General features: G+C 42.7%; 53 protein-coding genes, 1 tRNA gene and 4 pseudogenes (1 of these 58 running past the window's edge). 36 read left to right on the top strand and 22 right to left on the bottom strand.

Annotated features, from left to right (window positions below; translation table 11 throughout):
* The 3 genes from IQ234_RS01525 to IQ234_RS01515 form a co-directional block, all read left to right on the top strand.
* A protein-coding gene (locus IQ234_RS01525) for a phycobilisome rod-core linker polypeptide (protein ID WP_193955767.1) crosses the window boundary here: on the top strand, nt 1–871 show its end. 1,835 nt of this gene lie to the left of the window's left edge; the window shows 871 of its 2,706 coding nt (coding positions 1,836–2,706); its start codon lies off the left edge, out of view; the stop codon is at nt 869–871.
* Nucleotides 872–972: 101 nt separating this feature from the next.
* A complete protein-coding gene (locus IQ234_RS01520; protein ID WP_193955766.1) occupies nt 973–2,211 on the top strand; it encodes an AAA family ATPase in 1,239 nt (412 codons plus the stop codon).
* Complete coding sequence (locus tag IQ234_RS01515) at nt 2,208–2,717, top strand: hypothetical protein (protein WP_193955765.1); 510 nt, start codon at nt 2,208–2,210, stop codon at nt 2,715–2,717. The genes IQ234_RS01520 and IQ234_RS01515 overlap by 4 nt, the downstream gene beginning before the upstream one ends.
* A 205-nt stretch (nt 2,718–2,922) precedes the next feature.
* Here the strand turns inward: IQ234_RS01515 and IQ234_RS01510 are convergent, their stop codons facing one another.
* A complete protein-coding gene (locus IQ234_RS01510; protein WP_228008313.1) occupies nt 2,923–3,627 on the bottom strand; it encodes a PD-(D/E)XK nuclease family protein in 705 nt (234 codons plus the stop codon).
* A gap of 155 nt (nt 3,628–3,782) precedes the next feature.
* Between IQ234_RS01510 and IQ234_RS01505 the strand changes: the two genes are divergently transcribed.
* The gene (locus IQ234_RS01505) at nt 3,783–7,112 is read left to right on the top strand and encodes an NACHT domain-containing protein (protein ID WP_228008312.1); all 3,330 of its coding nucleotides are present in this window, start codon (nt 3,783–3,785) and stop codon (nt 7,110–7,112) included.
* Here IQ234_RS01505 and IQ234_RS01500 read toward each other — a convergent pair.
* Complete coding sequence (locus tag IQ234_RS01500) at nt 7,058–7,318, bottom strand: hypothetical protein (RefSeq protein ID WP_193955779.1); 261 nt, start codon at nt 7,316–7,318, stop codon at nt 7,058–7,060. The genes IQ234_RS01505 and IQ234_RS01500 overlap by 55 nt on opposite strands.
* A 48-nt stretch (nt 7,319–7,366) precedes the next feature.
* Nucleotides 7,367–7,492: a hypothetical protein gene (locus IQ234_RS21500; RefSeq protein ID WP_265578455.1), complete on the bottom strand. Its 126-nt coding sequence runs from the start codon at nt 7,490–7,492 to the stop codon at nt 7,367–7,369.
* Nucleotides 7,493–7,746: 254 nt separating this feature from the next.
* Between IQ234_RS21500 and IQ234_RS01490 the strand changes: the two genes are divergently transcribed.
* On the top strand, nt 7,747–8,127 hold the full coding sequence (locus IQ234_RS01490) for a DUF1830 domain-containing protein (RefSeq protein ID WP_193955764.1): 381 nt from the start codon (nt 7,747–7,749) through the stop codon (nt 8,125–8,127).
* Nucleotides 8,128–8,135: 8 nt separating this feature from the next.
* Here IQ234_RS01490 and IQ234_RS01485 read toward each other — a convergent pair whose 3' ends face one another.
* Nucleotides 8,136–10,763: a chloride channel protein gene (locus tag IQ234_RS01485; RefSeq protein WP_193955763.1), complete on the bottom strand. Its 2,628-nt coding sequence runs from the start codon at nt 10,761–10,763 to the stop codon at nt 8,136–8,138.
* A gap of 738 nt (nt 10,764–11,501) precedes the next feature.
* Between IQ234_RS01485 and IQ234_RS01480 the strand changes: the two genes are divergently transcribed.
* On the top strand, nt 11,502–12,026 hold the full coding sequence (locus IQ234_RS01480; RefSeq protein WP_193955762.1) for a DUF3122 domain-containing protein: 525 nt from the start codon (nt 11,502–11,504) through the stop codon (nt 12,024–12,026).
* Between the two features lie 76 nt (nt 12,027–12,102).
* Here IQ234_RS01480 and IQ234_RS01475 read toward each other — a convergent pair whose 3' ends face one another.
* Nucleotides 12,103–12,489, bottom strand: coding sequence for a DUF4359 domain-containing protein (locus IQ234_RS01475; RefSeq protein WP_193955761.1), 387 nt, complete (start codon nt 12,487–12,489; stop codon nt 12,103–12,105).
* A gap of 102 nt (nt 12,490–12,591) precedes the next feature.
* On the opposite strand from IQ234_RS01475, the gene IQ234_RS01470 reads away from it, so the two are divergent.
* From IQ234_RS01470 to prmC, 4 genes are all read left to right on the top strand, one after another.
* A tRNA-His gene (locus IQ234_RS01470) sits at nt 12,592–12,664 on the top strand.
* Between the two features lie 277 nt (nt 12,665–12,941).
* On the top strand, nt 12,942–13,376 hold the full coding sequence (locus tag IQ234_RS01465) for a hypothetical protein (protein WP_193955760.1): 435 nt from the start codon (nt 12,942–12,944) through the stop codon (nt 13,374–13,376).
* 385 nt (nt 13,377–13,761) lie between these two features.
* Nucleotides 13,762–14,559 (top strand): Tic22 family protein, encoded by a 798-nt coding sequence (locus IQ234_RS01460; protein ID WP_193955759.1) that lies wholly within the window; start codon nt 13,762–13,764, stop codon nt 14,557–14,559.
* Between the two features lie 5 nt (nt 14,560–14,564).
* Nucleotides 14,565–15,449, top strand: a complete 885-nt coding sequence (gene prmC, locus IQ234_RS01455; protein WP_193955758.1) for a peptide chain release factor N(5)-glutamine methyltransferase — start codon at nt 14,565–14,567, stop codon at nt 15,447–15,449.
* Here prmC and IQ234_RS01450 read toward each other — a convergent pair.
* The 4 genes from IQ234_RS01450 to IQ234_RS01435 all read right to left on the bottom strand — a co-directional run bounded on the left by IQ234_RS01450 (nt 15,446) and on the right by IQ234_RS01435 (nt 18,565).
* A complete protein-coding gene (locus tag IQ234_RS01450; protein ID WP_193955757.1) occupies nt 15,446–15,982 on the bottom strand; it encodes a hypothetical protein in 537 nt (178 codons plus the stop codon). The two genes, prmC and IQ234_RS01450, sit on opposite strands and share 4 nt — an antisense overlap.
* Nucleotides 15,946–16,647, bottom strand: a complete 702-nt coding sequence (gene pyrF, locus IQ234_RS01445; RefSeq protein WP_193955756.1) for an orotidine-5'-phosphate decarboxylase — start codon at nt 16,645–16,647, stop codon at nt 15,946–15,948. Before pyrF ends, IQ234_RS01450 begins: the two co-directional genes overlap by 37 nt.
* Nucleotides 16,648–16,893: 246 nt before the next feature.
* Nucleotides 16,894–17,361, bottom strand: coding sequence for an MEKHLA domain-containing protein (locus IQ234_RS01440; RefSeq protein ID WP_185239549.1), 468 nt, complete (start codon nt 17,359–17,361; stop codon nt 16,894–16,896).
* Between the two features lie 22 nt (nt 17,362–17,383).
* On the bottom strand, nt 17,384–18,565 hold the full coding sequence (locus IQ234_RS01435; RefSeq protein ID WP_193955755.1) for a M20 family metallopeptidase: 1,182 nt from the start codon (nt 18,563–18,565) through the stop codon (nt 17,384–17,386).
* A 229-nt stretch (nt 18,566–18,794) separates the two neighbouring features.
* Here IQ234_RS01435 and queF point away from each other — a divergent pair, with 229 nt between their 5' ends.
* Nucleotides 18,795–19,190, top strand: a complete 396-nt coding sequence (queF, locus tag IQ234_RS01430) for a preQ(1) synthase (protein ID WP_004161746.1) — start codon at nt 18,795–18,797, stop codon at nt 19,188–19,190.
* A gap of 297 nt (nt 19,191–19,487) precedes the next feature.
* On the top strand, nt 19,488–20,291 hold the full coding sequence (locus IQ234_RS01425) for a tetratricopeptide repeat protein (RefSeq protein WP_193955754.1): 804 nt from the start codon (nt 19,488–19,490) through the stop codon (nt 20,289–20,291).
* A gap of 224 nt (nt 20,292–20,515) precedes the next feature.
* Here the strand turns inward: IQ234_RS01425 and IQ234_RS01420 are convergent, their stop codons facing one another.
* Entirely contained in the window at nt 20,516–21,103 is a 588-nt protein-coding gene (locus tag IQ234_RS01420; RefSeq protein ID WP_193955753.1) for a Uma2 family endonuclease, read from the bottom strand.
* 532 nt (nt 21,104–21,635) lie between these two features.
* On the opposite strand from IQ234_RS01420, the pseudogene IQ234_RS01415 reads away from it, so the two are divergent.
* From IQ234_RS01415 to IQ234_RS01400, 5 genes and pseudogenes are all read left to right on the top strand, one after another.
* A pseudogene (locus IQ234_RS01415) lies at nt 21,636–21,903 on the top strand (IS1 family transposase); the annotation flags it as partial.
* A gap of 182 nt (nt 21,904–22,085) precedes the next feature.
* Nucleotides 22,086–22,279 (top strand): annotated as a pseudogene (locus IQ234_RS20890) (hypothetical protein); the annotation flags it as partial.
* 127 nt (nt 22,280–22,406) lie between these two features.
* Nucleotides 22,407–23,153, top strand: a complete 747-nt coding sequence (locus IQ234_RS01410) for a pseudouridine synthase (RefSeq protein WP_193955752.1) — start codon at nt 22,407–22,409, stop codon at nt 23,151–23,153.
* Between the two features lie 26 nt (nt 23,154–23,179).
* Complete coding sequence (locus tag IQ234_RS01405; protein WP_193955751.1) at nt 23,180–23,941, top strand: helix-turn-helix domain-containing protein; 762 nt, start codon at nt 23,180–23,182, stop codon at nt 23,939–23,941.
* Between the two features lie 8 nt (nt 23,942–23,949).
* The gene (locus tag IQ234_RS01400; protein WP_193955750.1) at nt 23,950–24,798 is read left to right on the top strand and encodes an ADP-ribosylglycohydrolase family protein; all 849 of its coding nucleotides are present in this window, start codon (nt 23,950–23,952) and stop codon (nt 24,796–24,798) included.
* Between the two features lie 313 nt (nt 24,799–25,111).
* Here IQ234_RS01400 and IQ234_RS01395 read toward each other — a convergent pair whose 3' ends face one another.
* The 5 genes from IQ234_RS01395 to IQ234_RS01375 form a co-directional block, all read right to left on the bottom strand.
* A complete protein-coding gene (locus IQ234_RS01395; protein WP_193955749.1) occupies nt 25,112–26,104 on the bottom strand; it encodes an aldo/keto reductase in 993 nt (330 codons plus the stop codon).
* A 144-nt stretch (nt 26,105–26,248) separates the two neighbouring features.
* Entirely contained in the window at nt 26,249–29,314 is a 3,066-nt protein-coding gene (locus tag IQ234_RS01390) for an efflux RND transporter permease subunit (protein ID WP_193955748.1), read from the bottom strand.
* 377 nt (nt 29,315–29,691) lie between these two features.
* A complete protein-coding gene (locus IQ234_RS01385) occupies nt 29,692–31,152 on the bottom strand; it encodes an efflux RND transporter periplasmic adaptor subunit (protein ID WP_193955747.1) in 1,461 nt (486 codons plus the stop codon).
* 132 nt (nt 31,153–31,284) lie between these two features.
* Nucleotides 31,285–31,614, bottom strand: coding sequence for a hypothetical protein (locus IQ234_RS01380; protein WP_193955746.1), 330 nt, complete (start codon nt 31,612–31,614; stop codon nt 31,285–31,287).
* A gap of 35 nt (nt 31,615–31,649) precedes the next feature.
* A complete protein-coding gene (locus tag IQ234_RS01375) occupies nt 31,650–33,227 on the bottom strand; it encodes a hypothetical protein (RefSeq protein ID WP_193955745.1) in 1,578 nt (525 codons plus the stop codon).
* Between the two features lie 212 nt (nt 33,228–33,439).
* Here IQ234_RS01375 and IQ234_RS01370 point away from each other — a divergent pair, with 212 nt between their 5' ends.
* Nucleotides 33,440–33,931: a hypothetical protein gene (locus tag IQ234_RS01370; RefSeq protein WP_193955744.1), complete on the top strand. Its 492-nt coding sequence runs from the start codon at nt 33,440–33,442 to the stop codon at nt 33,929–33,931.
* Here IQ234_RS01370 and IQ234_RS01365 read toward each other — a convergent pair.
* A complete protein-coding gene (locus IQ234_RS01365) occupies nt 33,928–34,962 on the bottom strand; it encodes a M42 family metallopeptidase (protein WP_193955743.1) in 1,035 nt (344 codons plus the stop codon). The two genes, IQ234_RS01370 and IQ234_RS01365, sit on opposite strands and share 4 nt — an antisense overlap.
* Here IQ234_RS01365 and IQ234_RS21495 point away from each other — a divergent pair.
* Complete coding sequence (locus IQ234_RS21495) at nt 34,948–35,073, top strand: hypothetical protein (protein ID WP_265578454.1); 126 nt, start codon at nt 34,948–34,950, stop codon at nt 35,071–35,073. The genes IQ234_RS01365 and IQ234_RS21495 overlap by 15 nt on opposite strands.
* A gap of 3 nt (nt 35,074–35,076) precedes the next feature.
* Here IQ234_RS21495 and IQ234_RS01360 read toward each other — a convergent pair whose 3' ends face one another.
* Nucleotides 35,077–36,414 (bottom strand): OB-fold nucleic acid binding domain-containing protein, encoded by a 1,338-nt coding sequence (locus IQ234_RS01360; RefSeq protein ID WP_193955742.1) that lies wholly within the window; start codon nt 36,412–36,414, stop codon nt 35,077–35,079.
* Between the two features lie 463 nt (nt 36,415–36,877).
* Between IQ234_RS01360 and IQ234_RS01355 the strand changes: the two genes are divergently transcribed.
* The 13 genes and pseudogenes from IQ234_RS01355 (at nt 36,878) to IQ234_RS01300 (ending at nt 46,034) form a co-directional block, all read left to right on the top strand.
* Nucleotides 36,878–37,147: a hypothetical protein gene (locus tag IQ234_RS01355; RefSeq protein WP_002766899.1), complete on the top strand. Its 270-nt coding sequence runs from the start codon at nt 36,878–36,880 to the stop codon at nt 37,145–37,147.
* Between the two features lie 616 nt (nt 37,148–37,763).
* Nucleotides 37,764–38,425 (top strand): annotated as a pseudogene (locus tag IQ234_RS01350) (ISNCY family transposase).
* Nucleotides 38,426–38,711: 286 nt separating this feature from the next.
* A pseudogene (locus tag IQ234_RS20885) lies at nt 38,712–38,981 on the top strand (ISNCY family transposase); the annotation flags it as partial.
* Between the two features lie 580 nt (nt 38,982–39,561).
* Nucleotides 39,562–39,777: a gas vesicle structural protein GvpA gene (gene gvpA, locus IQ234_RS01345; protein ID WP_193955741.1), complete on the top strand. Its 216-nt coding sequence runs from the start codon at nt 39,562–39,564 to the stop codon at nt 39,775–39,777.
* Nucleotides 39,778–40,144: 367 nt separating this feature from the next.
* Nucleotides 40,145–40,360, top strand: a complete 216-nt coding sequence (gvpA, locus tag IQ234_RS01340; RefSeq protein WP_002735503.1) for a gas vesicle structural protein GvpA — start codon at nt 40,145–40,147, stop codon at nt 40,358–40,360.
* Nucleotides 40,361–40,693: 333 nt separating this feature from the next.
* Nucleotides 40,694–40,909: a gas vesicle structural protein GvpA gene (gene gvpA, locus IQ234_RS01335; protein ID WP_002735503.1), complete on the top strand. Its 216-nt coding sequence runs from the start codon at nt 40,694–40,696 to the stop codon at nt 40,907–40,909.
* Nucleotides 40,910–41,176: 267 nt separating this feature from the next.
* Entirely contained in the window at nt 41,177–41,815 is a 639-nt protein-coding gene (gene gvpC, locus IQ234_RS01330; RefSeq protein WP_110578362.1) for a gas vesicle protein GvpC, read from the top strand.
* 599 nt (nt 41,816–42,414) lie between these two features.
* Entirely contained in the window at nt 42,415–43,455 is a 1,041-nt protein-coding gene (gene gvpN, locus IQ234_RS01325; RefSeq protein WP_193955740.1) for a gas vesicle protein GvpN, read from the top strand.
* 29 nt (nt 43,456–43,484) lie between these two features.
* Nucleotides 43,485–43,895 carry a gas vesicle protein gene (locus IQ234_RS01320; RefSeq protein WP_193955739.1) on the top strand — a complete coding sequence of 137 codons (411 nt, stop codon included), beginning with the start codon at nt 43,485–43,487 and terminating at the stop codon, nt 43,893–43,895.
* A complete protein-coding gene (locus IQ234_RS01315) occupies nt 43,852–44,160 on the top strand; it encodes a hypothetical protein (RefSeq protein ID WP_002803843.1) in 309 nt (102 codons plus the stop codon). The genes IQ234_RS01320 and IQ234_RS01315 overlap by 44 nt, the downstream gene beginning before the upstream one ends.
* Nucleotides 44,161–44,535: 375 nt before the next feature.
* Complete coding sequence (locus IQ234_RS01310; protein WP_193955738.1) at nt 44,536–45,009, top strand: gas vesicle protein K; 474 nt, start codon at nt 44,536–44,538, stop codon at nt 45,007–45,009.
* A 15-nt stretch (nt 45,010–45,024) separates the two neighbouring features.
* Complete coding sequence (locus tag IQ234_RS01305) at nt 45,025–45,759, top strand: GvpL/GvpF family gas vesicle protein (protein ID WP_193955737.1); 735 nt, start codon at nt 45,025–45,027, stop codon at nt 45,757–45,759.
* A gap of 14 nt (nt 45,760–45,773) precedes the next feature.
* A complete protein-coding gene (locus IQ234_RS01300; RefSeq protein WP_193955736.1) occupies nt 45,774–46,034 on the top strand; it encodes a gas vesicle protein GvpG in 261 nt (86 codons plus the stop codon).
* 123 nt (nt 46,035–46,157) lie between these two features.
* Here IQ234_RS01300 and IQ234_RS01295 read toward each other — a convergent pair whose 3' ends face one another.
* A complete protein-coding gene (locus tag IQ234_RS01295) occupies nt 46,158–46,493 on the bottom strand; it encodes a gas vesicle protein (protein WP_193955735.1) in 336 nt (111 codons plus the stop codon).
* Between the two features lie 92 nt (nt 46,494–46,585).
* Between IQ234_RS01295 and IQ234_RS01290 the strand changes: the two genes are divergently transcribed.
* From IQ234_RS01290 to IQ234_RS01280, 3 genes are all read left to right on the top strand, one after another.
* Nucleotides 46,586–47,269 carry a GvpL/GvpF family gas vesicle protein gene (locus IQ234_RS01290; RefSeq protein WP_193955734.1) on the top strand — a complete coding sequence of 228 codons (684 nt, stop codon included), beginning with the start codon at nt 46,586–46,588 and terminating at the stop codon, nt 47,267–47,269.
* Nucleotides 47,270–47,281: 12 nt separating this feature from the next.
* On the top strand, nt 47,282–49,183 hold the full coding sequence (locus tag IQ234_RS01285; protein ID WP_193955733.1) for an ArsA family ATPase: 1,902 nt from the start codon (nt 47,282–47,284) through the stop codon (nt 49,181–49,183).
* 83 nt (nt 49,184–49,266) lie between these two features.
* Nucleotides 49,267–51,111, top strand: coding sequence for an AAA family ATPase (locus IQ234_RS01280; protein ID WP_193955732.1), 1,845 nt, complete (start codon nt 49,267–49,269; stop codon nt 51,109–51,111).
* Between the two features lie 112 nt (nt 51,112–51,223).
* On the opposite strand, the gene IQ234_RS01275 is transcribed toward IQ234_RS01280, so the two are convergent.
* Nucleotides 51,224–52,789, bottom strand: coding sequence for a B12-binding domain-containing radical SAM protein (locus tag IQ234_RS01275; protein WP_193955731.1), 1,566 nt, complete (start codon nt 52,787–52,789; stop codon nt 51,224–51,226).
* A 797-nt stretch (nt 52,790–53,586) separates the two neighbouring features.
* On the opposite strand from IQ234_RS01275, the gene IQ234_RS01270 reads away from it, so the two are divergent.
* Nucleotides 53,587–54,687 carry an alkene reductase gene (locus IQ234_RS01270; RefSeq protein ID WP_193955730.1) on the top strand — a complete coding sequence of 367 codons (1,101 nt, stop codon included), beginning with the start codon at nt 53,587–53,589 and terminating at the stop codon, nt 54,685–54,687.
* Nucleotides 54,688–54,747: 60 nt separating this feature from the next.
* Here IQ234_RS01270 and grrA read toward each other — a convergent pair whose 3' ends face one another.
* The 3 genes from grrA to IQ234_RS01255 all read right to left on the bottom strand — a co-directional run bounded on the left by grrA (nt 54,748) and on the right by IQ234_RS01255 (nt 57,294).
* The gene (gene grrA / locus IQ234_RS01265; protein WP_002742141.1) at nt 54,748–55,122 is read right to left on the bottom strand and encodes a GrrA/OscA1 family cyclophane-containing rSAM-modified RiPP; all 375 of its coding nucleotides are present in this window, start codon (nt 55,120–55,122) and stop codon (nt 54,748–54,750) included.
* A 14-nt stretch (nt 55,123–55,136) separates the two neighbouring features.
* Nucleotides 55,137–56,036: an extracellular substrate binding-like orphan protein GrrP gene (gene grrP / locus IQ234_RS01260; RefSeq protein ID WP_193955729.1), complete on the bottom strand. Its 900-nt coding sequence runs from the start codon at nt 56,034–56,036 to the stop codon at nt 55,137–55,139.
* Nucleotides 56,037–56,124: 88 nt separating this feature from the next.
* Nucleotides 56,125–57,294, bottom strand: a complete 1,170-nt coding sequence (locus IQ234_RS01255) for a PQQ-dependent sugar dehydrogenase (protein WP_193955728.1) — start codon at nt 57,292–57,294, stop codon at nt 56,125–56,127.
* Nucleotides 57,295–57,671: the final 377 nt, after the last annotated feature.

Genomic DNA, 57,671 nt, shown 5'->3' with positions numbered 1-57,671 from the left:
TCTGCTTGGTCGTCCTACCTACGGTCGTCAGGAAATGAATCAATACTTCGATATCTGCTCGAAAAAAGGCTTCTATGCTTTAATCGATGCTCTGATCGATAGTCCTGAATATACGGAAGCTTTTGGCGAAGATACGGTTCCCTACGAGCGCTATCTAACTCCCCAAGGGATGCAGTTACGGATGGTGCGTTTGGGCAATCTCCGCGAAGATATCGGCCAAAGAGTTGATAAAGAGGAAACCCCGCGCTTTATTGAATTGGGTACACCTTCGGTCTCGATTCGCACTGAACCGGATATTCAATCTCGTGTCGGTCAAGGTGTCACGGTTCAACGGGAACAAACTAAGATCTTTAAACTGTTAACTAATCTCGATAAAGTTGCCGTACAAAATACTGTTCGCGCTGCCTATCGTCAGATTTTTGAACGGGATCTCGAACCCTATATCATCAATGCCGAATTTACCGCTTTAGAGAGTAAATTAAGCAATGCTGAGATCACGGTGAAAGAGTTTATTGAGGGTTTAGGTGGTTCGGATCTTTACCTGAAAGAATTCTATGCTCCCTATCCGAATACGAAAGTAATTGAATTGGGAACCAAGCACTTCTTAGGTCGCGCTCCCTTGAATCAAAAAGAAATCCAGAAATATAACCAAATTCTGGCAACTCAGGGATTAAAGGCCTTTATTGGTGCCATGGTTAATAGCATGGAGTACCTACAATTATTTGGTGAAGATACGGTTCCCTATCGTCGTTTCCCGACTCTACCGGCTGCTAATTTCCCCAATACGGAACGCTTACACAATAAGCTGACTAAACAGGATAGTGAACTGGTTGTTCCCAGTTTTAAACCAGTAGTTAAGGTCGGTGGTTAGTTAGTCCTTGAAGTTAGTTAATTTAGCTCGTGTCCAACACGAGCTTTTTTTCAGGACAAATTACTGGCCAAAATTTATCATCGTCAATCAAGGGGGTAACAATGAGCCAAATTAAAGTTAAAAACTTCGGTCCAATTAAGGCGGGTTTACTAGAAAATGATGGTTTTATCGACGTTCGGAAAGTAACGATTTTTATCGGTAATCAAGGAACTGGAAAAAGTAGCATTGCTAAATTAATATCAACATTAAGCTGGTTGGAAAAAGCTCTATATCGTGGGGATTTAGAGGAAAAATATGTGACTAAATATAATCGTTTTGTTAAATCTTTTTGTCAATACCAAAATTTAACCAATTACTTTTTACCTGAAACCCAAATTGAATACAATGGAGATGTTTATCGAATTAGTTTTGAAAATGCTAAATTATCGATCGAGCGTACTGATAATCCAAAGTATCGAGTACCAAAAATTATGTATGTACCAGCAGAGCGAAACTTTTTGAGTGCAGTAAGATGGCCAGAAAAACTCAAAGGACTGCCAGAGTCATTATATACTTTCTGGGAAGAATTGGATCGCTCACAACAGGAATTATCTGGCAGTTTGACTTTGCCAGTAGGTGAGGTTAAATTGGAATTTGATAAACTCAATAGACTAGCAAAGATTGTGGGTAGTGATTATCAACTAAATCTATCAGAAGCTTCCAGTGGTTTTCAGTCTTTTGTTCCTTTATTTCTCGTTTCTCGAAATATTGCTTTATCGATTAATCGAACTCAAGAAACTTCCCGCAATGAACTCAGTGGAGAGGAGCAAAAAAGATTAAAAATGGAAATCGAGAAAATTCTCTCTAATGATAATCTTTCCGATGACCTAAAAAGGGCAGCACTAGAAGTGTTATCTTCTAAATACCGCAATGAGTGTTTTGTAAATATTGTGGAAGAAATCGAGCAGAATCTATTTCCCCAATCTCAGAAAAAAATTTTATATAAATTATTTGAATTTGCCAATTTAACCCAGGGAAATAAACTAATTTTAACTACTCATAGTCCTTATATTATCAACGATCTAACCCTAGCTATCAAAGCAGATAAAGTTATCAAAAAAATCCTATCATCAGCGATTTCTAACGCCGATTATCTCCAAGAAAAGCTCAACCAAATTGTCCCGAAAGCCTCTTGTATAGCGGCAGAAGATGCTATTGTATATGAATTAACAGAGCAAGGAGAAATCCGAGAACTTGCTACATATAAGGGTTTACCTTCTGATGAAAATTATCTCAATCTTTCCCTGGGAGAGACAAATCAGCTTTTTGATGATTTACTAGAAATCGAAGAACAGTTATGAAGATAAATTTCTTTGATAAAAAATGTCAGAGTCAAACCCATCGGCATGAATTTGGAATTTGTGATCCGCCATTTCCCCCAGAAACTCCCGCTTATTTAGATACAGAAAATCCCAGTGATTGGATTGCTATTGTGGAAAACTCTCAAGAAATTGAAGTGACATTTACCGCTATTGATAAATGTATTGAAATTAGAAAAGTCGATGGTAATGGTATGGATAAACGCTGTGATGGAATGCTGACCTATGTTAATTGTTTGATTTTTGTAGAATTAAAAGAACGAAAAGGGAAAAATTCGGGGTGGGTAGGAGACGGAGAAGAGCAACTAAGAAACACAATTCGGGTATTTATTGAAAATCATGGTATAGAGTATTATTCGTCTAGAAAAGCCTACATTGCTAATAACAAAAAGCCTACCTTTCAGACTTCACAAACGGAGAGGATGGAAAAATTTCGCCAAGAAACTGGGTTTAGATTAATCATTCAAAATATCGTCAAAATTGACTGATTTAATTCTCTTTGACTCGGTAGCTCTGAAGATATTGATTTTCTAGAGTGTAGAGATATCCTACATTTATCCGGGGACTTGGGGGGCATCGGTGCGCCCATCAAAAGTGCCATTATCCCAACGGAGAAAACTGACGACAAAAGTTTCATCCCCCTAAATCCCCCTTAAAAAGAGGGACTTAAATTGATCATTCGATGTGTAATTTTCACCCGCGAGAATTGGCATAACTTACTCGTTTAAAACTACAGTTTTTTTCGGGTAAACGACAATAACGACATTCCGAGGAGTGGGGTTGCCGAGGGGGAAAATCGGGACGGGTAAGAGAGGAGAGAACTTGCTGAAAATGAGTGATAAAATCTCGATCGATCCGTTGATTAGGTATATCGATAATTCGATCAGAATAAATTAAACGTCCGTGGGGAATTTGACCCTTGCAGAGGGATTTTGTTTCCGGTGCGTGGGGGAGTAGAAGCATATAGAGGAGGATTTGGTAAAGATGGGAGGTTTTTTCCCGTCCACTTTTGCAGTCCTCCACCACTACCCAATTATCCTTAATTGCCACAATATCAGGACGACCAGCAATACAGATAGAATAGGTTTTTCCTTTCACTTTAAAGGAGTTAGCATTCTCCACATTAACGCTAAAACCCAGATTTTGTAATTCTCTCGATCTTTGTATAACCATTTTGTCATGATCGCTACTATCAAAGTCGCTGGGAAGCAAAGAAATATGATAATTTGTCGGCAACCAATTCCCATAATGACAGTTTTTTTCTTTGGCCATCAGTTGCGCTACACGAGTTACCCAAGCATAGGGAGTTAACCGTTTTTGAGATTGGGAGGGGATTAGATTCGTCGCTTTATTGGTCTTGGGTAAGACATTCTGATTAAGAGCCATATATTTACTCATTCAAAGTTTATATTGCGATAATATCGGCATTAAAATCAAATTTCGAGAGCAGATCACCTCAAAATTAAGTGAGGTGAAGTGAGGTAATCTGAGCTTGTGGATAAAAATTGATCTGGCTATATTGATAAATGTTAACCTGATGGGAAAGCTAAAGAATGAATAGACTCAATGCGATCGCTATGACTAAAGCTAAACCGGCAAAAAAGGGGATTTCTGCAACCAATCAAGGCAAAATTCGACTCAGAGAAGCGCAAACAAGAAAAGAAGGCAAAAAGTTAACTTATGAGCGTATTGCTGAGAAAGTTTTTACAAGTAAAATTACCGTAGATCGATTTTTTAACGGCCAACCTATCCAAATAGCTACTGCGAAGGGAATAGTCGAACTTTTAGGATTAAAACTGGATGATGTAGTGGATTTTAGTCATTTACAGTCATCAGAACCAGTTTTGGAAGAAGCGCAGCAGCAAACTATTCCCCATGAAGTCTTTACAAAAATGCTCGCAGAACAAATTAAACGCATGACCTCAAATCCTTTAACCGTAGGGGATGATATTAATTTAGAGCGAGATAAAATGTATGTTCCTTTGGGATTAATAGAACGGAGAAAAAAACCTAGAGTTAAGGATGGGGAAGCGGAAAAAGGATCGAGATTGTACGATTTCCAAGAAGAAATCACCCGCAGATTTGAAAATGATCAGTTTTTCTGTGAGGTAATCGAAGGGGGAAATAGTCCTAAAAGTTCGGGAAAACGGATCGCAATTATCGGTGAACCCGGTGCGGGAAAAACTACCCTACTACAGCAGATAGTTGATCGCGTTTCACAAACACATCCAGAAGATAGAATTATTTGGGTTTCTCTCGCAGATTTGCCAGGAGAGAATTTAGAGAATTATTTACTTGACAACTGGCTAAAAGTAGCTTTAAAAACCTTTGAGGTTAAACCACAATCAAAACAAGCATTAGTAGATATTTTCAATACCGAGAGAGTTTGGTTATTACTAGACGGACTCGATGAGATGGGGATTAATAACCCATTATTCTGGATTCGTAACCAGATTGAGCAAAGTTGGCTCGCTGCAGCAAGAATCCTGTTAACCTGTCGGTTGAATGTGTGGGATAATGGTAAGAATTATCTCGATAATTTCGATGTTTATCGGAATTTAGATTTTGATGAGGAACAAGTTAAGGATTTCATTGGTCGGTTTTTTATCAATGATCATGAGCGTTCTTTATTGCTTCAAGGTGAGTTAAATAAATCGGGAAAAGAACCTATTCGAGATTTAATTAAAAATCCTCTCCAATTAACTTTACTTTGTTACGCTTGGCAAAGACGAGAGGGTTCTTTACCCGAAACGAAAGCGGGTTTATATAAATGGTTTGTAGAAACTCTATACAAATGGAAATCTGAATATTTTTCCACTACACTGTCACGGCAAAAAAAGTTAAATCGTGCCTTGGGAGAATTGGCAAAGGCAGCAATTAATCAACCATCAAATCGTTTCCGCTTAAGTCGTGAGCAAGTAGTTAAATATTTGGGTGAAATCGATCAACCTTTAGGTAAATTAGCTTTAGATATAGGTTGGTTAAACATCGTTGGGGTTGCTGAAGAAAATCCAGAGGAAGAAGTTTATGCTTTCTTTCATCCCAGTTTTCAAGAATATTTTGCCGCTTTGGTTATTGATGATTATCAATTTTTCTTGAATCATATTCCCGAAAATCCAGAACAAGGAGTCTATAGAGTTTTTGAAAATCAATGGACAGAAGTTATTTTATTATGGTTAGGACAGCAAAGTGATCGGATAATAGCTGAAAAAAATAAATTAATGGAGGAGTTGTTTAATTTTAATGATGGTTGTGGGTTTTGTAATTTTTACTGGCTTGTTTCTTTTAAAATTCTGATAAAGTTTTTAGGTGAATTCAAACAATATTGCAATTATGATAAAATTCTCACCAAGGCCATTCAAATAACTTGCGGTGAAATTGATATAAATACGGGGGAAATATATCATTATCCTTATGGGATCGATTCATGGACGCTCTTAGACTCATTGTATGAGTTTGAAAAAGATAAATTTATTGCCACTTTAACAAACTATTGCTTGATTATCGAGAATAACTGCAAACTGAATAAAGCAGAAAATCTGGTTCCTTCAGTTTCTTTTCTATTGAATTATGACAGTAGCAATCAATTAGGGATATCAATTGGTCTTCATCTATTGATAGATGAAGAACTAGATTATCTTTATCGTTCATGTGTGCTATGGAGTTTATCGGAGCAGCCGCAAACAGGAAAAACTATTTCAGAAACTCCAGAGCTAATATCGATATTGTTAAAAAAACTCAATCAAAAACTGTGGGATATTATTCCTAAAGCAAACTCTCAAAAAAAAGATAATCTTTTTTTTCTAGAACACAAGAAAACCGTGGACTTTATAAAAAGATTAGCTATTACTGATCCATTAAATTTTGATAACTTTTTTTCCTTTCTTATGACTGAACCAGAATTTTCTAAAAACAAAGAAATAATAATCTATGAGATTTTAGAAAATTGGGATTTGTTGTACAACATGGATCGCTTGACTATTTGGTATGAAGAAAATACTTTAAATAAATCAGAACATAGTAAGATATTTGATAGTCAAGACAAAAAATCTTTATTAAATAAGCTAAAAAATTCAGACTGGGAATATCTTTTTGAATTAGACAGGGAAGGTGAAGACACAGAGCTTGAAGTACAATATGTGAAAATTTCAGAATTAATCGAAACACATACAAGTAATATTAGCGTAGACATTGGCATAGACTATTGTTTCGAGGCTTTAGCATCTATAATTAAAGGTAGTTATCCAGATTATTTTGATCGAATTCCAAATCCAATTGAAATTGACTATGAAAGTATGTCTAAAAACGATGTACTATATCTAATAATCAAGTCACTAAAAAAATATTTGACCGAAGCTTATAGCAGTTATGATAGAACAACTTTTGAAAAATCCTATAGACTTTGTTGGTATTGCGCTCAACAGATGACCTACCCCGAATTTTATAAAGCGTGGCACGGTCAAAATGAAAACAGCATTCCCGAAGAACTACAATCGCAACACTTAGACTATATTCTCGAAAAAATTAAAACAAATAACCCCAATGTTCGCACTATTGATATTAAAACAATAAACCAAGAGACTAACCTCGATCGCCTTGCGAAAGGTATTGGTAATCGTATCTTGACAAAATTAATTTCTCCGATTAATGATGTCTATGATTTAGAATGGTGTCTCAAGACTGAAACCCCAAATCTTGCCCTGATTTTTTATGGTGATGATCCGAGGGATTCTTTTATTCAACTTTGCCAACTTATCAGCGATTTTGCTTCTATTGCCATAATCACAGATAAACCTATCGAACAGCCAATACAAGGATTTTTACCCAATCAAATTAACCTCGAAAATGCCTTACAAACTTGGCTAGAAAAAATGGTAAAATAAATTATTGATCCGAAAAATTTACCATAAGTATTATTCTTGAAAATGTTTAACACATCGGTGGCTAGGGATTGACTGGTAGCGACGGCAGCGCGAGGGGAAAAAATTAAACGACGTTGGGAAGGGTAGGGATAAAAGTTAGGATCGAAAACCATGGCAATTAGGGAAAAAGTGCGGGCGGTTTTTGGTAGAATTAATGGTGCGAGCAAGTGTATTAATCGAGAATTTCTCACCTTCCCCGATGGAAGTTGGAAGCATTAAGTCTCGGTGACTTCTAAACTGTCCACAATTGTCCGAAAGCTTTCTAATCCAGCTTCTAGGTTTTCCATAATCTCCAAAGCCAGCACATCGGGGTCAGGCAGGTTGTCAAGGACCGTTAACAAAATTGAGTGATAAATAGCTGGGCAAAAAATCGAGAAAAACAGCAAAAAAGCGCAGTTACCCCCTTGACAAATAGCCAAAACTAGGCATTAGTTAAATTTAATGATTTTTTAATAAAAACCGCCTTCTATCACCAGAAAAAGCGATCAGTAGATTTTTATCAGAGTAATGTAATCATCTTTACAACTATCGGGGATCAAAGGATGTTACGGTGAAGGAGCGATGACAAACCCACTTTAAGATCACCTCAATTGCTATGGCACAGATTCTCGATCCCCTCCCCAACGGCAAGAAAAATAGTATTCTTTGTTGCTATGTCAATGCGACCAGTCATATTCAAATTGTTCGCATCACCAATATTGCTAACTGGTATTTTGAAAGGGTGGTTTTCCCCGGGCAGCGTTTAGTATTTGAGACCCTAGCGGATGCTTTCTTAGAGATTCATACGGGGATGATGGCCAGTTCCATCCTTTCCGATAATATCCCCTGTGAACGCCTTTATATCAGCGATGGGGATGAGGATGACTCCGATGGTCAACTAGAGGGGGAAATATTCTACCCCCATTCCCTAGAGGAAAGTCAAGGGGCGAAAATTGACAATACCGTACCCTTCGGTTTAAGTTTAGCTTCCGCCTAGCTAATAAACTAATCTGATAATTCCCCTCGCACGAGAATCACAGTGCAATTAACCGCACGGGCAATCGTCGAGGGGATATTGCCATTTAATAACTGATTGAGCAAGCTTTCCCTAGATGCACCCAAAAGCACCAAAGAACAATCCTCCGATTCTACCAGATTAATTACCGCCTCGGCGGGAGAGGCCGAACGAATCGGTAAAGGTACAATCGGCTGTGCGATCGCTTTCTGTAAAGATGCTTGTAAAACTTCCAAAATAGACAGATCTGGCATTAACTCCGTCGGAGAATAGATTTTACATAACCAAAGTTTGGGATAATCGGAAGACTCGGACAAAGACAGCAAACTAGGCAATAATGCTAAAGCTCGTTGGGCATTAGGACCGCCAGCGGTGGGAATCAGCCAAATCCTTTCCCGATTAGAATCGTTGGGAAAACAATCCTTTGTTCCCAATTTTACCAAGATGGTTTCACAGGGGGCCTGAGCAATCAAAGTATCGACTAAAACCCCAAAAATCGCCCCAGTGGTGGATCTTTCCCCCGTCCAACCCATAATTAATAAATTGCTGTGTCGTTCGCGAATCGTGGCCAAAATCCCTTCGGCGATATCCTGAGCCACCGAAATTTGTGTATGAACAGAGATATTCTGCTGTCGCGCTAATCTTTCCAAACGATGAAGTAATTTGCGTCCTTCCCGCGTATCTACCTTTACTTCCGCCGGAGAACTAAGACGAGGCACAGTAATCACATAGAGACAATCTATCTCATAATTGCGTTCACGGGCGATCGCAACAGCAATTTTAAACAAAGCGGTAGCGGTGTCGGGATTGGCAATAGGTAACAAAATCCGGCCTATTCCCACAGCTGGGGAACGAGTTTGATAAACCACATAGGAAGGGGTACTGGGTTGGGGCAGTTGACAAACCCCCCCCAATTGATCAGCTTCCACCCGGATAATATCAGTGCGGGTGATGATCCCCACCAGTTTTTGACCATCGGTAACGGGTAAACGGGAAAGCTGATAGCGATTTAAGAGAAATAAAACATCGCTTAAAGCTGCCTGGGGGGCCACCGTAATCGGATTGGGAGTCATGATCTCCCGCAGGACGGTTTGACTGTTTTTTGAGTGCCATTTATCCAGATCACTTTGGGTAAAAATCCCCAATAGTCGCCCCTGTTCCACCACGGGAAAACCTCGATGATGGGAACGGGACATAATTTTCACCACTTCCCCCAGGGGTAAATCCGCCGGCAGAATTTCCACCTGGGATTGCATCACATCCATAGCGGATAGATGGGCCAGCACATCATTAGCAGGGGTTTCCTCGTTGAGAATAATACCACTAGCGGAAAGTAAATGCTGATAGAGAGAACCGGGTAGAATGCTTTCGGCAGTGATATAAGAAACGGCACAGGTCAACATCAGGGGCAGCACAACATTAAAATTGTGATGCAGTTCAAAGACAATCACGATCGCCGTTACCGGAACCCTGACTACTCCCGTAAAAAAAGCCCCCATACCGGCTAAAGCATAACTAGGTTCGCTGCCGAAACCCATAATTTTCGTCTCGATTCCCCCCACCAGAAACCCCAAACAGGATCCCAACACCAAAGCGGGGGCGAGCAGTCCTCCCGGAGCGCCGGAACTATAGGAGATCATCGTCAGGAAAAAATAGACCACAAAAGCGAGGGCGGTATTCTGCCAACTTAATTCCCCTGCCAGCAAAAATTCGCGTAAACCCGTATTATCTCGAAAAAAGTCCGGTAAAAAAGCCACTACCGTTCCCGATAACCAACTGACCAGACCGATGCGCCAAGCTAAAGATAACCGCCAACGCCGCTGCAGCTGACTACAAAAAAGGATGCCTTGATTGAATAAAGACCCCAATAAGCCCGCTAAAACCCCCAAAAGGCAATAAATGGGTATTTCTTGGGCAGAGAAGCTAATATTGGCATATTCAGTGATAATCGAGGGGGTATTCTGCAACATCATCGAAACCACGGCCCCGGTAAAGGAAGCCACGATCGCCGTTTCTAGGGTCATACTGGAAACATCGCGCATTAATTCCTCGATCACAAAGAGGACGCCGGCGATGGGAGTAGTAAAACCGGCCGCTAACCCGGCGGCTGCCCCGGCTGCGATCATCTGACGACGGTGATCAGGACTGGTGGGCAGCCAGACGCTTAATTGGGCTGCTAGGGCTGCCCCGATGTGTACCGTGGGGGCCCGACGACCAAGGGTTAAACCACCGCCAAGAATCAGGATCGCCCCGATCATTTTTACTAGGGCGACGCGCCAAGACAAGGGCAAAGGATATTTAGCTAAGGCCGCTTTTACTTGGGGAATGCCACCCCCGGCGGCTGCGGGGGAGAAGTGTTCCACAATCCAACCGGCGCTGTAACCCAGCAGAAAACCACCGAGGGGCAAAACTAGGAAAGGAGAGGAATTGGCTACTAGATGCACCCGCCAACCACCTAACCAACCGATGCCCAATTTCAGGATAATAGCGGCAAAGGCGGAGAGAATTCCGATTAAACAGGCAACCAGTAAAGCATAACGACTATCGGTCGCGCTACGTCCGAAGTGTTGGGATTTAAACCACTGACGGAGGTTTTGGTGACGGGCAAAAAGTCCCATAATTATCAGGGAGAATCAAGGCAATGGCGGGGCGAGGATTTATTTCGGGTTCTGATTCCTCGTCTCTTTAATCATAGGCCGTTAAGTTCTGTGACTGTTCACCTTGTTGCTACTGGTGGACCCCATAGTAGTTTTTTGATCGATGGGCTAGGATCAAAGGTTGTTCCTATCTTTGACTCACCGTTCGCTCATTTCTCGAACCGAAAATTTATCAAATTTTCCCAAATGCACTCTAGCAAACGCATTGAGTGTTCTACTCAAATATTTATTAGTACAAAAAGGCTATTTTTTAGGTTAACGAATTGATTAGGGTTTGAGCGAGCCAATTGGCGATCGCACTCTCGGCAATGTTCTACTTACCTTATTCGCTAAAAAGCATACAGGATAAAGGTAACAGCAACTTTAAAACCCTTCCCCTAAAAAATTAAGCGAACAATGAGTTGCAACTATCATTTTATATAATCAATCATAAGCTAAGACGCATTTAAACCGCTTATTCTTAGATTAGCCGAACCTCACCCAATCCCTTTACTGTTGCCTTTTGCCTCTTGCCTTTTGCCTCGTCTCAACAAGCCATTTAAATTACGAACAGCTTACAATGTCTTTGCGGAAAAAAGCCGCTCCACTCCCCTTGACAGCAGCTTTTCTAAATAATTAACTATATAGTGATATAATTATATTGATTTGGCTCAAGTGCCGAAGCTCGCATCATATTTTTTAGCTAATGTCAATAAAGTTATGAAACGATTTCTGTTATTATTTTGTGTTCTCGTCAGTTTTTTGCTGTTTATCAGCCTTAAAATCGATTTTTCCTTGTCCGCACTAGCTCTAACTCGACAACAGTCAGAAGGACCGGGGCAGCTGTTGTATCAATCCCGTCATAGTTTGCGCGATGATACTGGTAGTCCTTGGCAGGTGGTGTTATTCAAACGAGTTAAAGATGAGGAAACGGTAGAAATTAGTTTGCGCTTGGTGGGATTTCCAGAGGGGATTGAGTTTCTTCACCCAGAAAAATTAACGATAACCACTGCTAAAGGTCAAATTTTAGCGGCTGAGGATGCTTTTGCCCAAGAATCACCCGCAGCTAACGTTGGTCAATACAAGATGCAGGATATCTTAGCGCAGCTACCCGTTACCGAAGCGATCGAGCTTTCCCTCCCCCTAGACAATCCCCGCGCTCTCAGTATCCCGACTCCTGTACTTTTGGAATGGCAAAGTCTGCTTTTTTCCGTAAATGGAGGAAATCCCAATCACCGACGATAAAAAAATGCCCAATTAGCAAAAGTTTCAGCTATTACCACTACAAGAAAATCACTCTCGGACAAATTCAATTGCCTAACTACAGTTCTAAAGCTTCGTAGATGTATAATTTATTCAAAAAACCGACGGTACTGAATTGATAACTAGGTAAAGGGGGAGGGAACGATAATTCCGTTTGATAAACGCTGAAAATGAGAAAATTCTTTCTAGATGTGTTAGTGGCGATCGCTTCTTGTAAAAAAGGATGACCCGTATCCACCAACATTTTACAGTAACCCCGTAAGAGAGCTTGTACTTCGAGGGAAGCTTGCGCCCGAGCGCAGACATTATCCTTAAGATAGCTAGTTAACCTCTGGGAAGCATATTGTTCGTAATCTTGACGATTAGGGTTAGTTGTCAGCAATATCCCCGCAATTCCCCCTAAAACCACTCCTAACACCATTCCCCCTAACCGCGCCAATTTCATAAGCTCTCAAATCATCACTCACTTACCCTAACCATAGCCTGAATTAGGATAAAAAACCTCTTGTCAACCATTCGTCTTGTGCTATACTTGAAAAGGTGTACGGCGAGCGTAGCCAAGTGGTTAAGGCAGTGGATTGTGGTTCCACCACTCGGGGGTTCGAGTCCCCTCGTTCGCCCTCTTTTCAAGACCCTCGATTTCAGGCTAGGCTAAAATTCGCACTAAATCAACGTCCTTTTTGTAGTAGTTCTGATCGTGGTTGCTGACAACGTTTGACAGCAAAATAATGTCTGGGGAGTTTAGCACCTAATCGATCAGATAGTGATGCCATTCAGACTTAAATTGACCTTTCAAATACAGCAACTTTTTCTGGAATGTAGTGATTAGGAAAAATTTAAGAATACTTTCTCACCTAGCCCGAGCTTTTATATTAACTAATTCCGAGGATAATTACCGTGAAAACAGCGAAATATCCCGAAAAAATTGCCGCTCTGTGGACAACATTCCTCTTGGGAACCCTATTTCACACTCAACTGGGATTAATGCCGCTCTTCCATGGTCAATCGATCGTGGAGAGTCATCAAACCAGCAATCTCGATCCGATTTTCTGGGGAATGTTACTCTTTTTTTTGCTGCCAATGTTAGCGATTATCGGGGTCAATTTTAGCGAAAGTCGCTCCTTGAGAAAAACCCATTTCTGGCTAACAATTGTCTATTCTGTCTTGAATTTAGCCCATCTGATCGCCGATCTTCTGGTCAGACCGATCGCCTGGTATCAAATCGCTCTCATGGCAATTTTACTGATCATCGGACTGATTTTAAATCTAGTTTCCTATCAATGGCTGCGGTTAGCGATCGCAGATCCGCGCCATCTCTCGGAAAGTCATTAGTAATGCCAAGATCAAAAGGTGGCCGGTTGACTAACTGATTCACACAAGAGGATGCCTTTTGATCTTAGGTTAGTGCTTATGAAAGCAAAAGCAAGCTTAAACCAGAGCTAAAGGGATTTTTTCGGATAATTTAGCTTAAAAAATCTAATTAATGCCTATTATTCCCTAGATCAGCGCGTAAATTGATCCTGTTTCCTCGCTGCTGCCACCTCATCTCACCAAGTATGGATCTTTTTAGCTATGATAGTTCAGAACCAAGCCAATAAAGGGAACTTTCGGGGCTGGTTATTCATCAGAAAACTCCTGATCAGAGGAGTCAAATAGGCTATATAGTTCAGATTAACGGCAAATATTGGTTAATAGTAATAACGAGGTAATTATTTTGATGAAATCTCTCATTCGTTGGACGGCAACTCTTGGTTTAGTAGGAACGACAATGTTGACTTCGCTGCTGGGCAGCTATTCTAAAGCACTCGCTTTACCGGAAGAACAAATCGTCAAAACCTTGCAGTCTGTACCTGTCTTCGCTATTGCCGATGATCAAGGAGTTCCCCTAATTGCCGTAGAAAAAGAACAGAAATTCACGGGAGTTTTTATCAGTAAGCAGGACGCACAAAACTTTTTTGAGCGACTGAAAAAAGATAATCCTGAAGTGGCCAGCAAAGTTAAAGTTCAGGCTGTTTCTTTGGCAGATGTCTATAAAATGCAAGCCAGTCAAACCCAACAAAATCGTTTAATTATCGATTTTGTTCCTAAAGAGTCGGAAGTAGAATCGGCGAAAAAATTGCTCAGTGAAAGAGGTCAACAATATCAAGGTGGTGTACCTTTATTTGTGCCAAAAGCAGGAAAAGAGAGTAATTTTCTGGTGATCAGTCGCAATAATCAGGATTTTATTCCTTTCTTCTTTGAAAAAGCCGCCGCTTTGCAAATGGTAGAACAATATAAAAAAGCTAATCCCGCAGAAGCGACTACGGTGAAAATTGATGTTATTCCCTTAGAAAGTGTCATCGCTACCCTACAACAAAGCAACGATGAAGCTTTAACTAAAATTCTCCTCTATCCTAGCCAAGAAACGATTGATTTTATTCGGGCAAATAGTAACCAAAAGGCTCCCAACCAACCCCCAGCAAATCAGCCAAGCCCTAATAATAATACCAACAATCGCCCCGCCCCCAATCGTTAAGCCTTGTGACTGCTAGTATTTCCGGTCAAGAATTAAGTCAATGGCGCCAACAGGCGATCGCTGATTTAGCGCAAGCGCAACTATCTGCCAAGGAAGTGGATATCTTTCTGCAAGCAGTGACGGATCTAGATAATCTTTCCCTGCGCTTACAATCCTTTCGCGAACGAGAAAAAATCCCTTTGAGTTATTCTTGGTCGGAAATTACTAAACGCTGGCAAAAACGCCTGCAAGCAAGGGTTCCCTTGCAGTATTTGCTCGAATCGGTGGTCTGGCGTAATTTTACCCTGAAAGTCTCCCCAGGGGTTTTAATTCCTCGTCCCGAAACCGAGTTATTAATCGATATTGTTGGCGAAACCGTCAGAGGAGACGACGGGGGAATCTGGGTAGATCTGGGAACTGGTAGCGGTGCGATCGCTATTGGTTTAGCCAGTATCTTGACAAAAGCAGAAATATATGCAGTTGATTACAGTCAAACGGCTCTAGCGATCGCCAAAGAAAATATCATCAATACCAGTTTTGCCGACAGAATTATCTTAAAACAGGGTTCTTGGTGGACACCCCTAGAGAAGTGGAAAGGACAGATTAACGGTATGGTGTCCAATCCTCCCTATATTCCCAGTGCAGAAATCCTTGACTTACAAATTGAAGTGCGGGAACATGAACCCCGTTTGGCCCTCGATGGAGGTGAAGACGGATTGACCGCGCTGCGCTATCTAGTGGCCACTGCACCCGATTATCTGCGATCGGGAGGCCTTTGGCTAGTGGAAATGAGAGCCGGTCAAGGGGAAAAAGTAGCGCAAATGCTAGAAAATCAGGGCAATTATCGACAAATTCAGATTATTAACGACCTAGCAGGTTTCGATCGCTTTGTTTTGGCCGAGCGAATTTAGCGCAATGCACCCGCTTCGCAGTCCCGCAGCCAGAGACGCACCGCTTGGCCGATGGTCCCTTGACTGGTTTCTAAGGGAGGTAAGGGGACTTGAGCGGGTTCAAGGGCAGCTAATTGACTGTAAATCGTCACTAATCGCCATCCTTCTCCAGTTTTAGTTAAAAATAACCAGTGATAATTCTGGAGAGTGACAGAGCGATTTTTGCCATACTGACGCTCTAAAGTTGTAAAAAAAACCTGTTGAGTGTCATCGGCAATTTGACCGGAATATTGATTAGCACTTAAAGGTAGGGGTGCAAATTCGGGACGACCGGCAATAATCACAAAAACCGGTGTAGATAATTTTTGATCGATTTGGGAACGGGTAATAACTCGATTAGCATAACCGGGTAAATCTGACAAGAGGCGATCGACTAAAAGATTTAAATCCTCTGGACAGCTAGAAAGAGGAAGACTAACTGCTGGCGAGTTAATCCCGAAAATAACCAGCAATACCCCTAAATATCGGCTAATTCGTGACAAATTTTTGTCCATGCTACCTTTGGCTCCTCGGCGCCGGTGATCGGTCGTCCAATTACTAGATAATCAGCCCCAGCTTTAAGCGCTTGGGCCGGAGTCATCACCCGACTTTGATCCCCTTTGCTTGACCAAGAGGGACGAACTCCGGGGCAAACTAAGAGAAAATCCTCTCCACAGACGCGACGCAATTGCGCCACTTCTTGGGGAGAACAAACCGCCCCATCAATTCCCGATTCCTTGCCCAATAATGCCAGATTTAAGGCATATTCCGATAGTTCTAGGGGAATTTTGAGGTCGAGGGCTAATTCCCTGGCGTTAAGGCTGGTTAAAACGGTGATAGCGAGAAGTTTTGGCGGCGATAGCAGGTCAGAGATGGCCCCCTTAGCCGCCGTCAGTGCTTGCCGTCCGGCCGTTGCGTGCAGGGTGAGTAAATCCACTTGATAGCGACTAGCTGAACGACAGGCCCCGGCGACCGTATTGGGAATATCATGGAATTTGAGATCGAGAAAGATCTTTTTTTGTCTTTCTTGCAGAAGCGCCAGAATTTCCGCACCGCTACTGACAAATAATTCTAGTCCCACTTTCCAAAAATTGACTTCCGGCAACAGATCAAGGAGTGCGATCGCTTGTTCTAAATCCGGCACATCGAGAGGAACAATAATTCGGTCTGAGTTGGTCATATTTGGGCGATACAGTGGGGTGTGGGGAATTATGAATTATAAATTATGAATTATGAATTATGAATTGGGAAGTGGGGAGAGGGAATTATGAATTATGAATTATGAATTGGGAAGTGGGGAGAGGGAATTATGAATTATAAATTATGAATTATGAATTATGAATTATGAATTGGGAAGTGGGGAGAGGGAATTATGAATTATGGATTAGGGAGAAGGGAGTGGGGAGAAGGGAGCGGGGAGCTTCAATCAGAGAAAAATCCAATCGGCAAAAGTGGCAGCCTGTCCGCAGTAAATGCCATCACGATCGATGATATTCCAAACGATCGCTTTTTCGATGCGAAATAGTTGACCGTTTTTCGTGATCCTTACGCCGTGATAATCGTTGATATAGCCTTGTTTTTTGACTAAATCTAGCATTTTTTGTCTTTCCTCAATTTTTATTTCCTCTCCCTCTACCGTTGCTCGCGAGGGAGTTGCTAATAATTCTGGCCAAGTTAAACCCCAGAGATCGAGAGCGGTGCGATTACCATAGTTAAAGATCGGATTAGTTTGTGTACCGTGGGAAACTAGGACAAAAGGGGCATAAAAGAGCATTTTACTCTGTTCTTTGCTAGTACCGATCCGGGGTAAAAGCGATCGCCCGATTAATTGTTCATAACTATCCAGCAGCAATTCTGTCCAAGCTATAATAGCTAAATCTTCCCAAATTTCCATAAAATTACTGTTAAAAACTGGTTTAACCTTCCCTTTGCCAATATTTATAGGCTGCGTAGGCTAAAGTAATCACTCCCGTGAGAATTGCCGACTCATCCACTAAAAATTCCGGATGGTGAAGGGGGGGATTGAGGAGATTAGTCGAACCCACTCCTAGACGGAACATTGTACCGGGGGCCTGTTGCAAATAAAGGGAGAAATCCTCGGCCCCCATGGAGGGTTCCGAGAGAATTAAAACCCGATCCTGTCCCCAAGCTTCTAAACCGGCTTCTTCCACCAAACGGGTTAAAAATTGGTCATTTTGCACCGATGGCACACCGCGACGATAATTTACTTGACATTTAGCGTTATATGTGCTACAGACATTCGTGACCAAACCCTCGATCCATTCCGGGAGATGGGCGTGGGTTTCTGGGTGCAGCGATCGCACTGTTCCTGCCATGCGTACCTGATCGGCGATGATGTTGGGGGCGCGACCACCGCTAATCTGGCCGATGGTGAGGACAATGGGACGCAAAGGGTTTTGAGTCCGACTAATTGCCTGTTGCAAAGTGGTGATTACTTGGGAAGCGATCCAGATAGCATCGATCGCCTCGTGGGGCCGGGCCCCGTGGCCCGATTCCCCTTGAATAAAAATCTCCAGATCGTCGGCAGCTGCGGTTAAGGCCCCGTAACGAACCCCGATCGAGCGGGCCGGAATCGAGGGGAAAACGTGCAGCCCGAAAATGGCGCTGACATCCCGCATCACCCCTTCCCGGATCATCCAACTGGCCCCCTGGACGATTTCCTCTGCTGGTTGAAAGAGAAAGCGTATTTTTCCCCCCAAAGGTTCCGAGAGACGGGAAAGCACCATCGCCACCCCTAAACCGACGGTAGCATGAACATCGTGACCGCAGGCGTGCATAATCCCCGGTTTACGCGAAGCAAAGTCTAAATCGGTCTTTTCTTGGATCGGTAGGGCATCCATATCGGCCCGGATGGCTAAAATCCTTCGATCACTGCCTTTTCCCGCCAATTCTCCCTTAACGCCCGTTTTTCCCACCGCTTCCTGCACCGATAGACCACAGGAAGACAAAACCCCAGCAATATAGGCGGCAGTTTGATATTCTTGCCCGCTTAACTCTGGATTCGCGTGAATGTGGCGGCGAATCTCCACTAATCGGGGTGCGAGACTCTCGGCTATGTTTTTAATCTCGGAGAGCATGAAACCAGTTTTACAGTATCTTTAGGGTTAATCATAGAGCATTTTTTACCTGAAAAGTTGGGTCTGGCTGATTTTCCGCCTCAACTGTCTTCTCGGCATTCTTTCAACCTAGGACTAAGCTAATTTGTCAAGAGGATACGGGAGTTACTATTCATCTCTTGATTCGGTAACGCCTCTTGAGAGAATATTCCAGCTATGATAGAAAACATTGTCTAGTTAGGAAAAAAACATGGTTCAGTCTTCCGAAAAAATTGAAGTTAAGTACGGGGAAAGAGAAATTGCTGAAGGAACATTAATTACTTTCCCCAATCCACGCCCCGGCAGAAATTATGATATTCATATTACCCTGCCGGAATATACCTGTAAATGTCCCTTTTCCGGTTATCCCGATTTTGCCAGTATTTATCTTAGCTACGTTCCCGATCAAAAGGTGATGGAATTAAAGGCGATTAAACTTTATATTAATAGTTATCGCGATCGTTATATTTCCCACGAAGAAGCAATTAACCAAATTTTAGATGATTTGGTGGCGGCTTGCGAACCCTTGCAGATGAAAGTTAAGGGGGATTTTCATCCCAGAGGTAACGTACATACCGTGGTGGAGGTGATGTATAAAAAAGAATAGCATAATTGTCTAGTTTGGGGATGGGGTTGCTCCCATCCCTTGCTGTTCTAGTTTTTCTTGTTCAAGTTTTTTGCTGTCCTTGTTTTCAATACTTATTTAAAAATTGTCCTCTATACTTAGAGCTTGAATCTTATCGTTAAGAGTTGGTTGATTGCCTTTGACTGCTGCTAGGTAAACTGCCCGCGCATTTAAATTGCTTATTGAGATGAGGTAAGAGGCTTCGGCCGTGAGCTCAGTAAAAACTTTTTCAGCCAACCCTAATTAGAATTTCAAATCATCCCCAGTGAGGAACTAGCCATGAAATCCTTTGCCCTTCTTACCACCCTTAGCCTAATCAGCCTTTCCACCCTCGCGACTGTTCGCCCCGTCATGGCGCTAGAGAGCCGACAACCAGCCGAAACCCGCATCGCTCAAGGGAACAATCAAGACGCGATCGGCCACTATAACCGGGGAGTTGGCTACATCCAACAAGAAAAATACGATCTCGCCCTCGCTGAATTCACCAAAGCGATCAACATTAATCCCCGATACGCCGAGGCTTACCTCAATCGGGGGGTTCTTTACGAACAAGAGGAGAAACCCGACCTCGCCCTGTTCGATTACAATCAGGCGATCAATATTAATCCCCGAGATGCCGACGCTTACTACAATCGGGGGGTTATTTACGCCGGACAGGGGAAACCCGACCTCGCCCTGTCCGATTACAATCAGGCGCTCAACATTGATCCCCGATTAGCCCTGGCTTACAACAATCGGGGGTTTCTTTACTACGGACAGGGGAAACTCGACCGCGCCCTGTCCGATTACAATCAGGCGCTCAACATTAATCCCCGATACGCCGAGGCTTACAACAATCGGGGGCTTCTTTACTACAGACAGGGGAAATCCGACCTCGCCCTGTCCGATTTCAATCAGGCGCTCAACATTAATCCCCGATTCGCCGAGGCTTACAACAATCGGGGGGTTCTTTATTACTATCGACAAGAAAGGGAAAAAGCGATCAGAGATTTGCGACAAGCCGCCGAACTGTTCCGCCAGCAAGGAAACGCGGCGTTATATGAAAAGATTATGGAATTCCTACGGCTATTAGGCGCGGTCTAGTCCTTTTTGTTGGGTTGAGTCCGTCGGTTGGGTTGAGCGAATCAATGGGTTAAAGAAAACCTCTCAATTTTAGGGGAAAGGGAAACCCAACAGCCAACACCTCAATCCGTCTGAATTGGCGATCGCTATTTCGATCCTCTTATTTTTTTGTTGGGTTTCCTTCTTGATCTTGAGAATCGCAATATCAACTGATTTTGGTAGATAATTGAGATTAGATTTAATCATTATTCTTCACTTAAATTAAAATCAATTCGTTGATAAATATTCATCAGTGAAATTTGAAAATCTACAGAATAAAACCTTAAAACATCCTTGTCTGATTCATAAACTTTAAACAACCATTCTCCATTATCTTGTTGATAAAATTGTTCTACATAATAATGGTATTGATCAATCAAAACATATTCCTTAAAGTTAGGAATGGAGCGATAAAATTTAAACTTATCAGTGCGGTCATAATCTCTGGTTGATTTTGATAAAACCTCAACAGTGATTAACGCATTAGTTACGGTATTTGTGCCTTTTCCTTCATATAATGGTTTGCCTTTAATCACCATTACATCAGGATAAGTATAAAAGCGATATGTCGGCATCCATAACCGGACATCACTCATAAAAGCCCAATAATCTTCATTGTTAATCTTAGTCGGAAAATTTTTATAAAAATTACCAGCAATCAGATTATGATTAGTAGTTGCTCCCGTCATAGGAATAATTTCTCCATCTAGATATTCATTTTTGTATTCTGCTATTTCTTCTAGCTGACAATATTCTTCGGGTGTATAATACCGTTTTTCGACTTGAACTTGCATACTAACCTCCCTTATCTTGGTTAAGTTTTCATTCAATAGCAGCCTTAATATTGGCTTATTCTGAACCTTTTGTCACTAAATAAATCCCCGTTTTACCCGCAACTTGTAAGCCAAATCCTCAAGTAACCTGACTGGGTGGACTTACTTGGGAAACTCCCTGTTTAATCGAATTTAATAATAATTGTACATAGTCATTGACAATGTTAGTAACTCCTGTTTGAAAAATTTTTGTTCTTTCTTCTATATTCTCGAACTGAATATAAATTTTTACACCATCAGAGGCTTGTATTTCCGTGATTTTTATTGAGATTTTATCCTAACCTCAATTTGTGCATACATACTAATGCTAACCGTTCAGGGGGTGGTTGTCAAGCCGCCATTAGCCAAGTTCTCCACTAGGTCAAGGTTACAGACAAACCTAAAGGCAAATTAATTATAGAAGTCGATTTATGCCCCCCTATCGAACCATAACAAGTAACGAAGAGCCGAATGTGATGAGTTATTTACCCTGAGAGAAGCCGAAGGGTGATCATTCGTATTTTGTAAGAAAATCAAGGTATATATTTGGTGAGATATCGATAGAACTACGCGAGAAATTATTGGTTGCTATTTAGGAGATAGGAGTCGTCAATCAGCCAAAAAACTTTGAGTCCAGTTTACCAGGTGTTTACCGACAATGCGCGGTTGCTTACACAGACTTTTGGGAGTCCTATAAGACAGTAATTCCCAGTAAACGTCATCGACCGGTCGGGAAATATAGCGGTTCTCGCATCTGTGCGGCACACTTAAACCTTTGCTGATTAAGCTGTTCAGTATCGGGAATGTACCTCTTGTGAATCAGAAACGCTATAAACTGGTCAAACTAATCCTATTGAAAGATTAAATAAGTAGGTAGGCGTTAAAAATCATCAGATCCCCCCGCCTATCGGCACCCTCCTTATCAAGGGGGGCAGGGGGGATCGAAACTAAAATCTATTTTTAATTTAATTATAACCAGCTACTTAATACCTTTCGACAAAGGATTTCTCGGCTGGTGAGAGAGAGTCTATCTTTCTCTAAAAAAATGGAGAATCACGTTGGGGAACCCTTTGGTATTTTATCCATGACTACAATGCACAGCAAAGCAAAGGATTAAGCCGCCATCACTACTACCGAATCATCACCCCTTTTTTTTGAGAAGTTTTCCAAGAAAAAAATCAAAGCGGCAGCCGGAGATATTCGGTTTTTCTTCACTTTTTGGGCGAAAAAAACCCTTTTAGGATGTCTATAATAGGAGATAGAAAGGGTTAAAAACTAAAAAAAAATGGCGGAGAGAGTCCAGAAAATCCTTGCCCAGTGGGGAATTGCCTCCCGAAGAAGGGCGGAGGAGATGATCGTGGCCGGACGAGTGAGACGGAATGGCAAAATCGTGCAGTTAGGAGAAAAAGCCGACCCCGAAAAAGATCACCTAGAGATAGACGGAAAAAAAATTGAACCGGCCAATCGTCCCCAAAGATTGTATATACTAATCAACAAACCCATTGGTGTGGTTTCTACCTGTAAGGATCCGCAAAACCGGCCGACGGTGATTGACCTTTTGCCCGACTCCCTCGCTGGCGAGACAGGGTTACATCCCGTAGGAAGGTTGGACATTAACACCACTGGGGCTTTACTCCTCACCAACGACGGTCAACTCACCCTCACCCTCACCCATCCCCGTTATCATTTGCCCAAAACCTATCGGGTTTGGCTAGATGGTGCGATTGATAGACTTGCTCTCCAGCGTTGGCGAGAAGGTATCCTCTTAGAGGGAAAAAAAACCTTACCCGCACAGGTTGAGATCCTCAAGCAAACCGACCAAAAAACCCTACTAGAAGTTATTTTAGTGGAGGGAAGAAATCGGCAGATTCGCTGTGTAGCTGAAGAATTAGGTTATCACGTCCTGAAACTTCATCGCAGTGCTATCGGTCCTATTCAACTAAACTCTGGTAATAATTCCCCCTTACCCTTGGGCCATTACCGTTTTTTAACCCTTGATGAACTGAAATATTTAAAAAACCCGATTAACTAAGCTGAAAGTCAGCCCCTAATAGCGATATGTTTCGCCTTCTCCAATCACAACTTGATCCCCAGCATAAACAGCGCACCAAATTACTGGAAATCGGCGTTTATTTGCAAAAAAATCGCCTAGAACAGTCCCTTTCTCTCGAGGAAATTGCCCAGAAAACCTTGATCCCGCGCCATCGTCTAGAAGCGCTGGAAGCGGGGGATTTGGATTCATTGCCCGAACCGATTTATATTCGTTGGTTAATCAAACAATTTGCCGATAGTCTATCCCTGGATGGTGAGACGGTTAGCCAGCGTTTTCCCACCAAGGTAAATAACTTTTTTAGGGGAACAAAACCGTCTTTATCGCTGCCGAGTCTTCAAATTCGCCCGATTCATCTATATTTTCTCTATTTAATCTTAGTTATTGGTTCCGTACAAACCCTATCCCACGTCCTGCAAAAATCGGTACTGCAATCGAATCGCTTACCGCCGCCTTCCTTGCCACAACAGCAAATTGTCCAACCGAAAAGTAACCCCCTTCAACCGGTAGCCAACAAAACCAGCAATAATCAGCAGCTGGTGGTGGTGGTAAAACTGGAAGATGACTGCTGGCTGCGGGTGGTGGTGGATGGTAAGACAGAATTTGAGGGTGTACTGCCCCAGGGAAGCCATCGCACTTGGCAAGCAAACCGAGAATTAACCGTGAGGGCGGGTAATGCCGGCGGGGTTTACGTTGCGGTTAATAATGCCAATGCTAAACAACTGGGGCAACCGGGCAAAGTCGGGGAAGTCACCTACCGAGCAAATTGAGCTAATTTATGCAAAAGGTCTTTTCACCCCTTGATCGCCTTCAGGGAGCGTTAATCGGGGCATATATCGGGGAATCCTTGCATAATCAGCCCCTAATGCCAGCCTTTAACTATGAGGCTACACCGAGGACGACCCTGCTTTTGCAAGCTCTGCAATCTCAGGAGGATTTGCCCATTGCGATCGCAGCTAGGCAGCAGTCGGAATCGGCGTTATTATTTGTGCTGTTGCCGGAGATTTTAACCTGGCCTGACCATGGGGAACGTTGGCAAGCTAGATTAAATTTTTGGCTGAAAAAGGGCTTAATTTCCGAGTTAACCCGACAAGAAGCGATAATTTGGGGAGAGGCAGTAGGTCTGTTATTAGAGGGAAAAAGGCCTTTAAATCAGTTAATCGGGCAATTACTAACTATTAACCCCAAGAATAAGCTATTAGAGCGGATTCAGTCAGCTTTAGGGCAGAATCATCCCTTCGAGTCCATTTTATCGGCTTGGGCGAAAGATATCTCACCTTTAGGAATTGCGATCGCAGCTTCTCTCTATACCTTTCTGCAAACGAGCGAGGATTTCGCCGTTAGCGTGCGTCGTGCCAATTCTAGTCCCTATCAACGGCAATTAACCAGCACTTTAGCGGGAATTTGGGCGGGATTGTACAACGGTATCGAGGGGATTCCCCTAGCTTGGCGACAAAATTTGCCGAAAGAGCCAGTTAAACAGCAATTAATGGATAAAGCTGGGGAAATATATCGAATTTCTTTGGTTATATCTCCTCATCTTGTCCTATCTCCTCACACTGCCGTCGCTTACGGGGGAACAATCCAACCCCGTCCTAGCTTAAAATTGGTCTCTCAAGATAAGTAGTCGTGCAAAATTAACTTCTTGGTTAGGATAGGCAAAAGGCAATAGGCAAAAGGCAATAGGGAGAATAAATAATCAGTTCTTAATAACCAGATTTAGTATTACTTAGGGTTTGCTGAATAAATCTAGAAACCTTGTTGGACAATATCTTTAGGCTTTTTTGACCTCAAAAATTGCTGGTTCTTCGAGTAATCGGGGGGAAATTGGCTCTCTTATTCTTTGTCTGATCAGTTTAACTTATAAGCGATCAATCTTTGTGTCCTTTGTGTCTTTGTGGTTCGTTCCACACCCCACCAACAAACTTTTTCAGCAAACCCTACTTAGTTTGAAAGATATTTTGTACCATTTTTTTATCTAAACCTGCGGCAATTTTATCTAATTCTGCTATTTCCCCACAGTCTAAACTCCATCCTAAAGCGCCTAAATTATCCTCAGCTTGCCGAACATTTTTAGCTCCGGGGATAGGAATTGTTCCCTTACAGATACACCAATTTAAGGCAACTTGACTAATAGTTTTATTTTTAGCTTGGGCGATAATTTCTAGGCAACTCATCAGAGGCGAAATAGCGGGAATTAATTGACCAAAAAGGAAGCGACGTAATCCAGGGGGTAAGTTTTTATTATCTCGATATTTCCCCGTTAATAACCCCAAAGCTAAGGGACTATAGGCAATAATTTTAATACCCAATTGATCACATAGTTCCTTTAATCCTAAGTCAGTGAGAGGATAGGTAGAAAGGAGAGAATACTGTACCTGTAAACTGGTGATAGGAATGCCGCGACTGGCAAACTTTTGATAGGCAGACTTCAATCTTTTCGGTCCAAAATTGGATAAACCCACCCCTTTAACTAACCCCTTTTCCAGACAATCCCCCAATCCGTCTAATAATCTTCCCTCCTGCCATGGCGCATAATTGCCGGTTGACCAGTGCATTTGCACTAAATCCACCGGGCGACCCAATCTGGTTGCCGAAGCTTGACAAGCTTTCACCATGGCATGACGGGTTAAACGCCAAGGATAAGGGGCGAGTTTGGTGGCAATACGGATATGATCAGCGTTATAACCGCTATATTCCCCCGTAAAGCGTCCTAATAGCTTCTCACTCTGTCCGTTGAGTTTGCCTGTGCCGTAGGAGTCTCCCGTATCAAATAGGGTGACACCCCGCTCGACGCAGAGATTAAAAACCGCTTGTAACTGGCTATCCATACTCTCATCGTAACCCCAGAGAAGACGATTTCCCCAGGCCCAAGTACCGCAGCCCATGGGGGGAAGGGATAGAGTTTGATGTGTGACTGTCAAGGGATTCATGGGTTAGTTTCTCTGGGTTTTTTTTTCAAGCTTTCAGCAAGATATTTTATACTAAATCTGGTTATTAAAGACTGATTATTTATTCGCCTTTTTGCCTTTTGCATGAGTAGAAAACGGGTTTCTCCGAGAAACCCGTTTTCTGTACTAAATCGACTTGGGTTTTTGTTTAACAAATAATCCCCGGAACCAATAGTAAAAACTATCGATATAAGTAAAGATTACTGGTACAACCACCAAAGTTAATAGGGTGGAAGTGGTAAAACCACCAATAACAGCAATCGCCATCGGTGCGCGAATTTCCCCATCTGCACCTAAAGCTAAAGCAATCGGTAACATCCCGGCAATTGTGGAAACGGAGGTCATAATAATTGGTCGTAAACGAGAGACTCCCGAATCAATTACCGCCTTAAATTGCGGTTTCCCTGACTCAATGCCACTCAAGGCAAAATCTACTAACAGAATCGCATTTTTAGTGACTAATCCCATCAGTAAAACTATGCCAATTAAAGCGTATAAACCTAACTCTTTTTGGGTAATTAAAAGAGCGATTAAAGTACCACCAATCGATAAAGGAAGGGAAGTTAAAATCGCTAAGGGATAGAGAAAATTGTTATACAATAAGACCAAAATCCCATAAATAGAAATAATTGCTAAACTTAACGCCCCCAAAAAACGAGCGAAGATATCGCGCATGATACGAGCATCACCAAAGGGTTCTTCTGTCACCTCTGGGGGTAAGTTTTTCATGATTGGTAAAGTGCGAATTTGTGTCACCGCACTTCCCAAAGAAACTCCCTCTAAATTAGCTCCAATATTAACCTGACGTTGACGGTTAAAGCGTTGAATTTCCGCAGGTCCACTACCTAAGCTAATTGTCGCCACCGAGTTAAGCGGTACTAACGTCCCATTACTGCTAGGAACGCGCAAATTTTGCAGAGTTTCTATCTCACTGCGTCCATCATTGGCAATTTTCACCCGGATGGGAATTTGTCGGTCAGCAAGGTTAAATTTAGCTAAATTAAACTCATTATCGCCGATTAAAGCTAAAGATGCAGTACGGGCGATCGCTCTGACTGAGACTCCCTGATCGGCAGCCCGCACAGGATCCGGTTGAATAATGATCTCTGGTTTAACTAAACTTACCCCGGAACTGACCTCGACAAAACCGGGTAAAGCCCGCATTTCTCGCTCTAATTTTTGGGCAGTTTGGGTTAAAATATCGCCATTTTCACTTTTTAAGACAATAGCCACATCCTTAGTGCTTCCTGCTCCCCCCTGCGCTCGAAAAGTCACTCTAGCCCCCGGTATCTTCTGGAAATCCCGACGGGTTTGTTCCTCAAATTGCCGTTGAGTTAGCGATCGCTGTTCCTTAGGAACCAAATTAACATATATTAAGCCCGTATTTACCCGTCCCGAATCTCCCGGAATAGCCAAAACATTAGCGACGGCGGGATTTTTTTGCAGTAAACTATTCACCTGATTAGCCACGGCAACGGTATCATTCAAAGTCGCACCGGGAGGCAATTCTAGACTGATGGTACTTAATCCAGTATCCCCGGAACTAAATAACCCTTTTGGAATCAAGGGAACTAACTGTAAACTACCGATAAAAAAGACCAAAGCGGCCAATAAAGTCAGGATTCGATGACGTAAAGCCCAAGTTAACAAACTTTTGTAGGGACGAAAACGGGGGCGCGAGGAGGGATTATTATCACCAGTTTTGAGCTTTTTCGGCTGTAGAATATAGGCACTTAACATCGGGGTGACGGTGACAGCGATCAAACTGGAAAAAAGGGTAGAAACCGCCACCGTAACGCCGAAAGGTTGAAAGAATTGCCCCGGCACACCACCCATAAAAGCAACCGGCAGGAATACCGCCATAATTGCCGCCGCACTAGCTAAAACGGCTAATCCAATCTCTTTTGAGGCATCAAAGGCCGCTTGCAGGGGTTTTTTACCCATAGCTAAATGTTGATCGATGTCCTCCACCATACACACCGCATCATCCACCAGATTACCCAAAGCTAAAGCTAAGGCCAGCAGGGTCATGCCGTTAAGGGTATAATTTAGGGACTGCATCACCCAAAAAGTCGGGAAAATCGACAAAGGCAGGGCCAAACCCGTGATAATCGTGGCGCGCCAATTGCCTAAAAATAGACCCACCGTGATCACCGTCATCATACAACCAATCAGGAGATCGCTAAGAAGGCTTTCGTAACTATCACGAATTGAGTCGGCACGGGTAAAAATTAATTGAAATTTAATATCTTCGGGCAGTTTTTTCTTTAAATTCTCGATTTCTTGGCGCACTGCTGTTTCTACCGTCACCAAGGTGCTGCCAGTCCCCCGTAAAATCGAAAAACCCACCACTGGCTGCCCATCTAAGAGGGCCATTTGTCGAGGATCACTGGAACTATCGCTAACTGTCCCTAAATTGCTTAAGGGGACGGTATCACCGTTAGGTAAAGAGATTTGATAATTTCTTAAATCTTCGATCGTTTCAGCGCTGCCGAGGGTGCGGACAGTTTGTTCACTACCACCGATTTCCGATCGCCCTCCGGGTAAATTAATATTAAAACTACGAATTTGGTCATTAACCGCCGCAGCCGTGATACCGTAGGCCAAAAGACGACCGGGATCTAAATCTACACGCACTTCTCGATCGACTCCCCCAACGCGATCGACTCGTGCTACCCCCGGCACTCCCGTTAAAGCGCGGCCAATTTGACGATCGACTAGATCACTTAATTCGGCGATCGATCTTTTCGGGGAGGAGATGGTATAGTTCATCACCGCACCCCCGGCAAATTCTAAACGTTGGACAATTGGATCATTAGTATCTTGGGGTAAATCCTGCCGAATTTGCGCTATGGCATTGCGTACATCATTGGTAGCGCGATCGCTGTTAGTGCCAAGGATAAAGTTAACGGTGGTGGTGCTGCTGCCTTCGTTAACGGTAGAAGTAATTTGATCGATATTACCCAAAGCAGCCACCGCATCCTCGACTTTTTTGGTGACTTGGGTTTCCAATTCCTCTGGACCGGCGCCGGGTTGATTAACGGTGATAATCACGGCCGGAATGTCAATATTAGGAGAGCGATCGATCCCTAATCCTAGAAAGGCAATGTATCCCATTAAGGCCATAACCAGGGAGATCAGGATCGTCGGAATGGGATTTTTGATAGACCAATTAGAAATATTAAAAGCCATAATTTCAAGTAGTTTTTGCTAAAAAAGTTTGTTGGTGGAGTCAGGAGCCGGTCGTCAGTAGCCGGTCGTCGGTCTTTTCAGGCTTTGTCACCCTCTTTTAAGTACCATTTTTGTACTAAAGAAAGGATAGTGCAAGCTTTTTGAAGGTCTCAATCCTATTTTCGCAGCATGAACATCGGATTTTAACAGGTCAAAAGCCTTATTTTAAAAGGGTTTTACCATTATTCAGTAAGCCCCAAGTAAAAAGGGAAAAGTAAAAAGTAAAAAAGGGGATAGGCAATGGGAAAAATCAAAAAAGCAGCTTTTTGTCTCCTGTCTCCTGTCTCCTGTCTCCTGTCTCCTCACCTAACGGAATATTTTTCATTTTTGCAGGAGGCCTACTGATCACTGATTGCTGTAATTTTGTCGCCATCACCGAGATAGGCTGCCCCTTTGACCACAATGCGATCGCCCGCTTGTAAACCCGTAAGAATTTCCACGCGATTATTCGGCATAATTTGACCTAATTGCACAGTTTTGGCGGTAACGGTGTTATCAGGTCCCACTAAATAAACTAGAGCTTGATTATCTTTTTGGGGTAAAACTGCGGTCATGGGGACGGTTAAACTATTGCTAGTATTCGTCACGATCGCACCTCGTAAAAACATCCCCGGTTTTAATCCTCTATTGTCGGTTAAATCGACTTTAACCGTTGCTTGACGGGATGCCTCATCGACGATGGGATTAATTTCGCGCACCTGTCCCGGTAATTTTAAACTGCTATTAGCATCGGAAGTGATAGTAACAGGCGCTCCGACGCGGATTAAGGGCAATTGATTCTCAGGAACCCGTAATCTTAGCTCTAAACGCCCATTTTCGATGATTTTAAAGAGAGCATTTTGACCGTTGGTGGTGTCCCCGATGCGAGCATTTCTTTCGGCAATTTTGCCACTAACCGGAGAAATCAGGCGCGTCTCGTTTAATTGAGCTTTAACAATGGCTAAACGGCTTTGAGCTTCCGTTAATTGGGCTGTAGCTTGGGCAATCACTTCGGGACGATTGCCCGCTTGCAATTGCGCTAGTTGCTGCTCTGCTTCTCCTAAACGGGATTGGGTCTGTTGTACGATCGCCGCTTTGTTTCTTTCTTCATTGAGGACCTCATCGAGACGATCCCGGGCGATCGCTCCTTCCGCTTCTAAACTTTGGTTTCTCTGGACGCGTTTTTTAGCCAAATCCCAATCCGATTGAGCTTGACTAATTTCAGCTTTTATGCGTTGAATAGCTTGTTTAGCTCTAGCGATCTCCTCTTTACGGCTACCCGCTTGTAATTCTGCCAAACGCGCTCGCGACTGGGCGACATTTGCCTGTGCTTGGGTTAATTGCGCTTGTAGGACGGTATCATCGAGACGAGCGAGAATTTGACCTTGGCTAACGATATCACCCTCATCGACAAAGATTTCTTTGATTTGTAGTCCCGTCGCTTGGGAAAGAATCGGGATTAATTCGTAGGCTGCCACGCTTCCAGTCGCTTTCAGGGTGCGGGCCACGGCAGTGGATTCTACCCTAGTGGTGGTTACTGTTTGTGCTGGTGCCTCATTTTTTGCCGCTACGGGCTGAGTATTGGGGTTTTGGGCTGTTTGAGGTCGATTAGCGAAACGAGTCGCCCCCAGGGTCAATAAAACCCCCAATCCCACACCGATAAATAAACCCTTTCCTCCCGATAGCCAAGAGTTGGTTTTTGTCGGTTTTGGCGAGTATTCGGTTTCCTCTGGCTCAATTTCGGGATTAAATGCGATAATTTCGGGAACTAGCGAATTATCGCCTGAATGCTGGTTATTTTCTAGGGTATCTGGCCGCACGATCTGCCCTCTCGGTAGATTCTGGATAAAATGTTAAGTTTTGTATCCATTTATAATCTAACCGAAAAAGGTCACGGGTGGGGAAAGAGAGAAAGTCTCGTTACCCTCCAGCGATCGCCTAAGGATTGTTGTTCATAAAAAAGCACGGGATCCCAGGGCAATCAAGGAACCACTCAAGATAGTTATTAATGTCCAAATTTGGTTGCTTTGGGTTCCTTCCACCTTGATCAGTCGATTATCCATACCATCGACTTTCTCTGTTAAAGTTGCTAGTCCTATCTTCACATCGGTGAGATTTTTCTGTAAGGTTTCTAGCTTTTGATCGAAACCTTTTTCGAGATTATCTAGCTTTTGATCAACATCTTGCTGGAAGGTGTCTAGCTTTCGATCAACACTTTGAATACTATCTTTAATTTCCTTAAGGACAGATTCGAGGGAATAGTTAACGGTTTCTGCTGTCATTGCGGTTAACTCCTATCAGTCGAGAGATAATGTAATTATCGATAAAAATCTCCTTGATTATCCACTTGATTTTTTTGGGCAAATACCGCCTCATCTTCCAATTTATCGCTGATTTCTGGCAGTTTTAGCAATATTCCAGCGAATAACCAATAGTAAACAGAAACAGGCTCGACGGAGAGAGGATAATAGTAGGGATTATAGCTAATAAAAAGTATAAAAATCCAGATACAGAGACCCCAATGCTTTAAAGCAGGATTTTTTACTTTTAAATAGGCTTTAAAGGTGAGAATACAGAGAATTGTCACCAGTGCCATAAAAGCGATAAAACCGACGATACCGATTTCGTAGAGGAGTTTAGCGTAGTAGGTTTCAATTAGTCTTATCCCTTCTTCTCCCACTATATGACGAGCGCCACTGCTGGCTGTGCCTAAACCAAGACCAAAAAGCTGTGCATATTTGAAGACCCACTGCATTTGATCGACTACAAAGTTAATGGGAGACGAATATAACCAGCGATCAACAAAATTTAGCCCTCTTTCCCGAATAAAGGGAATTAACGTCACTGCGAGCAGGGAAAGCAGCCCCAAGATTCCCAATCTTAATGGTAACTTTTGTTTATTTTTGCTGGTAGCAATAAAAAGAACCAAATAAAACAAAGGTACTAGCAATAAAGGTAATCTTTGTCCAGAAACCAGAGTGGCAAGGAAGACTAAAACCATTGCTCCCCAACCAGCGACGCGCCATCTTTTTTGTGGATCACTAAAACTGGCGGCGTAACTGATGACGCTACTAGATACTAAAAACCAACCCCATTGCCAAGGATCGGAAAATGTGCCGGGGAGACGAATTAAGCCTCGATCGGGATTATACAACACCGAACCGCCGACAAAACATTGAGCTTTCAAGCTGGCTTTTTCGCTAATATCTGGGTAAAATTGGGTGTCGGATTTCGGGGCAGTAACTTCTAGTTGATTGAGGAATTCATTATCGGGACAGATGCCTTGGAGGAGTAAGAAGTATTGAATTAGAGCTAAACTGCAACAGACTAGGATCATCACGATTAAAAGCCGATTAACCACGAATAAATCCCGTTTTTCCTTGATTAGATAGTAGCCACAGAGAACCAGGGGAATATAACCAAGGAGGGTTTTCAATCCTACAATTCCCACGGCAATTGCTCCTTGGGGCAGATTGACAAAAAGAAAAGTCATCAAGCTGATGGCAAGTAAAATTGAAGCCGCGAGGAGAAAAGGCTTGATTTGCGGGCGTAATTGCTTAAAAGTTTTGGTTTTAAGTAAAATTGCCGCTAAAGCTGGGAAATAAAAGGCATCCTTGGCGATTTTGTAGAGAGCATAGGATGGCTCTTCACCAATGAAGTTGCCCTTTACCTGAAAAACTCTGGCCACGGCAAAAGTGACGGTACTACTCAGGGGAAGATAGATGATTAGGGCTAATAATCCCAGACGGGGATGGATAAAAGAAGCGACCATGGCAGGAACTGCGAAAATTCCCAACAAGGCGGCTTTTTTGTCCAATACAATCCCTAAAACTAGACTAATTATTATGGTAGAGATCGCTAATACATTTAGTAAGAGATAGTTCCTCTCTTTCATATTGTGCAGCTTTGAGCAGGTTTAGGAGAAAGTGTATCAGATTTTTGCCGAGATTCTCATTCTCAATGGGGAATTGGGGAGCTTTTCAGTCATCAGTTTACCGATAATTGAAAAGCTGATCACTGATTCAAGGCTGATGGCCGAGAGTTTCCTTTTGCTTCTTAGCTTTTGCTATACTTATGTAAAATTTTATTTATCTCGATCTTGACTCCGTGGCCGAAAATCCTTCTTTTCAAGACCTTTATCAAGCTGGCATCAGTGCCTTTGAGCGTGGACAATATCGTCTTAGTATCCAGCAATTAAATGCGGCTTTAGCCTTAATTTCCTTAGGATCCCGAGCAGGGGGTGAGATCCAAATTTGGTTAATTTCTGCCCATCAGGGGTTGGGAGAGGGGGAGAAAGCTAGTGAAATCTGTAGGCAACTTATTACCCATCCTATCTATCAAATTCGCGAACAGGCCAAGCGCTTACTTTATATTATCGAAGCTCCCCGTCTCAAACGCCCAGATGAGTGGATGACGAAGATTCCCGATTTAGAGAAACTTCCCGATAGCACAGCGCAATTTAAAAAGGGAACAAATAAACAGAAAAAAGAAGAACCCCCCGCACCCATGCAGTTAGAGCAGCATAAAAATACTGTTTTTATCGTATTGGCGATCGCTGTTGTGCTATTGATGCTCTGGTTTTTTGCTAAAAATGGTTAAATTAGTTGACAATAAGCTTCTAATATGCTAATGCAGTTAGCTATGGCTCCTAAATGGGCGATTTCATAACCGTGGGTGTTTTGGGTGGGAAAACCTAAGCAAGCGGCCTTAGCTATATGACCGAATTTCATGGCGATGGAGGCATCGCTACCAAAACCACTAATAATGGCTAATTGTAGGGGGATTCCCGCCTTTTCAGCCGCTATTCTCAATTCTTGATTTAATTCCTCATCATAGATACCGTAACCATCCTGAGACAATAACACAGGACTGCTGCCATCCTTAATCGGATATTCAGGAGCGAGGGGACAGATTTCTAGGGCAATTAAAGCATCTAAGCGGTTATTTGCGGTGAAAAATAAGGCTCCTAAGGCTCCTACCTCCTCCTTTGCTGAGGCAACCAGATATATATCCACCGCAGGGTTAATAATTCTGGCCGCTAATGCCAAAAGAATCGCCACGGAAGCTTTATTATCGAGGGTATAACTGGCAATGTAGTCTTTTAGTCGAAAGGGTTGTTTTCGCTGTTTTCCCACCACGACTCGACTACCGACGCGCACTCCACAAGCGTCTAATTCTTCTGGAGTCAATTTCGTCTCTATCCATGCGGATTCCCAGGTGACGGGAGTATTTTCCTGCTGGACTTTTTGCGGGGATTGATGGGAGATATGACGGGAACCAAAGGAGAGAATCCCCGATCTGGTTTCTTGATCACCGATAATATCTACCACTCCCTCTCCGTAAATCCAAGGAAAAGCTCCCCCGAGTCGGCGAATTTGCAGAGTGCCATCGGGATTAATTGCCTTGATAATAGCGCCAATTTCGTCTTTATGGCCGGTAATAGCAATTTTTTTAGTCGAATCTTGTCCTTTAATTTGGCCGATGACATTTCCCGCTTGATCTTGCCATGTTTTTAATCCTAACTCTTGAAAGCGTTCTAGTAAAAAGCGATCGATTTCCGTTTCCATTCCACTAGGAGAATGATGGAGGACAAGAGTGGCAATAGTGTCAAAGAGATGATCAAAATCCATATTTGTCTTGATTTGTGGGTCGAGAGAGAATTATTATCGAAACGGGAAATCGAAAAGGTTTTACAGGAACAATATTGGCGCAATCATCGCCCTTGGATGATTGCCAGTTAGCATTTAATGATTAATCAAAGGTGCAGAATTAGCCAGAAAACCGGCAACTTTCAGGGACTCTACCACTGAATTGTCATCCTCTACCCAATAGTTTTGTCCTAAACGCACAAATTGACGCTGAGTTCCCGCACCGATGGTGGCAATAACGGGAACTTTTGCCTTTTGTTTGTCTCCCGATTGCAGAATACTTTTAAGAAGATTTTGACGATTTTGGTTGACAACATCTTGCAGTGATAAATTAACCATCACCATTTTAATGGTTTCAATCGGTTCCGCATCTTCGATAATTAATTGTACCCGATCATCTCGGCGATCAACTTTTCCCCACACCATTAAAGTTGCTTCCTCCACTAATAATTTTTGCAGACGTTCGTAGCTATCGGAAAAAACCACCGCTTCCGACTGTCCCGAGGCATCTTCTAGGGTTAAAAAGGCCATGGGAGTCCCTTTTTTGGTCATAATTTTCTTGACGGCATTTAATAGGACAATGGCACTGACTTTTTTTCTGCTTTTGTGTTCTTCTAATTCAGCCAAATTGATGGGAGATAGGACTTGAGCGGCTCTTTGTAAAGCTTTTAAAGGATGTTCGGAAACATAAAAACCTAAATGTTCTTTTTCCAGTCTTAACTTTTCCTGTAGGGGAAAATCTTCCACTGGGGTTGCACTGGGAGACTGTTCAAACTCCGATTCTTGTTTATTTTCTGTGCTACCTCCTAGCATATCAAAAATATTCATTTGACCACTTTCTTTCTCTTTAGTGCGTTGTTGCGCCCAAGCAACTACTAATTCCAAATCTTCAATTAATTGATGGCGATTGGGTTGAATTTTATCAAAAGCACCGCAATAAATTAGCGTTTCTAAAGCTCTTTTGTTGATCACTCGCAAATCAACACGCTCGCAAAAATCCCCTAGAGAAGTAAACTTTCCTCCCGCAGCTTCCCGGGCTTTTAAAATAGCCTCGATCGCATTTTCGCCCAGATTTCTAACTGCGGACAAACCAAAGAGAATTTTGCGTCCAATCGGGGTAAAATGTTTTTGCGATCGATTGATGTCGGGAGGTTCGACATCGATATTCATTTTCTGACAGTTTTCTCGATACTTTTCCACCTTATCCTGATTATCGCTACTAGCAGTTAGTAACGCTGTCATATATTCCACAGGATAATTAGCTTTTAAATAAGCAGTTTGATAGGTGACGTAAGCATAAGCGGTAGAGTGAGATTTATTAAAACAATTGGAGGCAATTAACCCGTTGCCCAGCAAAAAATTATGATCTTTCTCCACACCAATATCGTAAACGGGTTTTCTTCCCAAGGATTGACGACCGATAATTTTAACCATATTAGTAACTCAACTCTCCAGAGATTTTTGTAACGGTGCTAATGGAAATATGGCATTTCTTGGCTCAACTAGGCTCCCCAGGACAAAAAAATTACCATATTAATAACTAAAGTGTATATTCTACCTACAATAGGTTACGATCAAATTAAACAACATCATCGAAAATTTTGGGCTGAAACCCCGCCGTTTTAGGTTGGCTTTAATTTAAATACTAGCGCATTGACACGATATGTTCTAGAGTGGTACTGCCAGTAAAAATATTTTGGCCGCAGAGCTTGCGGTGTCAGTCTGTAGAGCTACTATGCAAACCTAGACAAAATGCAGCAGTTAAGATAGCCAAGAAACCTGGCCGCTGACGGCAAGGGACTATATTGTACCTTGACGAGAGGTCAGCACTCGGTAGTGCGCGGATTGTGTTATGATTCTGGCCAAGCCATCAAGGGATTTGAAAAGGAGTAACACCATGAGTCTATCTTCAGAAGCCTATCGCCAAGCCCTCGTGCGGGATGGAGAACGGCGCTATCAGGAATGGCACCAAAATTATCACAACCAATGCCGTCAATCAACGGCTGAATACCAAGCTCGTTCGGCCCAACAACGCCCAACAAAGCCCTGGATTTCCTCGGAAGCCTACCGCCAACTTTTGGTCAAAGATGGGGAGCGGCGTTTTGCGGAATGGCATGGCCAGTTTTTAGACTATCAAAGACAATTTCTGGCCAGTCAATCCACCTAAACGGACGTCAACCAATCCCCATTACAGCAATCTCTGAAAATAGTGGCTAGAGTCCCCGAAAAAATAGCTAATACCAATTTTCAATAGTCCTAGCAGGCATTCTACCACTCCCACCCCCCCTTGCCCCACCCGAAGTCGGGTAGGCAAGGGGGGGTATCGCATCTCAAAAGCTATTGACAATCGGCTAATTTTGTGATCCGTGTGAGCGTTTCAAGTGATACCAGTCAATCAAAATAGTTACGAAATCTTAACATTTAGTCGATTTTTGTTTAACAGTTGAGATGAGAAATTATACTCAAGTATGCCTAAATCGCCCTCTGGGCAAGCAACTCACATGAAGTTCATTTTGTCAAGGGTTGTTAAGATGTGTTTACCTTACCATGTTGCTTATTCGGCATGAACTGTGTAATATACTTATTACTCTCGGCTCGCAGATCACTACAGATGGTGTTTTGACAACTGATAAAACCTACCCGAAGTCGAATTAGTTCAACTTATGCCAGTACGGGCAGTGGGTGGCTTAGTCCAAAAACGCCATATGTGGGAAATGAGCGGACCGTCAGTCTATCAATAAAAACAATTGACTCAAATCAATCCTTTAACCCCTAGCTTAATCATGACTTTTCTGATAAGTATCTCTTTATGGCTCGTGGAGGGCCTACTCAAATATCAGCCTAGCACGGAACAAAATCCCCCCACTGGTTTGCCTGTATTTACTTGTCCTAGTTGTGGTTCTCACCATACTATTAAGAACCCTTATATTTTTAAGGGAAAACCCAAACGTCACTGTCAAGAATGTGGTCAACCGTTTGTGATCAATCCCACTAATAAAACTATATCTCCCGATACCAAGATAATTAATCGATCAACTCTTGCTCGAACGAATTTCCTGACGAGGAATTGCGAGAGTAAGAGGGGTAAATTGGTCATGGTTACAAAATTATGTCAACAATGGACTGGCGGCTGTTCCCCCTCAAATCAAGGTTTCGGACAAACCAAAAGGTACATTGCTCACAGAATGTCATCAGATGTGTCCTTTTGTTTTTTCTAAGACAATAAAAGTCTATATTTGGCTGGCAATTGATAGAAAGACAAGGCAACTTATTGGTGGATATTATAGGGTATAAGCCCAGGCAATCAGCTAAAAGACTTTTGCCAAGTTTACCCAGTGTTTACCGACAATGTGCTTTTACTTACACTCATTTTTGTGAGTCATATAAGACAGTAGTTCCGAGTAAACGTCATCGCGAGGTAGAGCCAAGAAACTGGTCAAACTAATCCCCTTGGAAAACTTGATAAGACCTTTCGACCAAGGATTTCTCGGTTGGTGAGAGAGATTCTATAAAAAAAATGGAGAATCCCCTTGCATCTGTTTGGTATTTTATCCATGACTACAATGCACAGCAAAGCCAAGAATTAAGGCTCCATCACCACTACTGAATCACCACCAGGAAAAATCAAAAGGTAAATTAGTCCGCCTCTTCTCGACTTTGTGTAATAATTTTTGCTTATGTAAGGTGAAATGCTTACTGGACAAGACTTTTAGGACTATTTTGAAGAGCCATTATTCCTAGAGTGTGATGAAATGTAGTCATTGGTTTTTTGAAGACGATAAAGATTTACATTTGGCTGGCAATTGATAGAAAGACAAGGGAAATTATTGGCGGCTATTTAGGATATTAGGAGTCGCCAGTCAGCCAAAAAACTTTGAGGACAGTTTACCCGGTGTTGACCGATAATGTGCTGTTACTTACACTGTTTTTTGGAAGTTATATAAGACAGTAATTCTGAGTAAACGTGATCGAGTGCTAGGAAAAGAAACTGGTCAAACTAATCCCATTGTGAAGACTTAATAATACCTTTCGACCAAGGATTTCTCTGTTGGTGAGAGAGAATCTATCTTTCTCTAAAAAAATGGAGAATCCCTTTGGTGCTGCTTGGTATTTTATCCATGACTACAATGCGCAGCAAGGCAAAGCATTAAGGATCCATAACTACTAGAGAACCATCACCAGAAATTTTTGTCAAGTAAAAATTCTACCAAATTTAGATGAGCTTGCCCTGTATAGATGATTTCCTGACCTCAGATCACATTCTATTCTCTTGTCAACTTCAATCTCAAAACCGAGAAAAAAGCAAAACCGCCCATCATGCCATAAAAAATTATGCAATAGGTCTAATGTATCGGACTTATCTGAGAAATCACTACACACTTCTTAACGACAAAAATGAGAAATCACTACATACTTCTTAACCAAAAAAAATCGAGATTAGGTATTGACACCCACCCAATAAGGGTGTTATTCTTGAAAGTGCGGAAGTGATGAAGGCAGAAAACCCAAATAAATTTCTGAATCCTTCATGACCTCAGCACTGTACAAACTCTATGAAAACAACAAAAAGGCATACCTACCATGTCAGTTGAAAAAACTAACTCTTCCTCTAGCTTGGCTGAAGTTATTGACCGTATTCTTGACAAAGGTATCGTTATTGATGCTTGGGCTCGCGTCTCTCTGGTGGGCATCGAATTATTAGCAATTGAAGCTCGTGTAGTTATCGCTTCTGTTGAAACCTACCTCAAATATGCTGAAGCAGTTGGTCTGACCCAATCTGCAGCGGTTCCTGCTTAAGAATCCATCCCAGATTCTCCCATCGGCTGAGTGAAAACCCGACTGAGTTTTCCAGATTCTCGGCTTCTCTTAGATTCCTATTGAGTTTAGTTACCCCTCTCTTGGGGCGCAATACTCTATGATCGACAAGGTTGGCACGGCAACGGATAGCGAAAACGAAGCTAGACCCATACAAATTATTTTTGTAAACGTGATTTTGTCCTTTGTAGCTGGCCTCCTATCACCAGAGTGTGAAACTCGCTATTTTTCGGAATAGAAAGTCATTTTTGGTGTGGAAGCTGCCCCCCTGAGATGCGGTAGTTCTATACGTCAATTTTGGGATCAGCACTGTACACTTTCTATACAACTAACAAAAAGGTCTATTACCATGGCAGTCGAAAAAACTAACTCTTCCTCTAGCTTAGCTGAAGTTATTGACCGTATTCTTGACAAAGGTATCGTTATTGATGCTTGGGCTCGCGTCTCTCTGGTGGGCATCGAATTATTAGCAATTGAAGCTCGTGTAGTTATCGCTTCTGTTGAAACCTACCTCAAATATGCTGAAGCTGTTGGCCTGACCCAATCTGCGGCCGTTCCTGCTTAAGAATCCATCCCAGATTCTCCCATCGGCTGAGTGAAAACCCGACTGGGTTTTCCAGATTCTCGGCTTCTCTTAGATCCCTATTGAGTCTAGTTACCCCTCTCTTGGGGCGCAATGCTCTATGATTGACAAGGTTGGCACGGCAAACGTGTTTTGACCCTTGCATCTAGGTTTACCCCTTATCACCAGAGTTTAAGCCTTACAATTTTTCGGAATAGAAAGTCATTCTTTGGCTAGGAGTCCGCACCTCTTGAGATGGGGTAGCTCGATATATCAACTTTGGGATCAGCACTGTACATTTTCCATACAACTAACAAACAAACAAGGTCTATTACCATGGCAGTTGAAAAAACCAACTCTTCCTCTAGCTTGGCTGAAGTTATTGATCGTATCCTTGACAAAGGTATCGTTATTGACGCCTGGGCTCGTGTCTCTCTAGTGGGCATCGAATTATTAGCGATTGAAGCTCGTGTAGTCATCGCTTCGGTTGAAACCTACCTCAAATATGCTGAAGCAGTTGGTCTGACTCAATCTGCGGCGGTTCCTGCTTAAGGATTGGTCCCAGATTCTCCTATCTGCTCAGTTAAAACCCGACCGGGTTTTCTAGATTCTCGGCTTTTCTTTAATCCCTGTTGAGTTTAGTTACCCCTCTCTTGGGGCGCAATAGTCTATAATTGATAGGGTGATTCGCTATCTCAACTTTGGGATAATAAGAAAAGTCGAAATCTGCTGTCTCTCCCCCCAGTCTCCGTGAAGGTTTTTCTAACGGGTGATTGAGCCAAATCCATTCCATAGTATTTAGTAATTGAGGACAACCCCATGCCTGCTCTCATGGAACAGTTCCGCCAGGATCGTTTATCGATTGCTGAAGAAGTAGCTAAACTCTCGCGAGAAGTGCAATCTTTTCTGTTGGATGTCAAAACTGAAAGACAAAAACAAGCGCAAGAACAGGCAACTGCTTTGCGTCAATCTTTCCAAAAAGTTCAACAGGAAAGCCACTTGTTTTTAACAGCTACCCAAAAACAGCGTTTAGCTCAAGCGGAAAAGCAAAAAGAGGATTTACGTCAATTTCAAGAACAACGTTTAGCGGAAGCCAAACGGCTAGACAACGACTTACGTCAACAGCGTCTAGATCGAGCCAAACAGCTAAAGGACGATTTAAGTCAATTCCAAGAACAACGTTTAGCAGCAGCGAAACAGCTGGAGAACGACTTACGTCAACAGCATATAGATCGAGCTAAACAGCTGAAAGAGGATTTAAGTCAATTCCAAGAACAGCGTTTAGCAGCAGCGAAACAGCTAGAGGACGACTTACGCCAACTTCATCTAGATCGAGCTAAACAGGTGAAGGATGATTTAAGTCAATTTCAAGAACGACGTTTAGCTGAAGCGAAACAGCTAAAAGATGAATTGCGTCAATTTCGTCAAGATTTGTCTATCTACGTTTTTGGCAAATAAATCTCTAGGTTAATTCCAACCCACTTAAGCCTAGGGCTAGAGTAAAAACCCTCTAGTCCCTTTTCCTGGCTAAACTAGAGGACTATCTGAGAATACAACAATAACCCTTTGGTTTTCAATCTACCATGCTGATCCTGCTTTTCTAAGTTTCTATACTCAACCTAGTAGTGTTGGGTTCCTATTTAGCCCTCTCTAGGTCTCTGGTAAATTAAAAAGTATGATAAAGCTTCACTCAGTCTATAGTTAATGTCGTGATTATTAGTCTTTTATTGACAAAGGAGGTAAGGGAAAAGGACTGCATCTGGGCTTATCATTGTTTAAGTCTTGAAAAGTAATCTAGACAAGAATTTTAGACCCTTAGCCCCTTGACTAATGAATGTCGTAAAAATACCTTCAGAATCAAGGTTCTAGAGCTAATTAGTGACAGTTCCTAATCTTTTAGGATATTATATATTATGAGGTAAGCCTTAAAAGTCAAACCCGATTAAACTTCTTGCCGTAAAATTCGGGTGACACAAGCGTCAACAGGCGGTTGTTAGCTCGAGAATGCCCGTCCGCTTCAGGCGGGGATTATCAATAGTATTTACTAGATTTCAACTATGACATTTACTGAAACTCAAACAAGAAGAGCCGTACTCTGCCTTCGCCCCGGTCAATTTGTTGTTACGCCTTCGATTGATCAAGTTGCCACTCGCGCCTTACGTTATCTAAACGCTGGTTTTTCCATCCATCTGTGTGGTCCGGCAGGAACGGGAAAAACCACCTTGGCAATGCACCTGGCCAATTGTTTAGCCAGACCTGTGATGCTGATCTTTGGCGATGATGACTTTACCAGTTCCGATTTAATTGGTAGCCAGTCTGGCTACACCCATAAAAAACTGATGGATAACTATATCCACAGCGTTCTCAAAGTTGAAGACGAGCTAAAACACAATTGGGTGGATTCTCGGTTAACAATGGCCTGTCGAGAGGGGTTTACCCTAGTTTATGATGAGTTCAATCGTTCTCGGCCTGAGGTCAACAACGTTTTACTCTCCGCCTTGGAAGAAAAAATTCTCACCCTGCCCCCCACTAGCCATCAACCCGATTACCTACAAGTCAATTCTCAGTTTCGGGCAATTTTCACCTCCAACCCAGAAGAATACTGTGGGGTTCATGCCACCCAAGATGCTTTAATGGATCGGTTGGTAACTATCAATATGCCTGAGCCGGACCAACTGACTCAGACTGAAATTCTTGCTCAAAAAACGGGGATTGGTCGAGAAGATGCTTTATTTATTGTCAACCTCGTCAAAACCTTTCGGGTGAAAACTGGGACTGAAAAAACGTCGGGTTTGCGCTCTTGTTTAATGATTGCTAAAGTCTGCGCCTCTCACGATATTGCGGCCAACTCCGCTGACTCGGACTTCCGTGATATATGCGCCGATGTTCTTTTGTCCCGCACCAATTTATCTGTTGATAAGTCAAGAGCGATTTTATGGGAAATCCTCGAGGACAATCCGTTAGAATCCTTATCCTTTGTCGAGGAAACGGAGCCTTCCGATGCCCAAGCTTCAACTCCTGAACCTTCGACAGGAAATCAATCGTTAAAAGCCATTCAATCTTTACTGCGAGGCAACTTGCCCCAGCGAAAAGACTAATTTTATACTCTTATTGAGTGAAACCAACCGTGACTTCTTCCACTTTTGCTGGCTCGCTCAAAAACCAGTCAAACAGCTCCCTAAAAACAGCAACTCAAGGTTCGAGTTTAGCGGATATACTCGAACGAGTTTTAGATAAAGGAATTGTAATTGCCGGCGATATTTCCGTTTCGATCGCCTCCACTGAACTTATAAATATCCGCATTCGTTTGTTAATTGCCTCTGTTGATAAAGCCAGGGAAATGGGAATCAACTGGTGGGAAGGAGACCCCTACCTCCATAGCCAATCCCAAGCTTTACTAGCAGAAAATCGGGAACTTTCGCTCCGACTCCAAACCCTGGAAACTGAGCTTGAAACCTTAAAATCCTTAAGCCAATTGAGTGCAACGGAGAGCCATGATACCAGTCCGAACGATGAAGCACATTCCTCAGATGCGTGAAATTCCTCACTTGAATCCTCAAAGATTAGGAAATTTACACGAGACGATTGCCCCCCTTGATAAAGCTAGGGAAACTGCGATTAACAGCTTGCAAGGTTATCCCTACCTCCCTAGCCAAGGCCAAGCTTTATTCGCAGAAAACCTGGAACTTTCACGCCGACTTCAAACCTTAAAATCCTTAACCAAATGGAGTGTAATGGAGAGACGTGATGGCAGTCCCAACGATCAGGCACATTCCTCATATATATTGAAATTCCTCAATTGAATCCTCAAACGGTCAAGAAGTTTACAGTAGTTAACGATTGCCTCTGTTGATAGAGCAAGGGAGATGGCGATTAATGGGTGGGCAAGCGACTCCTATCTCTATAGCCAATCCCAAGCCTTATTAACAGAACCCCTGGCAGCTGAACTTTAAGCCTTAAAATCCCTATCCCAATCGGGGGCAATCGAGGGCCATGATACCAGTTAAAATAATCAAGCACATTCCTCATGTCGGGTAAATTCGTCACTAGAATCTTCACAGGGCGGCGGGAAGTTGACATTGCTTGGTTACATCATTTTTTCCCTCAGATAAAATTTCTTGGCCAAGCTCCCCTCTAGAGACTCACCCTTAAGAACTCCTCATTTACCAACTCCAACCATGACACTTGCTTGCACACCTTACGATTCTGATAATCAAGCCTTGCTGACCCCTCCAGAAAGTAATAGCCAAGCTGGTTTAGCCCCTTTACTGTTAACTGTTGTGGAACTGGTACGCCAATTGCTCGAAGCCCAAATCATTCGCCGGATGGAAAAAGGGGCTCTCAGTGAGTCTGATTTAGATAGGGCTGCAGAAAGTATCCAAAAATTGCAAGAACAAATTCTCCATTTGTGTGAAATTTTTGAGGTTGAGCCAGAAGATTTAAATGTCCACCTAGGAGAGTTTGGCACTCTTTTACCGGAAGCAGGGAGTTATTACCCTGGAAAGGAGGGTGTTAAGCCCTCTGTGTTAGAATTAGTGGATAGACTTCTCAATACAGGAGTTGTTGTGGAAGGAAATGTTGATCTGGGTTTAGCTCAACTAGATCTAATTCACCTCAAGCTTCGTTTGGTTTTAACTTCTCAGCCGGTTTAATTTGGGAGAATACTGATGACAGTGGGTCTTTATTTATATGGCATATTTCCCGAACCAGTTCCTGAAGGACTGGTTTTGCAGGGGATTGATAATGAGCCAGTTCACAGTGAGATGATTGATGGTTTTAGTTTTCTCTACTCCGCTGCTCATAAAGAGAAGTATTTGGCGTCCCGTCGCTATTTAATTTGCCATGAAAAAGTATTAGAAACTGTCATGGAAGCAGGGTTTACAACGTTGTTGCCCCTGCGGTTTGGCTTAGTTATCAAAACCTGGGAATCCGTCACCGAACAACTAATTACTCCCTATAAAACCCAACTGAAAGAATTATTTGCTAAACTGTCAGGACAACGAGAGGTTAGCATTAAGATTTTTTGGGATAATAAGTGGGAATTACAAGCGGCTTTGGAGTCTAATCCTAAGTTAAAACAAGAACGGGATGCGATGATGGGGAAAAACTTAAATATGGAAGAAATTATCCATATAGGTCAACTCATTGAAGCCACTGTATTGCAACGGAAACAAGACATTATTCAAGTCTTTAGAGACCAATTAAATCATCGCGCCCAAGAGGTAATTGAAAGCGATCCGATGACGGATGACATGATTTACAATACAGCTTATTTAATTCCCTGGGAGCAAGAGCCAGAATTTAGCCAAAACGTTGAAGCGATCGATCAGCAGTTTGGTGATCGCCTAAGAATTCGCTATAACAATTTAACTGCACCCTATACCTTTGCCCAACTTATCTAAGGAGAGTATCAGTTATGTTTCTCGACCTTTTACTTCTTCCTATTACTGGTCCTATTGGGGGTCTGATCTGGATTGGGGAAAAAATTCAAGAGCGTGCAGATATAGAATATGATGAGGCGGAAAATTTGCACAAATTGTTATTATCCTTACAACTATCTTACGATATGGGCAACATTTCTGAGGAGGAGTTTGAAATTCAGGAAGAAGAACTTTTATTAAAAATTCAAGCCTTAGAAGAAGAGGAGGCAGAAAACGAATCAGAATCTTCTCTCTAAACTTGCAATCTTTCCCACCCTATAGGCCATGAACAAAATCACAAATTGTAAGCTTAGTAAGGGCGGATTTGACAAGCTCAAGAACTCGTTGAAGCTTGGTCAGAACTAGCCCTTGATTAAGCCTTAATATTCTAGGTAAAAAGCTTGGAAATTACTAGAATTATTATTAGAGGAGTGAGCAACAGTTTTGGGGGAGTCAGGTTTTTTAGCTACACTAGGAGGGTTGGCTGTACGCAAATTTTGAATACTTTGTTCTGTAGTCTCAATTTGCTCTGTCACAAACGTGAGACGATTTTTTAATTGCTGAAGCTGCCGCTCCATCATTTCTAATTTTTCTTGGATACGTTGTTTTTCAGTAATTAACTTATAAAGCTCAAGTTGGTGATCTGCTTCAGATTGTTTCCGAGGCATGGTGCTAATTTTAGATCTAATTGGTCTGGGTGGACGAGTGGTTGTCATAACAATCCCTGAATAACTTAGAATATTCTAGCATATCAACGCCCCAATATAAAAACTTGTAAAAAATCGTCAATTTTCTTTTAGTAAACCCTATGAAATTGTACAATCTATATACTTACGCTTTTTTGAAAACCCCCATAGAAAGCCTAAAATTACCCGTTGGAATGGCTAACCCATTGTTACTGATAACTGGTGGCTCTCTCTCGGCCGTAGTCGAACCCGAAGTTGGTTTAGACACTTTACAAAATGATGATGAACGCTTGATTCAATCGGTTTTATGTCATGATCGAGTTATCTGTGAACTATTTCAACAAACCACTATTTTACCCTTACGTTTTGGCACATCTTTTTTAGAGGCAGAAAATTTACTGACTCATCTTTGTTCTCATGCCCAAGAATATCAAGAAAAAATTGAAGAACTTGAGGGAAAAGGAGAATATCTTTTAAAATGTATTCCCCGTAAGCCAGAGGAGCCTGTACTCTCTTCTGAAAGCAAGGGCAGACAATATTTTTTAGCCAAAAAACAGCTTTATGAAGCCCAACAAGATTTTTATACTTTGCAAGGTCTAGAATGGCAAAATCTCGTGGATTTAATCAACCAAAGCTATCCATCAACGAAGATTATTACTGCTCCGGGGACAGAATCAAGAATTTATCTTTTAGTTAATTTTCAAGAGGAACCTTTACTAATCGAGCGAGTCTTGCATTGGCAGAAAGCCTGTCCTCGTTGGGAATTACAATTAGGACAAGTTTCTCCCCCCTATCACTTTACTTAACTTGATTTCTCTATGACTAACTTTAACTTGGCAAATAACTCTCTAAGTCGTTATGACACTCGACATTTAGTTATGTTTAGCGGCAAAGGAGGAGTGGGAAAAACCACTCTTTCCTGTGGATTTGCTCGCCGTTGGGCTAAATTATTTCCAGAGGAACAAATCCTGTTAATCTCAACCGATCCCGCTCACTCTTTAGGGGATGTATTGCAAACAGAAGTTAGCGATGAGGCATTACCTGTAAAAGACTTACCTAACTTAAAAGTTAGGGCATTAGATGCGGAAAAATTGCTCTTAGAATTTAAAGAAAAATACGGAAAATTTTTAGAACTTTTAGTAGAACGGGGCAGTTTTGTTGAAGGAGAAGATCTAACTCCTGTTTGGGATTTAGACTGGCCAGGTTTAGATGAAATCATGGGTCTATTAGAAATTCAACGATTACTAATAGAGAATGTTGTAGATCGAATTGTTGTTGATATGGCCCCCTCTGGTCATACCTTAAATTTATTGGAAATTAAAGACTTTTTAGAGATTATTCTCAATTCTTTAGAGCTGTTTCAAGAAAAACATCGTGTTATTTCGCAAACTTTTGCAAAAACCTACAATGCCGATGATGTGGACGACTTTTTAGTCAAAACAAAATCAGAATTAAGCGAAGGCAAACAACTCCTACAAAATAGGGATTTTACCCTTTGTTTAATTGTGGCAATTGCCGAACCGATGAGTTTATTAGAAACCGAACGATTACTCAATAGTTTGCGTCACTTAAATATTCCCTGCGGCTGCTTATTTATCAATCGCATTCTAACGGATCCTAATCAAAATTTAGATCGCTACAGTGAGCAACAGCAACTCCTCGATAAATTCCTAAAAATTCCAGGTCAGGAGACAATTTTTACCCTGCCTCAACAGGCAAAAGAACCCCTAGGAGGTGAAGCATTAGATCAGATCATGAGTCAAATTAAAATCCTCGAACAAGTAGAATTTATTGCGCCGCCTCCTATTCAATGGCCGCAAAAAATTCTGCCTAGTTTTAGTGATTTTATTGACGACAAACGCCAACTCATTATCATTGGTGGCAAGGGAGGTGTGGGAAAAACCACCGTTGCTGCGGCCATTGGTTGGGCGTTAGCTAATCGTCATCCCGATCAAAAAATTAGAATTATTTCTATTGATCCTGCTCATTCTTTGGGAGATGCCTTTGGGACAAAATTAGGACATCAATCTACACAATTAACTGATAATTTAAGTGGTCAAGAAGTTGATGCTAATATCGTTTTAGAAAAATTTCGGGATGATTATTTATGGGAACTGGCAGAAATGATTAGTGGTGAAGGTAAGGAAGAAGGGAACATCAAACTAGCTTATACTCCAGAAGCTTGGCGACAAATTGTATCTCAATCTCTGCCAGGAATTGATGAAATGTTGTCTCTAGTAAAAGTAATGGAGTTATTAGACCAGAAAGAACAAGATTTGATTATTTTAGATACGGCTCCTACCGGTCATCTCCTGCGATTTTTGGAAATGCCAACGGCTTTAGGAGATTGGTTAAGTTGGATTTTTAAGCTTTGGATGAAATATCAAAATGTCTTAGGGCGTGTAGATTTAATGGGACGATTGCGAACCTTAAGACAACAGGTGATGTCTGCTCAGAAAAAACTCAAAGACCCCCAACATACAGAATTTATTGGAGTTTTGCAAGCCCAAGATGTCATCGTTGCCGAACAAGTGCGATTGACAGCATCTTTGAAAAAAATGGGAGTCTATCAACGTTACGTCGTGCAGAATCGTTATCATGCTAATGAGGAAATTGATCAGGATTTATTCCCCGAGCAAACTTTGATCCGCTTAGCCAGTTTACCCCGATCAGTAGAACCTCTAGCCCGGGTAAAAGGCGCGGCAGATCTGTTATTTTAAAGGTAATTAGTCTAATCAAGTCCGACTTCTTAACCTCATCTATTACCTAGTCCCCATCCTTCACTTGACTCAGGAGAAATTTTATGGTAGAACTATTCAAAGGCTTTGAGCAATTAGTCGAACTGGCTAAAACCTTAGAAGAAAAACTGGAAAAAGGGGAAATTAAAACCGAAGTGCAGTTTAACTCTCGTCCCTTGAGTAATATTCCCCGTTCTGGCGGTATTCCCCGTCCAGGGGGAGCTTATCGCCAGAACAATGCTGGTGGGGATGATTTTGAGGTGAATCGCAATCGCGATACCCCCACCGATTCAGGGGTTGAAAACAATGTGACACCGCCGGAAGGACCGACCACGGCTTCCCTGAAAGATGTTGGTGGCTTGACGGAAGTGATTAAAGAACTCAAGGAACTAATTGCCATTCCTCTGAAACGCCCCGACTTATTGGCCAAGTTAGGACTTGAACCGACTCGCGGCGTTCTCTTAGTCGGCCCCCCTGGAACCGGTAAAACCCTGACTGCCCGTGCTTTGGCCGAAGAACTCGGTGTTAACTATATTGCCTTAGTCGGACCAGAGGTGATCAGCAAATATTATGGGGAGGCTGAACAAAAACTGCGGGGAATTTTTGAGAAAGCCAGTAAGAATGCGCCTTGTATCGTTTTTATTGACGAAATTGATAGCATGGCACCCGATCGCAGTAAAGTTGAAGGGGAAGTAGAAAAAAGACTGGTGGCCCAATTGCTGGGTTTAATGGATGGGTTTGCCCAAAGCCAAGGGGTGATTGTTCTAGCGGCGACAAACCGTCCCGACCATCTTGACCCTGCCCTCCGTCGTCCTGGACGGTTTGACCGAGAAGTTCTCTTTCGGGTGCCTGACCGCAAGGGCCGTTTAGAAATCCTGCAAATTCTCACCCGTTCCATGCCCCTAGATGAATCAGTTTCCTTAGATCTGATTGCCGATAATGCGGTGGGATTTGTCGGGTCAGATTTAAAAGCCGTTTGCCAGAAAGCGGCCTATAGTGCTTTGCGGCGGCAGGTTCCTACGATTGACTCGCAAATTCCAGAAACAATGACGGTAGTCCAAGCCGACTTTTTGCAAGCCCTTAAAGAAGTTAAACCGGCGGTATTGCGGTCTGTGGAGGTGGAATCCCCCCATGTGGCCTGGGACAATATTGGCGGACTTGAACAGATTAAACAAACCCTACAGGAATCCGTGGAAGGGGCATTACTCCATCCGCAATTATATACGCAAACCAAAGCCCAAGCTCCCAAAGGTATTTTACTTTGGGGTCCCCCCGGAACGGGAAAAACCTTATTGGCCAAAGCGGTTGCATCTCAGGCGCGAGCTAATTTTATCAGTATTAATGGACCTGAGCTTTTGAGTAAATGGGTGGGGGCGAGTGAACAAGCGGTGCGTGAGTTGTTTGCCAAAGCTCGTCAGGCAGCCCCTTGTGTGGTTTTTATTGATGAAATTGATACTTTAGCACCGGCAAGAGGTCGTTATAGTGGGGATTCAGGCGTGAGTGACCGGGTTGTGGGACAAATCCTCACGGAGTTAGATGGGTTGCAAACGGGGGCAACGATTTTAGTGATTGGAGCCACTAATCGCCCAGATGCGTTAGATCCGGCCTTATTGCGAGCGGGACGCTTGGATTTACAGTTAAAAGTTGATTTACCCAATGTCTCTAGTCGTTTAGCAATTCTCGGGGTTCATAATGATGAACGTCCTTTAGAGGATGTGGATTTAGGCTATTGGGCCGAGGCAACCGAAGGCTGGAATGGCGCAGATTTATCGTTATTATGTAACCAAGCGGCACTGATGGCAATTCGTCGTTATCGCCATCAGGGAATGACTGACCCGGCTGATATTCGCATTACAACGGCTGATTTTAATCATGCTTACCAACTGTTGGTTGAACAGCGTGCCAATTGATTTTTTTTCCCCCTTACTTTAAGTAAGGGGGGAGAATCTCAACTCAGAAAAACCATCCTAAAAAGAAAATTTTGCCAAAATGTCTGCATTGACTGTTCGTCGGTGCTATTGTCTAGCTTTTGAGCGTTTTTTCCAGCTGGGCTACCCTTGCTTTCTGTTGCTTTAAATCGGCTAGTTGTTTTAGTAATTGTTCTCTGACTTCATAGCGATAGGCAAAAAAATGCTCACCTATCCCTAGGGTCGCTAGATACTCTTCTAGCAGACGGGGTTTGACCCAGGCAATCACTGCCAGTTGCCACCAGAAACGGAACCGCGTCGGTCGGACAATCCCCTGTCGCCAGAGCAAGGAGCGGAACAATTGCCACTGTTGCCCATCTAATTTACGGTTCGATTTGCCGCGCCATCCCCCCATGATCATAAAATGGTTGAAGGTTCGTTTCAGGTAGTTAACAGGATCGTAGATTTCCCAGAAAGCATCGATGTATTCTTCGGTAATCTCTTCCACCGGGCGAGTTGGCTCAAAGTTCATCATCGCTCCCTGATGGAAAGTACCCATGCCATCCACCAGACGACCTTCCTGTTGCAGACGATTCCACAGGGCGGTATTTTGCAGGGCCTGGAGCAGGCTAAACTGCCCTTGGGGAATACTTGCCTCCATAATAAACTCTTTGATCCGCTGCCCTGCGCCAGATTTCTCATTGTCAAAACCGATAATGAAGCCAGACATAATCTGCAGCCCCATGCGGGTAATTTTGTGACAGGATTCGATCAGGGATTGGCGGGTGTTTTGAACCTTGTTGATGCCCATTAAACTATCGGTATCTGGTGTCTCAATCCCCATAAACACCAGCATAAAGCCAGCCTTGACCATTAACTCAATCAGTTCACTGTCTTCGGCCAGATTAAGGGAAGCTTCCGTAATCAGTTTAAAGGGATACTGGTGTTGCTCCATCCAGGGAATCAACTCCCGCAGAAACACCTTGGCATTCCGCTTATTGCCAATGAAGTTGTCATCCACAACAAAAATGTAGCGCCTCCAGCCCAGTTGATATAACGTCTCCAACTCAGCCAACATTTGTTCTGGGGTTTTGGTGCGCGGTTTGCGGCCATAAAGGTTGATGATGTCACAAAATTCGCATTGAAAGGGGCAACCGCGAGAAAACTGCACGGTAATCGCCAGATAAGCATCCAGATCCAGTAGATCATAGCGGGCGATCGGTGTCATGGTGACATCGGGTTTCTCGCTGGCTCTAAAGACACCACTCGGTTCACCCCGCTCCAGGGCTGCCAGGAACAGCGGGATTGTCAGTTCCCCTTCATCGAGAATCAGGTAATCTGCCCCGGCTTTTTGGGCAACTTCTGGATAGGAGGTGGGGTAAGGCCCGCCTACAGCCACTTTTTTACCCAACTGCAATCCTTTGGCAATCAATTCTTGAAAGTCCTTTTTCTGAATGATCATGGCGGAGATGATTACCAAATCGCACCACTCCCAATCCGAAGCTGTTTCTAATCGGACATTGCGATCAACAAACCGGATTTCCCAATCCGATGGTAACAGGGCTGCCACCGTAATTAAACCCAGGGGCGGATTAGTTGATCTTAAACCGGCTAGATCTAAAGTCTCTTGATAGGACCAAAAGGAGTTGGGCATCAGCGGCCACAGTAATAGGGCTTTCATTCAGGTGTCTCCAATGAAGAAGCTAGATGCTTTACATACTAGCCACAAAGCCCAAGTCGATCAAGACTTTTTTAACATCTTTTTTTACTAATAAATTAGTTCTAAATAAATTGTGAAAAAATAGCTATTTTCTGGAGATTAGCACAATTAAATGAACTATGCTTGCTAAAAACTCGTGTTTTCCCATTTTTATCAACGCAATCTAGAGGCTGTTTGCCTCTTTTGGGTATTTTTGGGTAGGTTTCTTAAAAAATACTGATTCTGAAAAACCCTCTTAAAATTAGCAAGTACCGAATAGTAAAGGTTTCGTTTCAGTCCTTAGGAAGTCTATTTTATCGGTAAGCTGTTCGTAATTTAAATTGCTTGTTGAGACGAGGCAAAAGGCAAAAGGCAACAGTAAAGGGATTGGGGGAGGTTCGGCTAATCTAAGAATAAGCGGTTTAAATGCGTCTTAGCTTAAAACACCAGTTACTAGACATCTCGAAAATGACTATTTATGGTCAGATAAACATAAGCGTAATTACACTATTTTATACCGAACCATCATGACTTAACTACCAGAAAATATAGTTTCTGTCTCTTTAGTTTTGGACGATAAATAAATTAAATAACTGGTAATTATAGTCAAACTTATAACCAAATATTAATTATATTCAGCTAGTTGATCCGATTAATTCTTCTCCCTTAGGAGAGGGACAATCTCGCAGATAGCCAGAAAATCAATCATCCTTGAGTGCGATTGTCTGGTTTTAACTAATTGCGGTAAAATTAACCTAAATTCTCTATCGGCAAATTTGATGACTTCCTTCACTACTTCCCTGGCTCTTTTAAGTCAATTTAAATTGGGAGATTTAAACCTAGAAAATCGTCTTGTGCTTGCTCCCATGACGCGAGCGCGAGCCGGAGAAAAACGTCTTGCTAATCAGATAATGGCCGAGTATTACCGGCAAAGGGCCAGCGCCGGATTAATGATTACGGAAGCGACGGTAATTTCTCCCCAAGCTAACGGTTGGCAAAATACCCCCGGTATCTACACCGACGAACAAGCGCAAGCATGGCAAATAGTGACAAAAATCGCCCAAAGAAAAGGAACACCAATTTTTTGTCAATTGTGGCACTGTGGTCGCGCTTCTCATCCCGGTTTTCAGGAAAATGGGGCTTTACCGGTTGCCCCTTCCGCAATTAAGATTAAGGGGGAGTTGCATACACCCATAGGTAAACAGCCCTACGAGACCCCTAGAGCCTTAGAAACCGAGGAAATCGCCGCAATTGTCACCGATTACCGTAAAGCCGCTCAGAGGGCAAAATTAGCGGGGTTTGATGGCATAGAAATTCACGGGGCTAATGGTTATTTAATCGATACTTTTCTACAATCGGCTACTAATCAGCGTCAGGATAAGTACGGTGGCAGTTTGGAAAATCGCTATCGTTTTTTACAGGAAGTAGTCGAGGCAATTTTAACTGTTTTTCCCAGTCATCGGGTGGGGGTGCGTCTGTCTCCCAATGGGGTTTATAATGACATGGGTTCCGAGGATTTTCGAGAAACTTTTCTCTATATTGCCCAAAGATTAAATGAGTACAATTTAGCTTATTTGCATCTGCTAGATGGCTTGGCTTTTGGTTTTCATGAAAAGGGTCAACCGATGCTTTTATCGGAGTTTCGGGCTGTTTTTAATAGTGCTTTAATCGGCAATTGTGGTTATACAAAAGAAACTGCTGAAGCCGCTATTCAGTTAGGAGATGCGGATTTAATTGCTTTCGGTCGCCCCTATATCAGTAATCCCGATTTGGTGGAAAGATTCGCCAACAATTGGCCCCTTAATCCCGATGCTGAGATGAAGGATTGGTATTCTTTTGACAAGGAAGGTTATATCGATTTTCCCAGCTATAAACCCTAGATTTCATCCTAAAACCGGGGTTGGGACGAGGATAAAGTTATCCCTTCACCCAACCTTAACTTACCAACGATTTAAGAAACCGCCACCATTACCCCAGCGCGGTCGGGAATTAAAGAAACCGCCACGGTCAGACCAACCATTGCGCCAGGGCCGCGCATTAACAAAACTACCACCGCGACCATCTACCCAACCACCAGCACGACTATTCCCCCAACCGCGATTGCCACCATCTCCCCAGCCTAAAGCTTGTAAACTAGGATCGGCAGTACCTTCCGGCAGTTGGTTAACTCGTTCGCGTACAGCGCTAGATAGACGACTTAAACGCGCTTCAATGGGATTAGCCTCGTCTGAGACGGCCTGAGCGGTGCTAGTCAGACCGAAAGCAGATAAAGCGAGAAGAAAGCCGACTAAACCGGTTTTATTACTGATATTCACCTGAATTTATGCTCCTATTTGGCTTCTTGGGGATTAATTTGGGCGTGTTCGATAACTTTGAAGGCAAAAAACCCCTTTAATAATTCTGGGGGGATGGGAACCATGCCTTGACTACCGAACCAGCGATCGATTTGACTAACGGTGGCCGTATCATTGGTGATGTAATCCTGCATCATTTTAACAATGGCATAGTTGACATCATCCAAAAAAGTAGAGTTATTTTCGGGAACCATGCAAGCAATGCCAAAATTAGCTAGAGCTTCTTCGGGGACGATTTCGTAGATTTTAGGGTTATCTCTGAGGATTGTTCCCGCTAAAGAAATGCTATCCCCCGCTATTGCGTCGATTTTACCGGTTTTTAAAGCTTCGATCGCTTCTTCCACGGTGCTGTAGGTAGTCACAATCGTCGCTCGCGGTTGTACTAATTTAATCACATCCACGGCCGCGGAACTGGGAATCAAGGCGATACGTTTACCGATTAGGGATTGAGGAGTGGAGAGATTGCTGCCTTTTTTGGCTAAAATCCTAATCCCAGAAATGCTGTAACTGATGGAAAAATCGACCACTTTCGCCCTTTCCCAAGTAAAAGCCGTACTACAAGCAATATCGATGTCCCCGCTACGAATGAGATTAATTTTCTCTCCGGGTTGATTAGCTTCAATCATTTGCAGGGTGACGGGACGACCGAGACGAGTTTCCAATCGTTTTCTAATTCGTTCCAACACATCCATAGAATAGCCGACCAATTCCCCCTTATCATTGACGTAGGAGTAGGGAATCGCATCAAAACGGGTTCCTACGGTCAAAAATCCCGTGCGAGCCACTTTTTCTACCACTGTTTCCGCTAAACTTGCACTGGCGAGGAACATAGGTAATATACAACCTAGTCCCACTAACTGTAAAATTTTCTTCATAAATCGAGTGCTTACTCCCGTACAAACATAACTATACTAGAAGTCGCTAAAAAATCTTCAAGGTTTCCATAATAATTTCTGTGAACTTTTACAAATTAGATAGCGGTTCAAGGCGAATTAATTGGCCGTTACCTTCATCGGTGAGCAGGTATAAAAATCCATCGGGACTTTGACGCACATCCCGCACCCTCTGACCGATGGGAATCGCTTCTTGATTGATAATTTCACCCGATTTATCCACTTCCAGACGACGAATATCCCTGGAAACTAAACCACCTGCGAATAAATTTCCCTGCCAATTAGGAAAGCGATTACCGGTATAAAAGACCAATCCCGAAGGAGCGATCGCAGGTGTCCAAATTGTTTTCGGATCGATCAGACCGGGGCGAGATTCTTCGCGGGAAACTGGGGTATTAGTGCCGTACTCTTGACTAGCAGAAACCAGTGGCCAACCGTAATTTTTACCTTTTTCAATTAAATTTAATTCATCCCCTCCTTTCGCTCCGTGTTCTGTTGCCCAGACTCTTTTAGTCATCGGATCAAAGCTGATTCCTTGAATATTCCGATGACCATAACTCCAAATTTTAGAACCCGCAAAAGGATTATCTTTCGGTATGGAACCATCGTCATTGATGCGGATAATTTTACCTAAATGACTTTGCCGATTTTGTGCCTGTTTTCTAATTAAATCTCCCGCTAATTGTAGGGGAGGATTACCCCCGTCCCCAATTGCTACCAATAAAGTGCCATCTGGTAGCCATAATAACCGCGAACCGAAGTGTTGAGAGCCGGTTTTTGTCTGGGAAACTTCAAAAATAACCTGCACATCTCGCAAACTTGCACCATCATAAACCGCACGAGCGACGCGGGTACGATTAGCCTCCTGGTCTCCGTGGGCATAAGTTAGATAAATCCAGCGATTTTGGGCAAATTGGGGATGAATTGCCACATCCAGCAATCCTCCTTGTCCGAGGGCAAAAACTTCGGGAACTCCAGGGATGGCTTTTGGGTCTAATTTGCCCTCTCTAACCACTCTTAAACGACCGGGACGCTCTGTGATGAGGATTTCCCCCTTAGGTAGCCAAACCATCGACCAAGGATGCTCTAAACCCTCGATTACGGTCACTTTTTGCCATTGATTGGTCTGGGAATTATTCGCCGAAGTTAATACATTTGTACCTTGACAACTGGAGATAATTATGGTAAGCAAAACGCCAGATACTATAGGCGAGAAAATGCGATTAAGAGAAGTAAGCATTAGTTGGTAACTCCCCATACAAATATTGGTCAATTTTCTCCGACTAATCAGGTTAACCCTATTTTAGAAACCGGGCAGTTTTAAGAAATGTTTAAGGCGCTTTGACTTCATTGGGCAATGCGCTCTCGACAAGAATTACTACCCTCGTACCCACCGTTAGCTCTAAGGGAACATCAGGTTCAAGCACCGTCCGATCAAATATGGCTTCGAGTTCTTGGAACATTATTCTTGACAGGCTATGGCCTGTTTTTATAGCGGGTTTCAGTTGAATGAGGTACAGCATGGATGACTAGGTAGGCTCTTTAAAAGGGGTATCGCAATAGCAACAATGGGTAAACCAGTGATGGATGTCTCGCAATGTAATCTGACTAAAGGCT

The organism is Microcystis aeruginosa LEGE 91341, from assembly GCF_015206885.1.
Taxonomy (GTDB): Bacteria; Cyanobacteriota; Cyanobacteriia; order Cyanobacteriales; family Microcystaceae; genus Microcystis; species Microcystis aeruginosa_H.
This window is presented reverse-complemented; position numbering and strand designations above follow the sequence as displayed.

Coding starts and splice junctions, on each gene's coding strand:
- IQ234_RS01435 (WP_193955755.1), bottom strand. CDS start 18,565: ATGCTCTCCGAGATTAAAAACATAGCCGAGAGTCTCGCACCCCGATTA.
- pyrF (WP_193955756.1), bottom strand. CDS start 16,647: ATGACCAACTCAGACCGAATTATTGTTCCTCTCGATGTGCCGGATTTA.
- IQ234_RS01360 (WP_193955742.1), bottom strand. CDS start 36,414: ATGGTTAAAATTATCGGTCGTCAATCCTTGGGAAGAAAACCCGTTTAC.
- IQ234_RS01490 (WP_193955764.1), top strand. CDS start 7,747: ATGGCACAGATTCTCGATCCCCTCCCCAACGGCAAGAAAAATAGTATT.
- IQ234_RS01425 (WP_193955754.1), top strand. CDS start 19,488: ATGAAATCCTTTGCCCTTCTTACCACCCTTAGCCTAATCAGCCTTTCC.
- IQ234_RS01405 (WP_193955751.1), top strand. CDS start 23,180: ATGTTTCGCCTTCTCCAATCACAACTTGATCCCCAGCATAAACAGCGC.
- IQ234_RS01310 (WP_193955738.1), top strand. CDS start 44,536: ATGACACTTGCTTGCACACCTTACGATTCTGATAATCAAGCCTTGCTG.
- IQ234_RS01390 (WP_193955748.1), bottom strand. CDS start 29,314: ATGGCTTTTAATATTTCTAATTGGTCTATCAAAAATCCCATTCCGACG.
- IQ234_RS01410 (WP_193955752.1), top strand. CDS start 22,407: ATGGCGGAGAGAGTCCAGAAAATCCTTGCCCAGTGGGGAATTGCCTCC.
- IQ234_RS01505 (WP_228008312.1), top strand. CDS start 3,783: ATGAATAGACTCAATGCGATCGCTATGACTAAAGCTAAACCGGCAAAA.
- IQ234_RS01355 (WP_002766899.1), top strand. CDS start 36,878: ATGAGTCTATCTTCAGAAGCCTATCGCCAAGCCCTCGTGCGGGATGGA.
- gvpC (WP_110578362.1), top strand. CDS start 41,177: ATGCCTGCTCTCATGGAACAGTTCCGCCAGGATCGTTTATCGATTGCT.
- IQ234_RS01375 (WP_193955745.1), bottom strand. CDS start 33,227: ATGAAAGAGAGGAACTATCTCTTACTAAATGTATTAGCGATCTCTACC.
- queF (WP_004161746.1), top strand. CDS start 18,795: ATGGTTCAGTCTTCCGAAAAAATTGAAGTTAAGTACGGGGAAAGAGAA.
- IQ234_RS01420 (WP_193955753.1), bottom strand. CDS start 21,103: ATGCAAGTTCAAGTCGAAAAACGGTATTATACACCCGAAGAATATTGT.
- IQ234_RS01295 (WP_193955735.1), bottom strand. CDS start 46,493: ATGACAACCACTCGTCCACCCAGACCAATTAGATCTAAAATTAGCACC.
- IQ234_RS01395 (WP_193955749.1), bottom strand. CDS start 26,104: ATGAATCCCTTGACAGTCACACATCAAACTCTATCCCTTCCCCCCATG.
- gvpA (WP_002735503.1), top strand. CDS start 40,145: ATGGCAGTCGAAAAAACTAACTCTTCCTCTAGCTTAGCTGAAGTTATT.
- IQ234_RS01485 (WP_193955763.1), bottom strand. CDS start 10,763: ATGGGACTTTTTGCCCGTCACCAAAACCTCCGTCAGTGGTTTAAATCC.
- IQ234_RS01280 (WP_193955732.1), top strand. CDS start 49,267: ATGGTAGAACTATTCAAAGGCTTTGAGCAATTAGTCGAACTGGCTAAA.
- IQ234_RS01290 (WP_193955734.1), top strand. CDS start 46,586: ATGAAATTGTACAATCTATATACTTACGCTTTTTTGAAAACCCCCATA.
- IQ234_RS01285 (WP_193955733.1), top strand. CDS start 47,282: ATGACTAACTTTAACTTGGCAAATAACTCTCTAAGTCGTTATGACACT.
- IQ234_RS01440 (WP_185239549.1), bottom strand. CDS start 17,361: ATGGAAATTTGGGAAGATTTAGCTATTATAGCTTGGACAGAATTGCTG.
- IQ234_RS21495 (WP_265578454.1), top strand. CDS start 34,948: ATGATCAAAATCCATATTTGTCTTGATTTGTGGGTCGAGAGAGAATTA.
- gvpN (WP_193955740.1), top strand. CDS start 42,415: ATGACATTTACTGAAACTCAAACAAGAAGAGCCGTACTCTGCCTTCGC.
- gvpA (WP_193955741.1), top strand. CDS start 39,562: ATGTCAGTTGAAAAAACTAACTCTTCCTCTAGCTTGGCTGAAGTTATT.
- IQ234_RS01400 (WP_193955750.1), top strand. CDS start 23,950: ATGCAAAAGGTCTTTTCACCCCTTGATCGCCTTCAGGGAGCGTTAATC.
- IQ234_RS01305 (WP_193955737.1), top strand. CDS start 45,025: ATGACAGTGGGTCTTTATTTATATGGCATATTTCCCGAACCAGTTCCT.
- IQ234_RS01315 (WP_002803843.1), top strand. CDS start 43,852: ATGATACCAGTCCGAACGATGAAGCACATTCCTCAGATGCGTGAAATT.
- IQ234_RS01270 (WP_193955730.1), top strand. CDS start 53,587: ATGACTTCCTTCACTACTTCCCTGGCTCTTTTAAGTCAATTTAAATTG.
- IQ234_RS01515 (WP_193955765.1), top strand. CDS start 2,208: ATGAAGATAAATTTCTTTGATAAAAAATGTCAGAGTCAAACCCATCGG.
- IQ234_RS01365 (WP_193955743.1), bottom strand. CDS start 34,962: ATGGATTTTGATCATCTCTTTGACACTATTGCCACTCTTGTCCTCCAT.
- IQ234_RS01275 (WP_193955731.1), bottom strand. CDS start 52,789: ATGAAAGCCCTATTACTGTGGCCGCTGATGCCCAACTCCTTTTGGTCC.
- IQ234_RS01255 (WP_193955728.1), bottom strand. CDS start 57,294: ATGCTTACTTCTCTTAATCGCATTTTCTCGCCTATAGTATCTGGCGTT.
- IQ234_RS01510 (WP_228008313.1), bottom strand. CDS start 3,627: ATGAGTAAATATATGGCTCTTAATCAGAATGTCTTACCCAAGACCAAT.
- IQ234_RS01380 (WP_193955746.1), bottom strand. CDS start 31,614: ATGACAGCAGAAACCGTTAACTATTCCCTCGAATCTGTCCTTAAGGAA.
- IQ234_RS01450 (WP_193955757.1), bottom strand. CDS start 15,982: ATGGACAAAAATTTGTCACGAATTAGCCGATATTTAGGGGTATTGCTG.
- IQ234_RS01460 (WP_193955759.1), top strand. CDS start 13,762: ATGAAATCTCTCATTCGTTGGACGGCAACTCTTGGTTTAGTAGGAACG.
- IQ234_RS01480 (WP_193955762.1), top strand. CDS start 11,502: ATGAAACGATTTCTGTTATTATTTTGTGTTCTCGTCAGTTTTTTGCTG.
- IQ234_RS01520 (WP_193955766.1), top strand. CDS start 973: ATGAGCCAAATTAAAGTTAAAAACTTCGGTCCAATTAAGGCGGGTTTA.
- IQ234_RS01475 (WP_193955761.1), bottom strand. CDS start 12,489: ATGAAATTGGCGCGGTTAGGGGGAATGGTGTTAGGAGTGGTTTTAGGG.
- gvpA (WP_002735503.1), top strand. CDS start 40,694: ATGGCAGTTGAAAAAACCAACTCTTCCTCTAGCTTGGCTGAAGTTATT.
- IQ234_RS01300 (WP_193955736.1), top strand. CDS start 45,774: ATGTTTCTCGACCTTTTACTTCTTCCTATTACTGGTCCTATTGGGGGT.
- grrP (WP_193955729.1), bottom strand. CDS start 56,036: ATGAAGAAAATTTTACAGTTAGTGGGACTAGGTTGTATATTACCTATG.